The organism is Porphyromonas uenonis 60-3 (genome assembly GCF_000174775.1).
GTDB lineage: Bacteria > Bacteroidota > Bacteroidia > Bacteroidales > Porphyromonadaceae > Porphyromonas > Porphyromonas uenonis_A.
Genome location: NZ_ACLR01000182.1, coordinates 57,672 through 115,342, shown reverse-complemented (window position 1 = coordinate 115,342; position 57,671 = coordinate 57,672). Strand labels below are relative to the sequence as shown.

The following is a 57,671-nucleotide window of genomic DNA, read 5'->3' as shown; positions in this document are numbered from 1 at the left end:
AGTTTATTTCGAAAAGGACAGCCGAAAACCCTTGCAGGGAGAGTGGCGTATCAAGCGGGGGCTTGACGAAGAGACTATTTCCTTTTCTAACGGACTGATGGATGGCAAGTACCACCGCTATCGGGATGGTGTACTGAGAGAAACGGGGGCGTATGACCAGGGGAAAAGAAATGGGGTATTCACGGAGTACTACCAAGACGGCAAAACTGTCAGCAAGATTACCCCTATGAAGAAGGGTAAAATCGATGGCTGTGTAAAAACCTATTTCAAAGACGGTCGTTTGGATTTGGAGAAAGAATACCAGGAAAGTGTGGAAAACGGCTTTGAGAAGCGGTATGACAGCCAAAACGGTGCTCAAATACTTGAGACCCGTTGGGTGAATGGGAAGAAAGACGGGGTCGAGTGGAAACTCACGAAACAGGGAGATGGCGTTGAAAGCAAAGTCACACGAACTTATCGCATGGGCGTGCTACATGGGGCGTACAAAGAAGAAGTTTTGCGCAACGGAAATCCGATTTTGGTTGTAGAGGGACAGTATGCCGATGGAGAACGTTCGGGGGTATGGAAAGAGTACGACGCCACTATGAAGACGACAAGAGTACTAAGAAATAATCATTGAGACAAGCGAATTTGTATGACTGCATCAATAATTGCCGGGAGTGTCCTGATCGCAATAGCTGTGCTTATACTGATTTGGGGTATAATCACCTCTAATAATCTCATTGCCAAGAAAAACAGGGTGGAACAATGCCGGAGTGGCATTTGTGTGGCACTCAAGCAGAGAAATGACCTTATACCCAATTTGGTGGCATCTCTTAAAGCGTATATGGGACACGAAAATGAAATCCTTACCCGCATAGCCGAACTAAGGTCTCGAGCAGACGGAGCCCCCGAAGCAGAACAAATCAAGGACGGGACAGAAATCTCCACTCTTCTCAAACAAGTTAAGGCCGTTGTTGAGAGTAATCCGGATCTCAAAGCCAATGAGCAGTTTGTCTATCTCCAATATCAGATAACGGATATGGAGAACGAATTGCAGGCTATACGCCGAACTTATAACGCAACCGTAACGGATTACAACAATGCCGTAGAAATGTTCCCGTCTTCATACATCGCTTCAAGAAAACATCTTGGGAAAGAAGCATTGATACGAATTCCTGAAAGTGAGTTGGGCGACATTCATATCAAGGAGATTTTCGGATAATTGATGAAAGAAGACCACTTGATTGACTTCAAGATTGTCGCTCAACAAATGAGAGGGCAACTAACCCACATAGCTATGTGGCGTAAGATTGTTAGGCTTCTCATTTATTCCGTTTACCCTTTGGCTCTGCTTTGGCTTGCATTCACTATATTCGGAAGGAATATCGTCGATGCGGGCAATTATGAAACCTCACAAATAACGGCAACGTATGTCGTCATATTCTTTGTCGCCTTTGTGGTCCTCAATACGCTGTTCTCTTTATGCCTAAATGTACTGAAGCAGAAAGAGGAAAAAGTAATGGGGCAAATTATCAACCAGCTATTTCCGGATGCAAATTATTCTCCGACAAAAGAAGTAAAGGTATCCGATATTCGGGCAAGCAGACTATTCGGAACCCCAAATAGGTCGGAGGGTACTCTGCAAGTGGCAAGTTACGGTGCATTGAGTTTCCCAAATCAGCATCAAGCATTGACAATAGCCGATATAGGAGTAACCGCAACAAATGAACAGAATACTAAACCATGGAGATCCTTTAGGCTCCTCTGTCGGGCGATTTTCAGTCCGATGCGGGGCGCACAAGTAGAGAGCACGATGTTCAGCTTTAGGGGAATGTTTGGTTACTGCCGTCTTCCAAGAACTTGCAGGGGATTTGTTATGCTGCTTCCCGACCATTTGGAGGATAAGTTGGGCTACTTCGCTCTGACGATACAAAAACTGAGGGAGAGACATAAAGCAAAGTTTGTTTATTTGGAAGACCCCGAGTTTGAACGTCTCTTTACCGTATATGCCGATGACGAGGTAGAAGCCCGTATGATTTTGACCCCGGCAATGATGAAGAAACTTACCGCTCTTCGTTGTTCCTTTACTCATGACTTGATGCTCTCCTTTAGCGGAGATACATTTTATTATGCCTCCAATATGCCAAAAGGATTTCTTCGCCTTAGCGGGAAAACATCTTTAAACGAAGACCTATTGCTTGAAATCTACCAAGAGATCGGGTTCTGTCTTTCTGTAGAAGAAATGATGGGGAAGCATGTGGATAAGTAGGAAATATGATATAATAGACTTATGTTTAACTTCAAAATAATACTTGTATGATCTGGAAAATCATCGTGGCAATAGTCGCTGTCTTGATTATTGCTTTTATCGTGTTTGAAATCGTGTCTCGGATCTTTGCTAAGAAAAACCTGAAAGCCTTTTTGGCTTCTCATCCTCAAACACCGCTCACCGAGGAAAAGAAAAGGTTACTGGTATTTGGAGCCATCTTGTCTTGTTATCGCAATGAGGACATCCTTAGTATTATCACCGATGATAATATGAATGTATACAAGACCGGGCTTCAAAAACAATGGAGCATTAATGGTCGGGAAGATGCTCTAGAGACGCTAAACGCTCTGCTTAATTTAGAGCAGAGTACGGAATTGGACGAAGTCCTTGCTCAAGGAGGTTCTTCCGAGGAACTTATTGAGCTGCAGACTTTGATAGCAGACGGGCTAAAAACGGATTTGGCTCAAGTCCGGACCACAACCTCCACGTATGCTTGGGACGTATGCCGACTGGTGAGCTTGGCAAAATGGTGTTATTGGTTGCAATACATCAGTGAAGCGGAAATGTGGAAGTACCTCAATGAAGGAGCGGTGAAAGCATCGTCATTAGGCAAAGACTGGAACGACTATACGGTCTCGTTCTTAATGGGCCGAGCCATTCACGGATTTGGTACAGAGGATATCATAGACGATTGTAAGGCTCTATATCATAGAGAGTCTGACACGGATGTGTATTCCAAATACAGCTTTAAATAACTTTTCAAAGCTGACCGAGACCTCTGTGCAAAGGTCTCCCAATGATGGTATAGTCAATGGTCCTTTACAAAAAGGATCATTGACTATATTATTATCTATGTCTATCTTTCTTGTGAGAAAGAGGAAGTCTTTGACAGCTGTTTTTTGTCAATCTGTCCATATCCCTTGCAATCTTCTGGTCGGTGACTTGGGCATAGATTTGCGTGCTGGCAATAGACGAATGCCCCATCATCTTAGCGATACTCTCGATAGGCACACCAGCCTCTAGCGTTAGCGTGCCGAACGTGTATCTTGCACAGTGCCAAGTCAACGGAGTACGGATGCCACATGCCAACCCTACGGCTTTGAGACGACTGAGTAGCTTCCAGTCGCTCATTGTATCGGGAAATATCTTGTAGTCTCCTCTGCTCTTCGCCTTCGTGTAAAGGGCGAGTATCTGCTCCGCTATTGGATGCAGGGGGATCAAACCCTCCACCTCCGTTTTCTGCCTTGCCTTGCGAATATACCGCTTTCCCTCGCTGTTCGTCTCTTCCTCAGGAGGGATTGAAATCAGCGGAGGGACAGAAGCGAACATTCCACCCACAAATGCAAAAGGAGAGCCTCACACTAGGTGAAGCTCTCCTTTTGTTTCGTAGGCTTGCTAGGTTACTTCGTATGGCTTAGCAAAGACCAGATAGCGTCGTCCTCAGGGTACGGCGCGACGACCTCGACGTGCTCATGCGTGACGGGGTGCTCGAAGCTTAAGATACGTGCATGGAGCGAGATCCCGCCGTCTTTGTTGCTCCGTGGAGCGCCATACTTGAGGTCTCCCTTGATCGGGTAGCCCATGTGGCTCAGCTGCGTACGTATCTGATGATGCCGTCCCGTATGTAGCGTCACGGCCAGCAGACTGTAGCGGTCGCCCACGGAGAGGCGCTCATAGGTAAGCCAGGCGCGCTTAGCCTCAGCGTGAGGCTCCGTCACGACGTAGCTCTTGTTTTGCTTGCGATTACGATAGAGCAGATTCTTCGCCTCGCCCGCTTTCTGGGGAAAGGCGCCACAGACCACAGCGTGGTAGACTTTGTGGATCTCTCGTCGCTGAAACATAGCGTTGAGCCGTGCCAGAGCCTTCGAAGTCTTGGCAAAAAGCACGGCCCCCGACGTCGGTCTATCGATACGATGCGTGACCCCAACGAACGCCCGCCCAGGCTTGTCGTACTTATCAATGAGATAGCGCTCGACAAGCTCCGAGAGCGGCGTATCGCCCGTGCTATCACCCTGTACGAGCATCCCCGCCGGCTTATTGACAATGAGGAGATGATTGTCCTCGTAGAGGATCTGTAGGTCAGGCATCGGTCTGCTTACTAAGGCTTTACATATTCATACCACCACAGCAGGAGAGCACCTGTCCTGTCATGTAGGAGGAGAGGTCGCTCGCGAGGAAAAGAGCCACATTGGCCACATCCTCAGGCTTGCCACCACGACGTAGCGGAATCTGCTTAGCCCACTCCTTGCGCACCTCCTCGCTGAGGACGGCCGTCATATCGCTCTCGATGAAGCCTGGAGCGATGCTGTTGGCACGGATACCACGTGAGCCGAGTTCCTTGGCAACGCTCTTAGCCAGTGCGATCATACCAGCCTTAGAGGCGGAGTAGTTCACCTGACCCGCATTGCCCGATACACCGACGACGCTCGCCATATTGATGATGCTACCCTGACGCTGCTTCATCATGACGGGAGCTGCGGCATGGATCATATTGAAGGCGGACTTTAAGTTGACATTGATCACCGCATCCCACTGCTGCTCGCTCATACGCAGGAGCAGACCGTCACGGGTGATGCCCGCATTATTGACTAGGACGTCCAGCTTGCCAAAGTCAGCGACGATCTGATCAACGAGCTGATGCGCTGCCTCAAAGTCTGCAGCATTGCTCTCGTAGGTGCGTATCGTGACACCGCACTCCTTGGCTAGCTGAGCGTAGTAATCCTTTGCTTCGTCAGCAACCTTGAGGTCACTGATAGCTACATGGCATCCAGCCTCTGCATACTTCGTGGCGATCGCCTTGCCGATACCACGTGCTGCTCCGGTGATCAGAGCCACTTTGTCCTGAAGTAGTTTCATAGATTCTATTGAGTTATAGGTTTTGTATTTGTATGATTGGTTAGTCCCTGCCTGAGTAACTGCTTCATCGCAGCGATGATGCGGAGGTAGTCCTCCTTGCCGTACTCATGGTGGTAGCGATTGATGTAAGGCGCCTCCAGACTTTTGAAGCTCTTGAGGAGCAGGTAGGCTGTCGAGTTGATATCAGGGACTAGCAACTCTCCACGATCGTGCCCCTCCTGCAGGATCCGCTTGAGCATGTCGTACTCGCTCTGGTCATACTTGAGGCGAAGGCGCTCAACGTTGAAAGTGTCGCTAAAGAAGCTTGCATTGCGCTCGCCTTGTCTCTGCACCGTCTTCTGAATCAGCTGCAAATGGTTGTCCAGCAGAACCATTAGCTTAGTAATCGCATCACCTGGACGAGCCAGCACTTCGCTCAGCGACTGACTCATCAGACTGATCTCCCGCTCTATGACCGCCATGAGTAGCGCCTGCTTGTCCTTATAATAGGTGTAGACCGTGCGCCGACTGCACCCCACAGCCTCAGCAATAGCGACCATGGTCGTCTCCTCGACTCCTTGCTGCACAAAGAGCGTGTGAGCCATTTGGACGATGCGCTGGCGCATATGTTGTGTAGAGGTCATAAGTGTGTGGACGATAATAAAAGCGTGAGATAACCGTTACAAAGATACAGCTTTGCGCCGAAAGTACCCTTTGGGGTCAAGCGCACGCCACTCTAATTCTCACCCACATGTCATCCCCCAGGAGATTACTCGGCTCCCTGCCTACCAATATACTACTTGTCGTGCTGGCGCTCGTCGTGGCACTCCTACCGCTCATCCTCTCGGAGCCTCTCGTGAGACGTATGGCCGACGAGGAGCGGCTCAAGATGCAAACCTGGGCGGAGGCGACTGAGTGCATTGCCAGCCAAAGCGACGAGCAGCTCAATGCCTTAGCTCTCCAAATCCTAGAGTCAAACACCACCATACCACTCATCCTCACAGACAGCCTCGGCAACATCTTGGGATACAAAAACATTGACCCCGAAGCGGTCGCTCGTGACTCAACCTACTTGGCGAGGAGGCTCACGGCTTTTCGCTCTGGCTATGCACCCATTGAGATAGACCTAGGCACCGCTGGGCGCCAATACCTTTACTACAGCGACAGCAGTAATCTGAAGCGGTTGCTACGTTTCCCCTATCTGCAGACGGGCATTTTCATTCTCTACATCATCATCCTCGTCCTCACCATTCGCAGTCTACTGCACTGGGAGCAAGACCGCATATGGGTCGGGCTCAGCAAGGAGACCGCCCACCAGCTCGGCACGCCTATCTCTTCGCTCATGGCATGGACCGAACTGCTCAAGAGCTACGACCTACCCCCCGAAATCATCGAGAGCATCGGCCAAGATGTCAATCGCCTCGAGCTAATCGCCCATCGCTTCCAAAAGGTTGGCAGCCTCCCCGAGCTCTCGCCCATAGAGCTCAACGGACTGATCGCCACCTCTGTGCAATACCTCTCGCGACGCATCTCCAGACAGGTAGAGATCCTCTTCGAGCCAGCAGCTGAGGAGCTCTACTGTCTCATCACGCCCGACCTCATGAGCTGGGTCGTAGAGAATATCGTCAAGAACGGCGTCGATGCGATGGACGGCAAGGGCACAATCACCATCACCACGGAGGCTCACGGCAAGAACGCCTACCTCGAGATCACCGACACGGGCCGTGGTATGACACGCGCCACGCAGCGGATGATCTTCAAGCCTGGCTTCACGACCAAGGAGCGAGGCTGGGGGCTCGGCTTGTCGCTCGCACGTCGCATCATACGTCACTACTTCCGCGGGCGCATCTACGTCAAGCGCTCCGAGCTACAAGTCGGCACCACCTTCCGTATTACCCTCCCCCTACAACAGCTCCCCTAGCCCACTCACCGTTCCCCCTCTCAGCAAAAAAGTGGAAACAAAACACGGCCAATCGTGGAAACGAGGGAGGAATCTTCGTTGCTTTATACTGAAAGCAAGTTAGTTATATCAATAATCGGTCGACTATCTCAGTGATACCTCTTGGGGAAAGAGACGATCCAGAACGGGTGGTTTCAGGCCGCCACGGAAGAATTTCCCAATAGCTACCGAGGAAACGAAAATTCTCCACGGAACCGGGAAATAAAACTTCGGAAGAATGAAATGAAACTTCGGAAGAAAGATTTCGAAGTTCCGATGATTTTTTTCGTATCTCCGTGGAGGATAAACAATCTCTACCGAGGCATTTCACATTTCCTCTGGGGGGTGCCAAAAGCATCCCGACAAACGACATTTGCATCACGACGTAGAGACACTCTTGATCAGTCCTTCCGCCGAGCGTCTAGCCCTAGGGAGCCCAGCGATCAGCGAAGCTCGCTATTTCTCTCTTGGGGACTCCCAGCTGAGAGCTCAAATCCTGCCAGTCTTTTGCTCTAGTTTGCGGGGCAACTTTGTACCCATTGTGCTTTTCGTTCTGTCTCTCAACCTATCATATAGTATATGACGATACAACTTTAGCGTTACTATTATAAGTGTTGGCGGGAATACGTTCTGCTCAGACGTTTTTTGCTGGTGGAATGTACGGACCTGTAGTTTCGCTTCGGATATTTGAGTACCTTTGCACAATGATGTATGATGCCCTTTGTATGGTCTCTGAATATAGACTAGGGAGGGGACTCATCGCTGATTAACTTGTTTTATCTGTATATACCACAGCTCGTACGTTTTACAGCTGAGATTTACGCTTGCCTATGTCGCATCACACCTCTCGTCCACGGCGCCGATCGCTACTCCCCTCGTCTAGGATTATTGCGATCGTTTGTATCGCCCTGCCTCTCTTCCTGCTGGGATCTATAGCTCTCCTCGAGATGGGCAAGTGTCACCTAGAGCAGTCGGTACGTGAGGAGATGACCTTCACCGTCCTGCTAGACCCAGAGATGACTGCTCAGGATAGCATCAACCTGATGCAGCAAGTGCAGCAAGCGCCCTATATCAAGGACGTGACCTACATAACGCCTGACGAGGCGGCACGACAGCTGGAGGAAGAGATTGGCGAAGATCCTGTGGCGGTCCTCGGTTTTAACCCCTTACAGCCCTCGCTGGAGGTGCATCTCAAGTCGCAGTACGCTGTAGCCGATAGCATGGCTCAGATAGAGAGCGACTTCGCATCGTGGGGCAACGTGCAGACGATGAGCTATCGTGGAGATATGCTCCAGATGATCGATGAGAATATGCAGCATCTCTCAACGATCCTACTGATCGTCTCGCTGATCCTGCTGATCATCGCTATCATACAGGTCAATAGTATGACCCACATTATGATCTACAGCCGGCGCTTCCTGATCCGCTCTATGACCCTGCTGGGCGCTAAGCCATGCTTGATCCGCAAGCCCTTTACCACTTACAGTATCTTCAACGGGCTGTGGGGTGGTTTGCTAGCGACCTGTATGATTATAGGCTTGCTCTGCTATATGACGCAGCGCAATCCGCAACTCCTCCAGAGCTACCTCAGCTACAGCGAGGTGGCGATCATCCTCGGAGGGATCATCTGCCTCGGCATCCTGCTCTCGTGGATCACCGCTTCTATCTCGACGAGCCGATACATTCGCATGGATGGCGGACGCATCGTCATGGCTTAGTCATTATCTTATCCATTACAACTTATCAATTATGGTATTTGGCAAGAAGAACTATATCCTCCTAGCGATCTCTGTGGGGATCATCATACTGGGGCTCCTCTTGATGTCAGGCGGAGGTAGCGCAGACAGCACAGAGTTTACGGCTGAGATCTTTAGCACACGTCGTATCGTGGTGGCACCTATCGTCACGTTGGTCGGCTTCCTCCTGATCATCTACGCGATCATGGCTAAGCCTAAGGATCCCAACAAAAGCAACGGCAAGGATAGCGACGCTAAGCCACAAAGCAAGTAAACCTCTTGTGCCGCAACGCTTAAGATGACGATACTTGAATCCATTATTCTAGCCATCGTAGAGGGCTTGACGGAGTTTCTCCCCGTCAGTTCTACGGGGCACATGATCCTTACGCAGGGGGCGCTTGGTATGGAGAGCACGCCTTTCCTACGCGCTTTTACGGTGATGATCCAGTTTGGGGCGATCCTCTCAGTCGTAGTGCTGTACTACAAGCGCTTCTTTACCTTCCGTGTGGAGGAGGGCGCACGGCAGCTACCGCAGGGGTGGCAATGGGTCGGACGTTTCTCCTTTTACATCAAGCTCCTCGTGGGGCTGATTCCCGCAGCGGTCATCGGGCTACTACTGGAGAAGCAGATAGACCAGCTCCTAGACAATGTCTATGTGGTCGCCACGACGCTCTTCCTAGGCGGTATCTTCATGCTTTTCATCGATCGCATCTGGCCCGCTCAAAGTCAGACGGCAGAGCGTCCGTCGTACCGCAACGCTTTCGTCATAGGTTGCTTTCAGACCATCGCCATGATCCCAGGCGTGTCACGCTCCATGGCAACGATCGTGGGGGGACTACAGCAACGACTCACGAGACGTGCAGCGACCGAGTTCTCCTTCTTTCTAGCGGTGCCGACGATGCTCGGAGCCACTCTGCTCAAGGGGTACAAGCTCCTCTCCGATCCCGTCTCTAGTCAGATGCTTCAGGAAAACTGGATGGCACTGCTCGTGGGCAATGTGGTGGCTTTCGTAGTGGCTCTGCTAGCGATCAAGTTCTTTATCAACTATGTGACCCGCTACGGCTTCAAGCTCTTCGGCTACTACCGTATCGTGGTCGGTCTACTGGTACTCATCCTACTGCTCTGTGGGGTGCCTCTAGCGATGCACTAATAAGATGAATCAGGAAGTCTCCTCCAAGCTATATACTCCTGCCGATCTACAAGCTCGTCGCCCCCTCACGTTACGTGCGGGAGCGATCATACCACTAGACAAGCCGTTGGGGTGGACCTCCTTTGACGTGGTCAATAAGTTGCGCATCATGGTGCGTCAGGTGACGGGCATCAAGCGCATCAAGGTAGGCCACGCGGGGACGCTGGATCCGCAGGCGACGGGCGTACTGGTGCTCTGCACGGGTCGTGCCACGAAACTCATCGAGCAGCTGATGGATCATGACAAAGAGTACTGCGCCACGCTCCAGCTCGGAGCCACCACGCCATCCTTCGACAGCGAGCACGAGATCGATGCGACCTATCCCTACGAACATATCACGGAGGAGATGGTGCGGAGCACCCTGCACCAGTTCACGGGAGAGATAGACCAGCGACCTCCGAGCTTCTCAGCGGTCAAGGTGGGCGGCATACGCGCCTACGACCTAGCCCGTCAGGGACAGGAAGTAGAGCTCGCACACAAGCACGTCACCATCCACGAGCTGGAGCTAGTTAGCTTCACGCCCCCCTCCCTACAGCTACGCATCGTCTGTAGCAGAGGCACCTACATTCGTTCGCTAGCACGCGACCTCGGCACGGCTCTCGACTCGGGAGCTTATCTTACCCAGCTGGTGCGGACACGCTCTGGCGAGATTTCTCAGGCGAACTGCTTTAGCCTCGACCAACTGGACGAGCTACTCGCCCTAACACCCGAAGAGGAGGAACTCTCCTGACTACTATATCCCCCCCTATCCCATTAGAATCAGAATCCAATATGCGACATAAAGCGAAGCTTTCACACTTTGACTACAAGCTCCCCGAGGAGCTCATTGCTCAGTATCCGACCACCTTCAGAGATCAGTCTCGTATGATGGTGCTGCACCGCACCGATGGCTCTATCGAGCATAAGAACTTTGTGGACATCCTCGACTATTTTGGCGAAAAAGACACCTTTGTCTTCAACGACACCAAGGTTTTCCCCGCAAGACTCTATGGACTGAAGGAGAAGAATCAGGCAAAGATTGAGGTCTTCCTCCTGCGTGAGCTCAACGAATCCCTGCGTCTATGGGATGTCCTCGTAGATCCAGCCCGCAAGATCCGCATCGGCAACAAGCTGGAGTTCGGCGAAGAGGGCGGAGCTCCCGTGCTGGTCGCTGAGGTTATCGACAATACCATCTCGCGCGGTCGTATCCTACGCTTCCTCTACGACGGCTCTCACGAGGACTTCCTCAAGGATCTGTACAGTCTAGGCGAAGCTCCACTACCCCAAGAGATCAAGCGCCCCGCTGAGCCAAGCGATCTAGAGCGTTATCAGAGTGTCTTCGCCAAGCATATCGGCGCCGTCTGCGCTCCTGCGGCGAGCCTGCACTTTAGCGACATCATCCTGCACAAGCTTCGTCTGCAGGGCTGCAACCTTGCTTTCCTCACGCTACATCACAACCTCTCCAGCTATCAGGAGATCGAGGTGGAGGCGATCAGCAAGTATAAGGTGGAGAACGAAGAGATGTACATTCCCCTCGAGTGCTGCGACATCGTCAACCAAGCGCGCGACGACAATGCGCAGATCGTTGCCGTCGGGGCTACCGTCATGCGAGCCCTCGAGACGGGCGTCAGCACAGATGGTTACCTCAAGGAGTTCAGCGGATGGACCAACGAGTTCATCTACCCGCCTTACCACATTCACCTGCCGACCGCTATGCTGACCAACTTCAATGCGCCAAAGAGTATCAACCTCATGTGCGCCGCCACCATGGGTGGAGAGAAGAATGTGATGAACGCAATGAATGTAGCGGTCAAGGAGAAGTACCGCTTCGGCTGCTACGGGGATGCGCTCCTCATTATGGACTAAAGAATCCCACTAAGCCTCTCTCACTGTCGCTCCTATGCCTACTGCTTACATAGCCCTCGGTAGCAACCTTGACGAGCCTCGTCATCAGTTGCTAGAGGCGATCAGGCGAATGCGCCTTCGTGGGCTCCAGATTCACAGTATCGCCCCCTTTGTGGAGACTCGCCCCGTGGGGTTCGCTTCGGAGCATCTCTTCCTCAATAGCGTTGTGGCTGTTCACACGACAGCCACACCAGCAGAGCTTTTGGCACAGCTTCAGGAGATCGAGCGGGAGATGGGGCGACTGCACAAGTCGCACGACGGGATCTACTCCGACCGAGTCATAGACCTAGACATCCTGCTCTACGACCAGCGTGTCGTGACCACGCCTGAGCTCACCATCCCGCATCCTCGTATGTGTGAGCGAGCCTTCGTCCTGCAGCCACTCAGCTACATAGCGCCCGAACTCACCATCCCCACCACGGGGGCCACCGTGGCTCAGCTACTAGCCGCCCTGCCCTCATGATACATGATCTGAGCGAAACGATCTGTGCGCCTGCCACCGCACTGGGCGGGGGGCTAGCCGTCATACGTATCTCGGGAAGCTTAGTCCCGCAGATCGCTGAGACACTTCTTGGCAAAAGGCTCGCGCCTCGTGAAGCCACGACCGCTGGACTGCGAATTGACGGACAACTCATAGACCTCGTCGTAGCCACCTACTTTGCCGCCCCACACTCCTACACTGGCGAAGAGGTCGTCGAGCTCTCCTGCCACGCCTCTCCCTTCATCGTGCGCTCCATACTGGAGTGGATCGCTCATCAGAAAGGGTGTCGTATGGCCGATCCAGGCGAATTTACCCGTCGTGCCTTAGCGCATGGCAAGCTAGACCTCGCCGAGGCAGAAGCGGTCGCCGACCTCATCGCAGCGACTACTGCCACACAGCACAAGATGGCTATGGAGCAGCATACTGGCAGGCTCAGTCATCTGCTCAACGAACTGCGGGCGACGCTCCTACGCTTCGCCGGTCTCCTCGAGCTGGAGCTAGACTTTAGCGAAGAGGATGTCGCCTTTGCCGATCGCACCACTTTAGCTGAAACGTTAGCCACCATACAGCACCAGCTCCGCCTGCTCACGCAAAGCTTCAGCACCGGGCAAGAGCTCCAGCAAGGTATCCCGACCGCTATCATTGGCGCGCCCAACGTAGGTAAGAGCAGTCTCCTCAACGCCCTCCTCCAGCACGAGCGAGCCATCGTCAGCGACATCCCTGGCACGACCCGCGACACCGTCGAGGGGCGACTAACCATCCGTGGTACACTCTTCCGACTCATCGACACCGCTGGTCTGCGCCAGACGACCGACCTCGTGGAGCAACTAGGCATCGAGCGTAGCTACCAGCAGATCTCCTCGGCACGGCTCATCCTCTGGGTCATCGCCCCGCCCCTACCTACGTGGGACGAGCTAGAGACACAGCTCGGTGAACTCCTGCCACTCACCTCCCCCGACAGTACCCTCATACTCCTGCTCAACAAGCGGGATCTACTCACCGAGCGTGAGGTCACGGACTGGCTCAGCCACTGCTCCGACCAACTACAGCGCATTACGGACAAACGGCACACCACCCCTCCGCTAGCCATCTCAGCACGAGCCGCTCAGGGCATCGAAGCCCTCGAAGAGCTGATGGTCACCAACACCCACACCCTGCACAGCAATGAAGAGACCGTGATGCTCTACAACCTACGCCACTACGAGGCGCTCACCAAGGCAAGTCACGCCTTAGAGTTAGTCTCCGAGGGCCTCCACAACGGCTTGACCAGCGACCTCATCACCCCCTATCTCCGTGAGGCTATCGAAGAGATCGGCCTCGTCACAGGCGCCTCCATCACCTCCGACGAGGTGCTCGGCTACATCTTCTCCCACTTCTGCATCGGCAAGTAGTATGGGACAGGGACGCATCGCAGAGGAGCAGCAGGTCATTCGGCAAATGATCCAGCTCTACTGCAGGAAGAAAGAGGAAAATGAAACGCTCTGCGACAGTTGTCGCGAGCTACTCGAATACGCCACACGGCGACTAGACCGTTGTCGCTACGGTGTAGCGAAGCCCACCTGCCGCAAATGTCCCATACACTGCTACCGACCCGACATGAAAGCCCGCATTCAGGCGGTGATGCGCTGGGCCGGTCCACGTATGCTCTCCCACCACCCCCTCGCCGCCCTCAAACATCTCCTCCGCGAGCTCTAATCTTCGCCACAGTCTTACGAGCGGTACCTACTACTGGGTAGATTTGCGGGGGTCTTTCCTTGGCAAAGAGGTATAACTTTGCGGTGTAATAGATCCATACAAGCTGTACACCCCGCAGAAACTGATGGCTAAGGCTCAGCATAACGCATATACCAAGCAGATGCACCGCTACGATGCACTCATGACGGGACGCTCCTGGTGGGGGCATCTCTTTATGAATGGGCTATGGCAGGTGAATCAGCTACAGATGGCGGCAGAGGTCTTGGCTATGATCCCCGATGACTTTGCGGGGCGGCTACTAGATGTGCCGGTGGGGACTGCGGTCTTCACCTGCGACAAGTACAAGCAGCTTGCCAAGGCTCAGATCACTGCGCTGGACTACTCCGAGAAGATGCTCAAGATGGCTGCCCACCGCTTTGAGGTAGAGGGGGTGACCAATGTATCGCTCGTGCAGGGCGATGTGGGGGCGATGCCCTTTGCCGATGGGGAGTTTGACTATCTGCTCACGATGAGTGGTTTGCAAGCCTTTCCCGACAAGGAGCAAGCCCTCCGTGAGATGCACCGTGTGCTAAAGCCTGGAGGGAGACTGTGTGGATGCTTTTACGTACGTGGGGAGCACCGCGTGGGCGACTGGATAGCTCGCCATATATTGGAGCGCAAGGGGTACTTCTGCCCGCCACACTACACAGCGGCGGAGGCGGTGGCAATTCTTCGGAACCTCTTTGGGGAGCGTATCTCCGTGCGTCAGTACCACGCCATGCTCATCTGCTCAGTAATCAAAGATAGGTAAGCAAACGAACTATGAATAGTCCGACACTAGATATACAGCAGCGTATCGAGGAGGGTGCCTTACGGCTCTTCTCTCGGCACGGCTACATAGGCACCTCGATGCGTATGGTGGCCAAGGAGGCTTACGCCTCGCTGGGCAGTATATACTACTATTATGAGGACAAGGAGGCACTCTTTCGCTCGCTCGTAGAGCCTGCGATCAAGGGGCTAGAGGCATTTTACGCCTTACCGCCTGAGGATCAGGACATGGAGATGGATATGCTGGACCCTATGGAGCGTAAGCGGAGGGGCTACTCGAAGGCGCCCTTCTACCAGTACATCATTGACCATGCGGAGGCTCTGCGACTGGTCTTCTTCGCCAGTGCAGGCTCCTATCTGGATCACTACGAGGCTCGGCTCAATCAGCTGAGCAACGAGTCGACCATCCGCTACTTCGAGCGGTATCGAGAGCTCCATCCCGACTGGAAAGCCGAGGTCGATCCTTCCTTCATCGATATTTACTCAGCCTTTATCACGGCAACCATCAAAACTATACTACAGCGGTCCGACACCAGTCCAGAGGAGCTGGCACGGTTCTGTCGGTGCCACGAGAAGTTTAGCTTCGGCGGTTGGCGAGCACTCTTAGGGGGCTAGTGAAACGTTTCACTAGACCCTTTTTTTGAACACTTAGCGAAAGACGTTCAGTTTCCCCTCTCTTCCCAATAAGCAAATCAACCAACTAATTAATGAGACGATACAGACTACTATTACTAATCACGCTACTCTCCCTCAGCGCAGCAGTAGCTCAGGAGTACCACTACCGTGGCAGCGTACTAGATGACGCTACAGGCGAACCCCTCATCGGTGCCAATGTCTATGCCGAGCCAAAAGGGGCAGGTGCCGTCACCGATGCCGAGGGGCTCTGGAGCTTCACCTCCAAGCAGCGGGTCAAGAGACTCGTCGTGAGCTATGTGGGCTACAAGAGCAAGCGCATCACATCCCCACGGCAAGATGGCAAGCCGATCAGCGTGAGACTAGAGGTCGACGAGACGACGCTAGGCAGTGTCGTCGTCGTTGCCAAGCGTCAGGAGCGCGCTCTGCGTGAGTCCGCTATGCCTATCTCGGTCATCTCGATGCGACAGCTACAAGGTACCGCCTCCTCGATAGACGAGGTGCTGTCTCGCACTACGGGTGTGACGCTGCGCAATACGGGCGGACTAGGGAGTGCCTCGCGCATATCGCTACGTGGACTAGAGGGCAAGCGAATGGGCATCTACATTGACGAGACACCCTTTGGCGAGATGAGCGACTTCATCTCGATCAATGACATCCCGACCGATATGATCGAGCGGGTGGAGGTCTACAAGGGGATCGTACCCTACAAGTTTGGTGGCTCAGCTATGGGCGGAGCAGTGAATGTGGTGCTCAAGGAGTACCCGCCGAAGTACTTTGACGCTTCGTATGAGGTAGGGTCGTACAATTCGCACATGCTCTCGACAGTCTTCAAGCGTACCCTGGAGGATGCAGGCGTGCAGTTTGGCGTAGGCGGTACGCTCGCCTACTCGGACAACAACTACAAGATGGAGTTGCCACACTACAAGGATCGGATCGTGAGGCGCGACCACGATCAGTTTCGGAAAGCGATCCTAGGCGGTAGCCTCAAGGCAACGAAGTGGTGGTTTGACGAGATCAAGCTAGAGTGCGCTGGGACCTACATTCGCAGAGAGATACAGGGCTTCGAGTGGGACGTACGAGAAGCTTTTACCCTCTCCAAGGGATTGGCTCTGGAGAGCACTTTCAAGCGTGCAGACTTCTTCCTCCCAGGGCTAGATCTAGACGCATCGGTCGGGGTGGTATTCGGGCAAAATGGACTGACCGACAAGGCTGCGCATCGCTACGACTGGGATGGCAAGGAGTACCCCGCAGGCTCCTCTTATGGAGGCGAACTATCGAGCATACCTACCGATGGGGGTCAATCGAACGATCAACTTGGTGGACAAGGTCAACCTAAACTATACGCTAGACCGCCATCAAGCTTTCAATCTCAACCTGTGCCACACTTACGCTTATCGCAATCCGACGGACACGCTTATGGATCGAGCTTTGGGCTATAAGGCGAACTTCAAGAGCCGTATGAACAGCCTCACGGCGGGTGCCTCCTACGACCTCACGCTCTTTGAGGATAAGCTCCAGAATGCCTTCACCGCAAAGTACTACAACTACCGCTCTCGCTCTAAGGTCATCGGGACATCAGTATAGGCGACCTCAAGGATGTGGAGACTAACCGACACTTCTTCGGCTGGAGCGAAGCTATCCGCTACCGCTTCACGCCAGACTTCCTGATCAAGGCTTCCTATGCGGACGAGGTGCGCATCCCTACGAGTGAGGAGCTACTAGGCAATGGCTACTCTATCAGCGCCTCGACCGACCTGCGCCCCGAGCATAGCCGTGGGGGCAACGTTGGCTTAGTCTATCGCAACTTCTCGCCCACGTCGGGGCAGTTGATCGAGGCTGAGGTCAACGCTTTCGGCTCTTACGTCACCGATATGATCCGCTTCATGCCAGGGCTCATCCCCTCGATGAGCTGCTATCAGAACTTCGGGAGCATCCGCACCTGGGGCGTAGAGGGCGAGGTGAAGTGGGATGCCCTCCCCTGGCTCTATCTCTATGGTAATGCAAACTTACCAAGACCTCAGAGACACGCGCCGACTGATCCCCTCGACGAATGTCGCTAACCCAACTTACCTCAAGCGTATGCCCAACATCCCCTACTTCCTAGCCAATGCGGGCTTGGAGCTACACAAGGAGAACCTCTTCGGCGGGGAGGGCTACAACAGCCGTCTGATGCTCGACGCCTCCTATGTGCATCAGTACTACTACGACTTTGAGGTGAGCCAGTACCAAGAGCGCAAGATACCGACTGCTCTGCGCCTAGACTTAGGACTAGAGCAGAGCCTGCGCAATAATCAGTGGACGATCACCTTCAAGGTCAAGAACCTGACCAACCAGCGTCAGATGTCCGAGCTAAACCGTCCGTTACCAGGCATTAACTTCTCGGTAAAGCTGCGATACCTCTTCAGATGACAATCAGATGACAACTATATATTCACCAATTCAAATAACAGATTTCACTATGAACAGATTCAACAAACTAACCAACAGGCTCACCCTTATCGCTGCCCTCCTACTAGGGCTAGCGCTCACCAGCTGTGACAAGGAGCCTAAGCCGACACCCCAGACGGGTAGTGAGCGGATTCTCTTCTCTACCTCAATAATGAATGCGGACGGTGCCTCAGGCAATGGGTACCTGCAGGCTATCGGCTCTATCGAGGCGAAGAAGTACGACAACAGCCGTGGCGTGCCTGTCGGCTTCGGCACGGAGCCTATCTACTGCGGGGATCATCTCTACGTCCTGCCCGACTATATGGGTATGGGCAAGGCTGAGCTCGTCTGCTACACCGTAAGCAAGGAGTTGCAGCTCACCAAGCGTGGCGCTATGGAGCTACCAGGAGGAGCCGCTGCCTGCAATGTGGTCGAGGTCTCTCCAGAGAAGGCTTACATCAGCTTCCAAAACATCGGACAGGTCTGGGCGTTTAACCCCAAGACGATGACCAAGACGGCCGTGATAGACCTCAACCAGTACAAGCACGATGACACCAATGTGATGCCCGGTGCTATGGCAGTACGCGACGGCAAGCTCTACGTAGGGCTCTGTCAGATGGACCCCAAGTGGATGCCACTACACAAGGAGGTCGAGCTGGCGCTCATAGACATCGCAACGGACAAGGTGGAGAAGAAGATTTCCTCTACCACCTCGGGGCTCTCTGTCGCTACCCGTCCGATCGTGGCTAACTCGATCTTCCTCGATGACAAGGGCGATCTGTACATACTCTGCATGGGGAGCTTTGGCTTCAACCCTGAGTTCCCCAGCGGTATCGTTCGCATCAAAAAGGGTGAGACCGAGATCGACCCCTCATGGTCTATGAAGCTCTCGGAGATCAACATCGAGGTCAAGGGCGTCTTACCCCAGACGACCAAGCTCCCCGCCAACTTCTTCGTATCAATGCGCTACATCTCTGGCTCCAAGGTGGTCGCCATCATGGGCATCTATGCGCTCGACCCCGAGAACAAGAACCCCTACACGGCTCTCTACTGTATTCCTACGGTCATCGACCTAGAGCAGCGTACCATCCAGCAGATCGAGGGTATCCCAGTGTCCAATCCTCACGCATGCGCCCTCGGGTGGTACAACGATCGGATCATGATCGGCTCGGCAGGCAAGGAGCGTAGCGGATTCTACTCCTACGATCCTAAGACAGGTGCCGTCTCCGACGGACCCGTCTTTGAAATAGAGGGCAATCCCGTCTCCTTCTACCAGATGAAGTAGCCCTGCCACATCACCAAGAGAGGCTCCATCGCTCATTCAGCGGTGGAGCCTCTCGCTTTATACCAGGGCACTGTCTGCGCCTCTATGCTCCACGCACCTTAAAACTGGAGAAGAGCCGTTTTCGAGCAGGATGAAAATCCATTTTCATCCAAAAGGTAGGTCTGACGCATGATTTAGGATGAAGTCATCGACGGCACTATCAAGGAAATTGAGCAATTCCTCGGTGGAAATCGCCGAATCTCCACGGAGGAATCGGAAAATTCATCGGAACTTTGATTTCTTTCTTCCGAAGTTTCATTTCATTCTTCCGAACTTTTATTTCCCGGTTCCGTGGAGAATTTTCGTTTGCTCCCTGGAGATTCTCGATTTCTTCGGTAGAGATTAGAATCAGCGGAGATGTAAGAGTAGCTATAGAGTGGCTCTATACCGCTTTGTAGCGAGGATTTAGCCATATATTCCTCGAAGTTCATCGAAGAAGAGCGAGTTGTAATGCGCCAGCTTTGCTAGGTTGTCCAATAACGTCCCACGAGTTTTTTCTACCCTTTCCTGCGTGTTGCACCTTAAAGGGGAACGTACGAGCACACACATCAAGTTCGGATTTTGCTGATAAGAAAAAAAAAACTACCTTTGTCTCAGAGGCATAACAGTTTTAACTCACATCACATACAGATATGCCGACACTCCTTAAACGTGAATCATTATTTCATCTAGACCTATGACTAGCAAATGAAGGGTTCTACACTTATCTTTCCGCTATTCCCAAAGGTAAATAAGGAGCCTTTAGGATTACCTCCTAGATATCGGTCAAACCTATATAAGTAACCTTTCCTCATGAGAAGATTTATACTGACAATAATATCTACACTAGCTCTAGCAGTATCTATCTATGCTCAAGATGATAAGCTAAATCCTATCGTCGGGCATATGGTGTACCCTAAGCACGTAGTATTCCTCCCCGACAACAAGCCCGACTCCACCATTGCATACAGCGAGACTGGGCTAGTGCCTATCATCTTTGATATTGACAAGCATACATACATCCCGTCTCCTGAACTAGACAGTGTGGCAGCTCTCGTCAACCAAGTACTGCAAGACAAAAGAGTGGACTTTCAGTACCTATGGATCGGAGGTAGTGCTTCTCCCGAGGGACCAGTAGCGCACAATTACGATCTAGGCTTCTGGCGGTCTGAAATCCTCAAGAACTTTATTCTCAAAAACACCTCTGTGGATCCAGCTTTGGTACGCACTCAGAACCTGGCAGAGGACTGGGAGGGCTTTCGTAGAGCCCTAATCAAGGATAAGGACTACCCCTACAGAGACCGCTTATTAGAGATCATTGATAATACGCCGGACTGGAAGCTGAGAAAAACGAAGATCCGTGCTATTGATCAAGGCAAGACTTGGCATAACCTCATCTACGGACTCTTTACGCCCTTTAGAAATGCCCGCATGGTCATCGTATGCAAGGCTTACAATGTAGAGCTCCCTAAGATCCCGCCTATGCCCCCGACACTCCTTCCGAGCACCGAGGTATGTATGCTACCCAAGATAGAAGCCTCTTTTCTTCCCGTGGCTGAGACACGTTTCTTCGCCCTTAAGAACAATCTCCTCTTCGATGGGATCCTCGTGGCGAACCTTGGCGTAGAGGTCGAGCTGTGGAGAAAGACCTCGCTAGACATCCCCTTTGTATACTCACCCTACGACATACGAGTCCCAGATAGGAAGATCAGACTTCTTGGCTCGCAACCAGAATTTAGATACTGGCTCGGACGAAAAGCCGGAGAGGGACATTTCGTAGGGTTACATGGAGCTCTACTCGGATTCAATATTGCCCTCAACGATAAGGGCCGCTACCAAGACCCCAACCATGCACTATGGAATGCAGGCGTTGGATACGGATACTCTTGGAACTTTGGTAAAGACAAGAGATGGGCTCTAGAAGCAAACATCGGTGTCGGGTACGCAGATTACATTTACGACTCATACCGAAACTGGTACAACGGAGCCAAATTCAATAGCAATACTCACGAAAGCTACTGGGGTGTAACTAGAGCTGGACTAACCATCATGTACAAGTGGTATACCCCACGCAAATGAAATATAACCGATGAAGTACAGATTATCCATAGCCATAGTAATAGTCCTATCCATCCTCTCTTTTATCTCTTGCGATAGGACCATACACGAGTACCCTACACCTAGCAAATCTCTAGTAATCCTAGAGTTTAATGCCGATAGGACTCCTCCGCCTTACTACAAAAAGGTGGTTTTCGATGAGAAATACAACTCGAAGGTTATCAAGCTTAACGAGACCCCCTCACTACCCTACGAGCTAGGGGATGGGTATCAGATGAGGATTACAGCCGAGATCTATGACGAAGCTGGACACGTAGTGGAGCGAAGAGTAGTCACTCAGCCTCACAACGCCCTCCCCCCACAGGATACGATACATGTGTATCTACCTCAGGGCAAGTACAAGGTTGCAGCCTTTGCCGATTACATTAAGGCGAATGAGATCAAGGACTGGCACTATCTCACATCTGATCTCACGCACATTGGCACAGACCTCTCAACCTATCCACAGAATGCGCACTTGAGGAGTTGCGCCGTCGGGACCGAAGACTTCATCATAGACTATACCCTGACACCAGAGGGATATCCAGCCTCTGCAGCCGATGCCCATAAGGTGATCAGAGATCGTAAGATACCCGTACATATGGTGAGACCCAACGCTCGCTATTGGCTTAGAGCTATCGACTACGGAGACTACCTACTAGCCGGCAGTAATATCGAGGACATCACCGTAAAGATTATCTATACCCAATTCGCTGCCGTCGGATATAATGTACCCGAGCGCAGACCTAACAAGTTTGGGGTAAACTACAGCGTGAATGTCAAGCCAGATATATACGTCTCTTCGGACCATAAAACGGTGTCTCTAGCTCTAGACTATATATTCACCTCTTGGAGCGAGGAGAATGTCGTTGTCGCAGACTTCCATATCTATGACCACGGCAAGGAAATCAGCCACATAAACGGTGTACACATACCTCTCCTCAGGAACCACGAGACGCTCCTCGAGGGGTACTTCCTGACCAAGAGCTTCGGAAAGGACGATGGCATCCAGATTGATGAAGACTTCGATGGCGAATTTATCATCAAGATATAGGCAAGCAGAAATACAGGGGAATCTTTTCTCTGACGACACAAAGGAAGAGTCCCAATCACATATCATAAACCAACAATTAACAGTAGCAGTATGAATCAAAGAATCAAGCTTTTCCTGGCTTCTCTAGCTATCCTCCTGATCGGAGCTTCATGCCAGAGGAATGACCAGCTAGACAGTAATGATCCGGGTAAAGTAGTTATCAAGCTATCTCTCCCCGAAGACATGCAGGCCCTCCGTGCCTCCGCCAATAGCTCTAGTGCCAAGGGTGGTATCACTAACGTAGACATGTCGAAGTACGACATCCGATACAAGCTCGCTGTCTACAACGCCTCGGGCGAGAGTGTCATAGCGCCTTTAGTCAAGACCGTAGACTCCTACCAGGAGATCACTTATGAGATACGACTAACACCCAATAGAAAATACAAGTTCGTAGTCTGGGCAGACTTCGTCAAGCAAGGTGAGACCGCCGACCTTCACTACAACACCGCTGACTTCACAAACATTACTTGCATCGACACCCCTGACAAGCAACTAAACGACGAGTCTCGCGATGCTTATTGGATTGCGAAGGAGATCAATGTTGGTACGGAGGCTATTAACGAGACGCTCGTACTACGCCGTCCCTTCTCTAAGATTCGCGTCGTTACTACAGACTGGGGGCTCGTGCCAGCTGACAAGCCTGACTACTTCTCTATCCAGTACTATGGCGCAGATTGTAAGAGATTCAACTCTATGAACCTACTGACGGGAGTCTCTACGGGAACTCCTCTCACGGCGAAGGATGATGCAGGCATCATCACCTACGATGTCAATATAAACAAAGACCAGAAGGACTACATGCTCGGTTATGACTCTGACGATCACAACCGCACCATGACCGTAGACTACCTAATGACTGACCAGTCTGAGCAGACACCTCTTCACGTAGTCTTCACGGCTAAAAAGGGTGGCAAAGACGGAGAGCTTATCTCAACCTACGACTTCGCTGTCAATGTACCTATCCAGCGTAACTACCTAACCACCCTCATGGGTAACCTCCTGACGACTGCAACTAGTATCAAGGTGCTTATCGAAGAGAACTTCATCGAGGAGTACAACAACCATAAGCCTTGGTTTGCTCCTCAAGGCGTCACTCCCAAGAAGCCCGCAATTACCACCAGTGTGGAGGGTGGTAAAACAATTACGACCTACCACATCACCAATCGTGAAGAGATGATGTGGGTCTCTGATAATCCTGGTGAGCTAGGAGCTAATAAAGTCTTCAAGCTTGAGTCTGACATTGACATGAACGGTATTGACTGGTACCCCATCGGGCCTCGCGCTGGTGCTTTTGGTGGTCCCTGCGGCACATTCGACGGAAACGGCCATACCCTACGTAACTTCAGTGTTCAGAAATTCCTATACAAGACCAGTGGCTTCTTCAAGAGAGAGCAACAAACTGGTGTCTTTGGGGTATGGTATGGAGATATCAAGAATCTAACCTTCGAAAACATCACGATCAATGGTCTCGAAGGCGTAAAGGTAGAGCCGGGTAAGAAACATAGTGAGTCGGCTTACTTTGCTGGATGTGTTGGATACTTCTGCGGAAACCTAGAGAACGTACATGCTAAAAACGTTTTCATTAAGGGGGCTAACAGCATCTTCAAGACCCAGAATGTGGGAGGACTCGTCGGATATACGAATCCCGATAAGCCTTTCGTATTCAAGAAGTGTAGTGTAACAAATATCACAATTCAGGCAAAAGGCACTCAAATCGGAGGTATGGTTGGATCTCTAAACAAGAACCATACACTAATCGAGTGTACAGCTAACTACGTCAGCCTGCGTGTCAATGGTTCGTCTACGACAAACATCGCAGGACTGGTCGGAGACATCGCTGATGCTACTGGGGTGAAGTTCGAAAAGTGTAAAGTCAGCAACATTGAATTCCTCAAGTATGACGGAACAAAGAATTCTGGCTATGCTCCTACACACCCGCTCTATGGGACATCTAGAAAAGGGACTCCAACCATAACGGACTAATCTGATCCCAAGACAGGCGCCGTCTCCGACGGACCCGTCCTGGAGGTGGAGGGCAATCCTATCTCCTTCTACCAGATGAAGTAACCCTTCGTCATCACCTAGAGAGGCTCCATCGCTCATCAGCGGTGGAGCCTCTTGCTTTATGTTTGAGCCACTCGCTTTATACCAGGGCACTGCCTGCGCCTCCATGCTCCACGCACCTTAAAACTGGAGAAGAGCCGTTTTCGAGCAGGATGAAAATCCATTTTCAGACGGGAGAAAATCCATTTTCAGGCGAAAGAACCCCTGTGTGGCTTCACCGCTAAGCTCTTTTTCCCTATCTTTGTAGAGGATACAATGAGATAAGACCATTATGGCTCAATACAAACGAGTACTACTCAAGCTCAGCGGCGAGTCGCTCGCGGCGGGCTCTAAGCAAGGCATCGACACGACACGGCTACACGACTACGCCTCGCAGATCATCGAGATCAGCGACATGGGCGTCGAGGTGGCGATCGTCGTGGGCGGTGGCAACATATTCCGAGGGATGGCAGGCTCTGCCGAAGGACTGGATCGTGTATCGGGCGACCGTATGGGCATGCTCGCCACGGTCATCAATGCGCTCGCTATCAGCGCTGCGATCAATGCGCAGTGCCCCGCCATACAGGGCACGCCTCGTGCGGTCGTCATGACCAGTACGCCGATGGAGTCCTACGCTCGCTACTACGATGCGCTCACGGCTCGCCAACTGCTAGCGCAGGGGCATATCGTCTTCATCGCTGGTGGCACGGGCAATCCGTTTTTCACCACTGACTCTGCCTCAGCTCTCCGTGGCATAGAGCTACAAGCGGACATCATGCTCAAGGGGACCCGCGTCGATGGCATCTACACGGCCGATCCAGAGCGTGACCCGACAGCGATCAAGCTCTCTCGGCTCACCTACCAAGAGGTATACGATCGTGGGCTCAGAATCATGGATCTGACTGCTATGACGCTTTGTCAGGAGAATCATCTGCCGATCATCGTCTTTGACATGGACACGACGGGCAACCTGGCTCGTGTGATGCGTGGCGAGGAGATCGGATCAATCGTTTCCTAATCAATAACCTAGAAACCAACCAAAACGAAATATGAGTACAAGCCAATTTATCAAACCTGCAGAGCAGTCCATGCTCAAGGCGATCGAATTCCTCCAGGACAAGCTAGACCGCATACGTGCAGGCAAGGCAAACCCTGTCCTCCTGGACGACATAACCGTCGAGGCTTACGGGGCACCGATGCCTCTTAATCAGGTTGCCACCGTGACTGTACCCGATGCGCGTACGCTCGCTATCACACCGTGGGACAAGAAGCTCATCAAGGACATTGAGAAGGGTATCCTCGACTCCAGTCTAGGTATCACTCCGACCAACAATGGCGAGATGATCCGCATCACCATGCCACCGCTCACGGAGGAGCGCCGCAAGGAGCTAGTCAAGCAATCTAAAGCTGAGAGCGAGGAGGCTAAGATCAGCATCCGCAATGCACGTCGTGACGCTATCGATGCTGCTAAGAAGGCGGTCAAAGCGGAGGACCTACCAGAGGATACGATCAAGCAAACGGAGAACGATGCTCAGAAGCTCCACGACAAGTACATAGCTCGTGTCGAGGAGGCGCTTGCGGCCAAGGAGAAGGAGATCATGACGATCTAACTCTGCGCCACTCCCCTATCACACTTCACTCTATGCAAGTCACACCTACAGCCTGAGCGGGCAGGCGGAGCGGAGAGACGCTCTTTCGCTACGTCTGACCTTTCCCCCTCAAGCTGTGGGCTGTGGCTTTGCTCTTACCATTCCCCCCATTTATCTATCCTATGCGAGGCAGAGTCATCAAGGTCATCGGCAACAACTGCGCAGTGCACGTCCCCGAGGAGGAGCGGGTCTACTCCTGCCTGATCAAAGGGCGGGTGCGCATACAGGGCATCCGCAGTACCAACCCCGTAGTGGTCGGTGACTGGGTGCACTTCACGCCTGATCCACAGCAGGAGGTCACTTATATAGAGTCTCTCGAGCCACGACGCAACTACATCATACGGCGCGCCACCAATCTCTCGAAGGAGTCGCACATCCTTGCGGCAAACATTGACCTAGCCCTCCTAATGGTCACCATCGCTCGCCCTCGCACTTCCTACACCTTCATTGATCGCTTTCTAGCTACGGCTGAAGCGTACCGCATCCCCACCGAAATCCTCATCAACAAGGTTGACGACCTTAAGCCCGACGAGGAGGAGGTGATGCGCGAATTGACCGAAATCTACACCCCGCTGGGCTATCCCTGCCACCCCATATCAGCTCTACAACATCAAGGCACCGACGCACTGCTATCGCTCCTCGAGGGCAAGTGCACACTCATCGCTGGGCACTCAGGCACGGGCAAGTCAACCCTGCTCAACAGCTTGATACCCGACCTAGGACTGGCCACGCAAGCTATCTCTTCGCTCTATGAGACGGGGCAACACACGACCACTTACTCGGAGATGTATCAGCTACCGAGCCCGCACTCGGGCTGGATCATTGACACGCCTGGGATCAAAGCTTTTGGCACGCTAGAGATGAGCGAGGAGGACACGAGCCACTTCTTTCGTGAGTTCTTCGCCTATTCGAGCGACTGTCGCTTTGCCAATTGCACGCACCTCCACGAGCCGGGCTGCGCTGTCCTCAAGGCGCTGGAGGAGGGACGCATCGCCCCCTCACGGTACAAGAGCTATCTGAGTATCCTCCAGGACGAGCACAGCGGTCCCTACCGACCCGAGCAGTAAGCTCCAAACGCATACACACACATTAACCAAACGATTATGACGAAACCATCTAGAAAGAAAAACACACCCAAGAAGAATCTCTCCAAACGGTCCAAAACTGAGCGACTTAACCTTGACGAACTGACACGAGCCGTCGTCAAGCTTTTTGCCTCCAACCCGACCCACACGTGGAACTACAAGCAGGTTTCCAAGCAACTCAACATCACAGCGCAACCGCTACGCCTGACCATTAGCCGTATCCTGGAGGTGCTGGCGATGGACGACACGCTCACACGTGTCAAGCCAGGCACCTACCGCTACAATCTCTCGGGGGCTCTGCTCTTCGGCACCTTCGAGCGTCGCTCCAACGGGCGCAACGCAGTCATCTCTGACGAGGACGGCAAGAGCATCTTCATCGCTGAGCGCAACGCTATGCACGCACTCAACGGGGACCGTGTGCAGGCTCGTCTCTTTGCCAAGAGGCAGGGCGGAGACCTAGAGGGTGAGGTGATCAATATCATTGAGCGCTCGAAGCACACCTTCGTCGGGCGACTGGAGTTCAAAAAGGATTGGGCCATCTTTGTCACCGAAGACCGCACCCTCTCGACCGACATACTGATCCCGCTCAGCGAGCTACACGGCGCTCAGCGAGACTCCAAGGTGGAGGTGGCTATCACCGACTGGCCTAGCTCGGACAAGATACCCACGGGGCGTGTCCTCAAGGTACTCGGCAAGGCGGGTGACAACGACACCGAGATGCGCGCCATACTGACTGAGTACAATATAGACTACGACTACCCACAGGCTGCTATCGACGAGGCGGAGCGACTTTCGGGAGAGATTACCCAAGAGCAGCTGGCACAGCGAGAGGACTTTCGCGAGGTGCCGACGCTTACCATTGACCCAGCCGACGCTAAGGACTTTGACGATGCGCTCTCCTACCGTGACCTCGGCGATGGGCGCCACGAGGTGGGCGTGCACATTGCCGATGTCTCCTACTTCGTCACCGAGGGGTCCAAGATCGATGAAGAGGCTTACGCACGTGGTACCAGCGTGTACCTCGTGGACCGCACGATCCCTATGCTCCCCGAGGTGCTGTGCAACAATCTCTGTTCGCTACGCCCCAACGAGGATAAGTACGCTTACTCCTGTATCCTCACGCTGGACAATGCAGCGCACGTACAGCAGTACCGCATCTGTCGCACGGTGATACGGAGCGATCAGCGCATGACTTACGAGGAGGCGCAGGATGTGATCGAGGGGCGCAGTGACACCCAGCAGGCGATCATCCAGCCACTCTTTGAGCTGTCCCAGCAGTTGCGCAAGCGTCGCTTTGACGATGGCGCGATCAAGTTCCAGAGCCAAGAGGTGCGCTTCACGCTAGACCCCAAGGGGCGCCCCACGGGTGTCGAGGAGGTGGTAGATAATGAGTCGCACCATCTCATCGAAGAGTTTATGCTTCTGGCCAATCGCACCGTTGCTGAGGACATTGGGCAGGTTCGTGCCAAAGGCAAGAAGGCGAAGAACTTCGTCTACCGTGTCCACGCACAGCCTAGCGAAGAGAAGTTGATGGCGCTCGCCTCTTTTGCAGGTAAGTTTGGCTACAAAGTCAACCTCAGTGGCGAGAATCGTCAGGTAAGTCGCTCCTTCAACAAGCTCCTCGACAGCGTCCAGGGCAAGCGTGAGGAGAACCTCATCGAGACGCTCGCCATCCGCTCTATGACTCGTGCCGAGTACTCGCCTGACAACATCGGGCACTACGGACTCTCCTTCGCTTTCTACACCCACTTCACCTCGCCCATCCGTCGCTACCCCGACCTTATGGTGCACCGTCTCTTGACGCGCTACTATGCGGGCGGGCGCTCTGTGACAAAGGGCAAGCTTGAGGAGCAGTGCCAGCACTGCAGCGAGCAGGAGCAGATCGCTACGCAGGCGGAGCGTGACTCGGTGAAGTACAAGCAGGTGGAGTATATGAAGGCTCGCATGGGACAGGTCTTCGACGGAGTCATCAGCGGTGTCGCCGAATGGGGCCTTTATGTCGAGCTCAAGGGATCGCACTGCGAAGGGCTCATACCGATCCGCAAGCTCGAGGACGACTACTTCGAGTACGACGAGAAGAATTACCGTCTCCGTGGGCGACGCACTGGCAAGCGCTACAACCTTGGCGACCCGATCACCGTACGTGTTGCTCGAGCTGACCTAGAGCAGCGACAGCTTGACTTTGACCTTGTCTGATTTGCCCCTTCCACATGACAGCAACGCATCAGATCCTCGGCAAAACACCCGCGCAGCTCACCGAACTAGCCGTTGGCTTGGGACTGCCCAAGTACACGGGTCGGCAGATCGCTGACTGGCTCTACCAAAAGCATGTCTCCTCGTGGGACGAGATGACCAACCTGAGCAAGAAGGCGCGCGCTCTGCTCGCCTCGCACTACGAGATAGGTCGTGCTGCGCCTCATCTTCAGCAGACTTCTCGAGACGGGACGGTCAAGTATCTCTTTGCCGCTGGTGGAGGCTTCGTTGAGACCGTTATGATCCCCGAGGGAGACCGCGCCACGCTCTGCGTCTCTTCCCAGCGAGGCTGCAAGATGAATTGCCTCTTCTGCATGACGGGCAAGCAAGGCTTCGGCGCTAACCTCTCGACAAGCGAAATCCTCAACCAAATCCTCTCCGTGCCCGAGGTTAATGAGCTGACAAACATCGTCTTCATGGGGATGGGCGAACCGATGGACAATATAGACACGCTCCTACAAGTGATCACTTGTCTGACCGATCCGCAGGGACTAGCGATGAGCCCGAAGCGCATCACCGTCTCAACCATCGGACTGCGTCCAGGTTTGGAGCGCTTCTTGGAGGAGTGCACTTGTCATCTCGCTATTAGCCTGCATAACCCACTGTCGGAGGAGCGTTTGTCCATTATGCCCGTAGAGCGAGCCATGCCCCTTGCCGACACGGTGGCACTCCTACGGCACTACGACTGGAGCCGTCAGCGTCGCCTCACCTTCGAGTATATCGTCTTCTCGGGACTCAACGACACGCCCCGCCACCTCGCAGCTCTCAAGCGTTTACTCGCTCAACTCGACTGCCACGTCAACCTGATCCGCTACCACCGCATCCCGCACATCGACCTGCCCAGCTCCGATATGACCCGCATGGAGTGGCTTCGTGATTGGCTCTGCGAGGCAGGCATACCGACCACCATCCGCACCTCCCGTGGCGAAGACATCAGCGCTGCCTGCGGTATGCTCAGCACCCAAGAGCAGCAGGGCGCATAAGTCCTCGCCCATTACGAGACTGTTGCAACAGTCACATTATGACAAAAGGTTCTAGCCTCAAGAGAGAGGTTAGAACCTTTTTTGTTTTGTCCAAAGCTAGACACCCGCTAGAAGCGATAGCCCACAGAGATAGCAGGATATATGTAAGCGACGTTCCACTTGCTCACCTTCACCATATTACGTCCCAGACGACAGCTTATCTCACCGCTCCAGTTGCTACGCGTGACCAGCTTGAAGCCACCGCCTAGACCGATGCCCCACGAGACGCCGTGCCGCTCTTCGATCTGCTTCTCCCTCTTTTCCGTTTCTGGAGAGTATTCATAGTGCACATTGCGCAGGTTATCGTTGTAAGCAATCGAGCTATTAGCCTCTAGGAAAAAGCCCGCATTAGGTTTTTTCATAGAAAACAAAAAGCCTCCAAAGTACCAGCGACCGTAAGGCATCACGCCCACCGTGGGGAAAAAGAGGACGTTAAGTCGTTCTTTTCCAAAGTAAGCACTCGCCATAACCCCGACACCCACATCTAGTGCCACTGCACGCTCATACTCCAGTGAAAGAGCCTGATAAGGTATAGGAGCATGTAGATTCAGTCGTACTTCGTTGCGCTTTTCGGGCGTCGGAGGCTCAGGTTCGCCAGGCACCACGACCTCCTGAGCTGCTAGCCCGAGGGAACTCAGAGCTAGCAGCATCGTGCTAAGGATCAGCCGTGTCAGTCGTTCTGTCATCATCGTAATGTCTTTGGGTTATGCCCCAAAGTTAATACTATTTCTAAGATTTGGCCACAGCCTCAGTGATCTCCTCGTAAAGTGCCACGGCTCGTCTCTGCGCCTCGGCAAAGGTCGGCAGCACATTTTCCCGTCCCAGCTGATCAATGATCCCCGTTTGCTCCAGATGCGTATAGACCGCAGGACGCACACCACTCAGCACGACATGCACGCCACGCCTACGCTGTCGTGCCAGTACCATCTGCAGGTTGTGTAGCCCCGTGCTATCGATGAAAGGCACACGACGCATGCGGATGATGCGCACCTCCGGCTGGTCGTGAACCGTCACCATCACCTCTTCAAACTTATTGGCAATGCCAAAGAAAAACGGTCCCTCCACCTCGTAAACCTCCACTCGAGACGGGAGTTCTACATTTTCATCAGCGAGAGGTTCGTCCGTAATCTCGCCCACGCCAATCTGCTCTACAGAGCTCACGTTGAGGATACGACGGAAGAGCAACGCAATCGCCAACAGCATACCCACCCCGATAGCCACCGTCAGGTCCGTCAGCACCGTCAGCAGGAAGGTCACCAGCAGGATAGCCGTATCTCCTCGTGGCCCCTTAAAGATCGAGACAAACGAGCGCCAGCCACTCATATTATAAGAGACCACCACCAGCACGCCCGCCAGCACCGCCATCGGGATATGCGCCGTCAGGGGCGAGAGCAGGAGCATGATCAGCAGGAGCACCACCGCATGGATGATCCCCGCCATCGGAGTCCGTCCACCGCTATTGATATTGGTCATCGTACGGGCGATAGCCCCCGTCACCGGGATCCCCCCGAAGAAAGGCACCACCACATTAGCCACACCCTGACCGATCAATTCGCTGTCTGGATTGTGCTTCGCCCCAATCACACCGTCCGCCACCGAGGCCGAGAGCAAGCTCTCCATAGCGCCCAGTAGCATGATCGTCAGCGCAGAGGGGAAGAGCGCCACGATACGCTCCACCGTAATCGTAGGCATGACGAAGGTAGGCAGCGCACGCTCTATCGTATAGTTGTCCCCGATATTCTCTGGTCTGAGGTAGCCCAGTTGCTGGAGACCAAAGCTCACCAGTGTGAGCAACACCAGCGCCACCAGCGTGCTCGGTATTTTCGCATTCACCTTAGGCAAAAGCCAGATGATCAGTATCGTGCCGACCGCAAAAGCAAAGGGAATCCACGAGCCCGTCGCAAAGTTGGCGATCAGCACCTGCCACTTACCGATGAAGTCCCCAGGCATCGACTCGATCTGTAGCCCGAAGAGATCCGCGATCTGCGTCGTGAAGATGGTCACCGCAATACCCGCCGTAAAGCCCACAATGATTGGATAAGGGATGAAGCGCACCAAGCTGCCCAAGCGCAAGAAGCCCAGCAGCATTAGGAGCAAGCCCGCCATGATGGTTGCAATGGCCAGCCCGTCCAGTCCGTGCTGCTGAATGATCCCATAGACGATCACGATGAAAGCCCCCGTCGGTCCCCCGATCTGCACCTTGCTACCGCCCAGTAGCGAGACAAGGAAGCCACCGATTATGGCCGTCAGCAAGCCCTCCGTCGGCGAGACCCCACTAGCGATACCGAAGGCAATAGCCAGTGGCAGGGCGACCACCCCGACGATGATACCCGATGTAAGATCTTTAACAAAAAGCTGTCGTGAATAACCACGTAACGAGAGAAAAAACTCAGGCACGAGTCCCTTCATGATAGACATAAGCGTAAGAAAACGGTTGATACTGCTACAAAGATACTGAAACTAGAGGTTAGAGATTAGAAGTTAGAGATTAGAGGTTAGAAGTTAGATCACTCTGATGGCTCCGACTCATTCCGATAACCCTAGCCAATCGCCAGCAGCCTTTCCATCACCTCGAAATAGGAATTAGCCGAGCCTAGGACGAGTAGCCTCTCCATTAAAAAAGAAAACGTATCTTTGCAACAACGATCTCAGACTCGTCAAAAAGTATGTTTACCCCCCCCCCATTTAACATTTAGCGACAAAGAAGCAGCTCACTTACGCAGCTCTCACGCAGGCACTTCTCTTGCTACCAGCAGGAGAGAGGGCGGGGCAACAAACATACCTCATCACACATCTCATCACACATCACAAGTGGCGACCTCTCACCGAGAGAGGGGTCGCCACTCGTCGTATCTTTTGGTCACTTACATCAACTTCTCCCTTTAGTAAACAACAATCTATACATATAGTCAATCTATGGAACAGAAATCAATTTGGAGACTCATTTTCTTCATCGCATTTATTGCTTTAATGGGGATCAGTTGCTGGGCAACGACGGAGTCTATTCACCTCCTGCTACCTAGCTGGCCCGTGATTTTTTGCTGGATCGTAACGATAACTTTCTTCTTTATAGCATCATATGGTAGCAAGTTGATCGTAGATAGTCTCAATATGAATATCTACTACCACTCACGAGGTAAAAGCTTAATCATAGGAATCATTCTACTAATCCTATTTTGGCTTTTGTTTAGTATGCCAACGAATACACATACATTCTTCTATAGATCAGCGATCAACGATGTAGCACTCAAGGATGTAGGGACTACTCAAAAGTATATACTAGAGCTAGCTGATGACTCCTACACGCAAAACAATATAAAACTCAACATTGAGAAGCTCAAGCGTGACGTCTCTGCACAGCAATTAGCTTTAGAGGCAGAGATAGACAACAGCGCTAACCCAGGCTTTGGCACTAAAGCAAAGAGCCTGCTGAGTGGACTAGCTCATTCGCTAGGCATAGATGTCATACCCACTCTATCCTACAGAGGCACATCTCCCGCAGAGCGTAAGAAACTCAAAGAAGAGTATAGCAAGATCATCCACAAGCATCTAGAGGCCCGCATAGCGGAGATAAAGAAAAACGGCGAGGACAGTCGTTCCTCCCGCTACAAGCCAGAAGCCTTGGAGCTCGCTAAGCAACTAGAGTCTGCCAAGGGCGCACTAAGTGAAGCCAAAGCTCGAGGGCTAATTGACAAATCACTCATCTCCAACGTGGACGCACTACTAGCTCGCTCCTACAACACAATCAAGAACTACCAAGACCTCATCAATATATCTGATGAAGACAAGCCTGTCTATCTAGCAGAGAGCTCTGTAACTAGGACTCATCGTATGCTAAGCGTCGTAGAGGTGTGGAAGGATATATTCAAAGGCAAGTATGCTGGACGAGAAGTAATCCTCTGGATCCTGGTAGCCGTCCTCGTAGATGTGGCAGCCTTTATATTCTTCACACTTGCGACAAAAAAGGAAGAAGAATAACCCCCTACTATAAAACAAGATACTAGACACCATTGCTATGGCTATAGAAATACCAACCAAACAGAATAGCGAGGAGCCTGAGTTCCTCCGCGACTCCATAGACTCTCCATCACCCATTGAGAGCTCAACTGATGAAGTCAATACTGAGGAAAACGAAGCTATCACCTCCATCAATCAAGATTTCGATGAAGAAACAAAGCCTTCTATGCACTATACTGGAGAGAGCAAGAAAATACTTGACCCCATGCGGGTCAAAGTGGAGATAGCAGATGCCCGAACACCCATCGTAGTCCTCTTCGGTCCCAAAACCTCGGGCAAGACGATGATGCTGGTTCGACTGACTCGATGGCTCAAGAAGAATGGACTGAGCGTAATGCCTATTAGGACATTTAGACCTGCAGACGACAACTACAAGAAAATGTGCGACAGCTTTAACGACATGGTAGACTCCAATGAGGCTGCCAAGGGAACAAACGCTATCGACTTTATGCTCCTTAAAGTATCCAAAGACGGTCGCCCCATTTGCCAAATTCTAGAGGCTCCTGGAGAGCACTACTACAACAGCGAGAGACCCTCTCAGTCTTTTCCTCCATACATTCATAAGATCATCTCTGAGCTAAGGAACAAGAAAATATACGTCATCCTAACAGAGGGTGACTGGCGTAACCAAGAGACACAAGATAGTCGAGATGCTTATGTCCAAAAGATTGACTCACTCCGAAGGCTCTCCGATATTAAAGATAAGTTCATCGTTGTGCTCAACAAAGTTGACCTTACGGAGTTCACGCTAAGCAAAGGACTTTACAACAAGCCACAAGCAAGGAGAGCCATCAAGAACCTATACCCTCGCATCTTCAAGATCTTTGAGAACCAACACCCAATCACCCGCTTTTTCAGGCCAAGCTATGCAACCTTTATGGCATTTCAGTCTGGGGAATTCTCCCAGACAGCTGATGGAGAGACCTTCATATACACACCAGGAGCTGATGCATACGCTAAGGAGTTGTGGAATCAGATCATAAGCGCCTGCAATTAGTATGAGACTAGAAGTATTTATTTTCGGAGCCGAGGATGGAGCTGTAGCTTACCCCAATACAGACGCTCGCTACTTTGAGTCTATGTTTTACCAGACTCCCGATATCAAGAGAGTCCCTATCCTAGACGTTAGACTCAGACTGATTGATGGAAGATGTTTTACAGACTATACTCTGCTACTCTATGGGCTTACAGCCACCATAGGCAGACCTGATGCTCATATCGGAATCACGTACCGCCTAGAGGGCTATGTCGACAAGTGCACCCATATCTACCACTTCTTAATGAATGAGTTCAGCGGGAAAGTCGACGGAGTTGTCGTCAACCGAGACAGATTTATCAAGCCTATCTCTGACTTCAAAGAGCTACCACAAGTGCTGGAGCAACGGTTTGCCAGCTGTTTCGACGATCAAGATATAACCCCAATCATCTCAAGCCAAAAGGCAGACTCAAGGATTATCCCATATAATCCTAAGGATATAGACGACGCAGAGATCAAGCGTAGAGTTTTTGCTAGAGAGGTTATCCGTATATCGGACTCTTACCCCAGCCGTGAGCTACTAGCAATGCAAGAGAGGCAAACGAAGATGAAGACTAAGTACGCAAAAGAGATTGAAGAGACCGAAGCTCGAGTAAAGACTCAAGCTCAAGAGCGAATCAACTCTTTGCAAACACAGATTGACCGCCTAGCGGAAGAGAAGAAGCGTATCATCACTTCTAAAGAGAGCAGTGATGCGACTATTCAAGAGATCCGCAAGCTGCTACAGCTTTCCCCTTCTGCAGCTGTAACGCTTAGCAAGGAGGAGCTATTCAAGCCTCAGGATATTGCTTCTAATGCCAAAGGACTTCATCGCCAGACTCACCTACTATCCCGACCAGCACTCCAAGTGGGACTACTCCTCATATCTTGTGTTGTGAGCCTTCTGACGCTACTTTTTGTGTCTGGCATCATCGCCTCTTCATCTAGTAGCCACACAAAGTCAGCTTCCCCGACTCCGACAGAGCATGTGCAGGATAGTACGAAGAGTGCCAGCATATCAACACCCCAATGACAAAGCATAGAAAAGTCTACTCGCTAGTAGTTTACATATTGCTTCTAAGCTTCATTTTCCTATCGCTCATTAGTTGTCAATGCTCGACAGAGAGCAATGGTGATAGTGACAAGATTTGGTTTGACTTCGGCACGCCATCTGCGGAGGAGATTGTGGGGTCTTCGTCTTACCCTCTAGAGGGAGTGAATAATCAGATTGAGGTACCCTTTGAGAGACAAGCGGGTGTCAAGTTTGTCTCTGTCAAGCTCAACGGCATTCCTATGGAGATGATACTTGACACGGGGTGTAGTAGCACACTAATCTCTGTTGCTGAGGCAAACTACCTATATAGCAAAGGACTGATCTCTGAAGAAGACATCATCGGAGAGACCTACTCTCAGATAGCCGATGGCTCCTTGCGCGTAGGGTTAGAGATTAACCTCCGTGAGCTAGAGATAGGAGGAGAGGAGGCATTGACCTTTCAAAATGTCAGAGCCGTCATCGACAAAAATGTAAATGCTCCCTTGCTCCTAGGAAATGAAGTCTTCGATCGTGTAGGCTCCGTAACTGTAGACAACGACCGAGATGTTGTTATCTTCTCCAAATAAGCACTCCATCAATAGTCACCCTAAATATATACAAGAATATGAACGTAGACCTCGCTTGTTGGTATGCAGATGACTGTCTTAAATACCCTCTTGAGTATCCCAGTGATTATATACCTCTGAAGAGCTACGGCAGAATATGCCGAGATGAATACAGCAAGACTACATCTTTGCAACTATCCGTAGAGCGCTCAGGAGACATCATCTCCTATATCTTCTTCAAGCGTCTTAATACTAGGGTATACGTAGGGATCAATTTATATATCAATGGACTTGTATACACCAACCTTGATAAGCTCGCTGAGCTGTTTGCCCCGAAAGTAGATAATCTCCAGCACATCTTATCTCGTGAGGGCAATACTGTGACCGTAGAAGCTAGCATAGAACCACTCTTCAATCAGCTTCGGTCCGCTCTCAGCTCCTCATCGATATATAAAACGAAGCCTCTCAGTCCGATGGACTACTCACTCTCTACAGGCTATTACAGATTTTATTACTGGGGCTCATCTACCGCAAATGAAATCATCCAATCCTCAGAGAAGGGAGAAACCTACATTTTAGGCTTATGCCCAAACTGCGAAGCCCTCGTTTACTCTGAAGTCCCCGATGACAGTGAAACTTCCAACGACCGAGAAGTCCCCAACGAAAAGCCAAAGAAAAGAGACAAGAAAGGATCTGACGCACTTGTTCCCCTTGTTGTCATATTGGTTTCCATAGCTCTAGGACTTCTTAGGGCTTGGATAGAGACCTAAGCACAAACGCTAATCTAACTAACTACCTATAACAATAAACAAAACGGTACCACTATGAAAATGTTTAGAAAACCTTTTTCCACCGAAGGGCGTATCAGACGTCTAGAGTATGGACTGACGCTCATTACTCTCACGTTTGTTCAGGCCTTTGCTAGGGCAATTATGGAGAGTGCTTCTGGAGCCTCATCTGTGATGATTGTTGCTCTCCCTATCCTTCTAGTCTGCACATGGATTATGATTGCACAAGGAGTAAAAAGAACTCACGACTTAAACCAATCAGGCTGGTGGATTCTTTGCCCTGGCTGGCCTCTCATCATTTTATTTTGGAAGGGAGACGTAGGCGATAACAAGTACGGTCCAGACCCCAAGGCTTAGCTCGTCAAGAGCTATACGTAGCGAGTCCGCCCTCCTCCTTCACCCTAGTCTGTTAAGGTGAGGAGATGGTGGACTCGGGCTCTAGTGAGCCCGCTGGGCGAGGTGGCGGAGGCGTAGCTTGACGCGGTGTGCTTGGTGGTGCAGATGGCGCCAGAGGCGTTTGTGGAGGGGCGTGGCCGTGAGACGAGCGATCAACGAGTCTAATGGCTCTGCATTGATTTGCTCGAAGAAGAGCTGGCGCTTTGGTGGCTCCGCGACACTCTGCTCGATGGAGGGATTACCCGCCACGGCACTCGCATAGGTCGTTTCCTGAGAGCGACAAGTGAGCTCGGACCAGAGGCGTTGCCCTTGTGCGCTGTGGATCAGTACGACGCTCGTACCTTTATTCTCGTCCAGCGCTTGATCTAGATCGGGACAGGTGCGCTCCACGCCCCAGTAGTCGCCCAGCGTCAGGTCGCTCTGACTGCGCCCCCCCTTCGCCATGCAGGCGTAGCAACTAGGACGCAGGTAGAGGTCGTGCAGGAAGCCACGCATGTAGATATTGTCTCCGTAAAACTGTCGCATGCCCTCCCCCTCAGTGTTTTGCAGCACAAAGTCATAGCGTCGCCACCCCGAGACCGATTTGTCGCGAAAGGAGATTCCCGTGATCTCTCCCTGCCCTGCTCGCAGTGTCGTCAGATACCTTTGCCACACCATCGGTGAGGGTACGCCGTGGCAGACCACATCGACCGTTGTCAAGTTGTCGTAGGCACGCCCGAGGTAGTGTACCAGCCCTTTGATCTGACAGGGAGTCCCAGTGAAGAGGACGGGTCGTCCCTCTTTGAGAAACAGCTCCGCCCGCTGATAGTTATCGCCTATACGGCTCTGCAGGTACTTACTACCCCGAAAGGGTGCCAGCCCCTCAACCGTCTCCGTATAGTCGTGACAGACGCCCCAAGTCTCATCAAATCGCGCCCCAAAGACCACGCCCCCACGACTTAGCGTTTCCTCAGCAAGTAGCGTAAAGAGTCCTCCCGACGAACTCGACTTGCGGAGCCCTTCGTCGGTAGCACATGCGGCATAGACAGCCAGTGGCTCACGAGGTGCGCCCAGCTGCATAAAGGGGCAGACACGCTCACACTTATGACACTCGATGCAACGCTCCAGATCGACGACTGGATAGCCAAAGCCCTCCTCGTCACGCTCCAGTCGTATGCACTCCTTGGGGCACACCTGTCGGCACGCTTCGCAGCCACAGCAGCGCCTCTTGTCCTCTATCTGTATCATCGTGTCTTAAGTCTCTAGTGCACTACAAAGATAGAGAAAGCAGATTAGATCTAGGGTCAAGAAATGATACAAAATGGTTCCATCTGCGCCACGATCCGAGGAAATCAAACAATTCCTCGGTGGAGATTTTCAAATCTCCAGTGAGGAATGAAGAAATTCTTCGGAACTTTGATTTGCTTCTTCCGAAGTTTCATTTCATTCTTCCGAACTTTTATTTCCCGGCTCCGTGGGGAATTTTCGTTTGCTCCCTGGCGATTCTTGATTTCCTCAGGAGAGATTGCAATCAGCGGAGATCTCGGAGTCACTATGGCGTGACGCTATAGCGCTATGTAGCGCATAAATACGTGGTTAACGCATCGTCTCAAGATTGGCTCGACGATTAAGGGCATATTTGGACAAATTTCTGTATCTTTGCGAGCATATCTTATACGAAAGCTCCAATGAAGAAACCCTTTAAGGAATACCAGTCTGCTGACTTCGCACAGATCAATCAGGAGATGCTAGCTCAGTGGGAACAAGAGCAGCTCTTCCACCGCTCGCTACACCAGCGTGAGGATGCACCGCTTTTTACCTTCTACGAGGGTCCTCCCTCAGCCAACGGAATGCCTGGCATACACCACGTCATAGCGCGCTCTATCAAGGATATCATCTGCCGCTACAAGACGATGCACGGCTACCGTGTAGATCGTCGTGCGGGCTGGGATACGCACGGTCTGCCTGTAGAGCTGGGTGTCGAGAAGAAGCTCGGCATCACCAAGGATGCGATCGGTAAGACGATCTCTGTCGCTGAGTACAATCAGACCTGTCGCAAGGAGGTGATGAAGTACACGGCCGAGTGGGAGTCGCTGACCAAGCAGATGGGTTACTGGGTCGACATGGAGCACCCCTACGTAACCTACAAGAATAAGTACATCGAGACGCTCTGGTACCTTCTCAAGGAGCTATACAAGAAGGGTTTACTATACAAAGGTCTATCCATACAGCCCTACAGCCCGGCCGCAGGTACGGGACTAAGCTCGCACGAGCTGAACCAGCCGGGGTGCTATCGTGATGTCAAGGATACGGTCTGTACCGCACAGTTTCGCATCATTGATGCACCTGAGTCACTTCATGGGCGTGGCGAAAGCTTTTTCCTAGCTTGGACCACCACTCCGTGGACGCTTCCGTCGAATACGGCTCTCTGCGTGGGGCCTTCGATCGAGTACTGCGCTGTGGAGACGTTCAACCCCTACAGCGCTATGCCGATTACGGTGGTCCTCGCCACGACGCTCCTAGGCAGTTACTTCGACGCTGAAAGCGAGGTGAGCGAGCTCCCTGAGACGTGGGACAAGGAGACCTACAAGAAGGCTCCCTGGCACCGCATCTCGACTTGCAAGGGTAGTGACCTCGTGGGCATTCGCTACGAGCAGCTCATCCCGTGGGTCAATCCTGGCGAAGGAGCCTTCCGAGTCATCCCTGGCGACTATGTCAGCACCGAGGATGGTACTGGTATCGTACACATTGCACCGACCTTCGGAGCAGACGATGAGCGTGTCGCCAAGGCTGCGGGCGTTCCTCCTCTTCTAATGATAGACAACAAGGGGCAGCTGCGTCCGATGGTTGACTTGAAAGGGCGCTTTTACAAGATTGAGGCGCTAGATCATCAATTCCTCAAGGAGTCGGTCAATGTACCTCTCTACGACACCTACGCTGGGCGCTATGTCAAGAAGGATTACGATCCCAAGGACACTCCTGACAAGGAGACGCTAGACGTAGATATATGCGTCATGCTCAAGCACGAGAACCGCGTCTTCCGAGTTGAGAAGCATACGCACAACTATCCCCACTGCTGGCGCACGGACAAGCCTATCCTCTACTACCCGCTAGATAGCTGGTTCATCCGCTCTACGGCGTGCCGTGAGGAGATGATGCGCCTCAATGAGACGATCGACTGGCATCCCGCAGCCATCGGGGTAGGACGCTTCGGCAAGTGGCTGGAGAACCTCCAGGACTGGAACCTCTCCCGTAGTCGCTACTGGGGTACTCCCCTACCTATCTGGCGTACCGAGGATGGCGATGAGGAGATCTGCATCGGCTCTGTTGAGGAGCTTTACAAAGAGTGCGAGCGCGCAGTACAGGCTGGCGTCATGTCAGCCAATCCGCTCGCAGGCTTTACCCCTGGCGACTACAGCGAGGAGAACTATGACAAGATCGATCTGCACCGTCCCTATGTCGACGAGATCACACTTGTGGCTCAGGATGGCAAGCGGCCAATGCGTCGTGAGAGCGATCTGATCGATGTATGGTTTGACTCGGGTGCGATGCCTTTTGCGCAGGTGCACTACCCCTTTGAGCATCGCGAGGAGGTCGAGAGTGGGAAGGTTTTCCCCGCCGACTTCATCGCTGAGGGTGTGGACCAGACGCGTGGTTGGTTCTTCACGCTCCATGCTATCGCTACGATGACGCAGGGGAGCATAGCGTTTAGAAATGTCCTCGTCAACGGGCTCGTCCTCGACAAGGATGGCAACAAGATGAGCAAGCGTCTAGGCAATGCGGTCGATCCCTTTGGAGTCATCCAGCAGTATGGCTCAGACCCCCTTCGCTGGTACATGATTACCAATGCCAATCCGTGGGAGAACATTCGCTTTGACCCTAAGGGTGTCGAGGAGGTGAGCCGCAAATACTTCGGCACGCTCTACAACACCTACCAGTTCTTCGCCCTCTATGGCAACTTGGACGGCTTCGATCCTGCCGTGGCTCAGATTCCCTATGCGGATCGTCCTGAGATAGATCGCTGGATCCTCTCGCGTCTCAACTCACTCATCAAGGAGGTGGACGGCAAGCTGGGAAGCTACGACCCAACGCCTGCGGGACGTGCCATCGAGAACTTTGTCACAGAGCATTTGAGCAACTGGTATGTGCGTCTCTCGCGCAAGCGATTCTGGGCTGGCTCTATGACCGATGACAAACTGAGTGCCTACCAGACGCTCTACCAGTGTCTCTCGGTAGTGGCTCAGCTAATGGCGCCCATTGCACCCTTCTACGCAGATAGGCTCTACCGTGACCTGCACGAAGAGTCTGCATCGGTGCACCTCTCCGACTATCCCGTAGCAGACGAGGCGCAGATAGACCTAGACCTAGAGCGTAGCATGGAGCTGGCTCAGATCTACTCGACTCTGGTCCTCTCCCTGCGGCGCAAGGTCAATATCAAGGTGCGTCAACCGCTCAGCGCCATCATGCTACCGGTCAATGACCCTGCGGACAAGATTCATATGGAGCAGGTTCACGACCTATTGCTCAGCGAGGTCAACGTCAAGGACATTCGCTTTGTCGATCCCTCAGACTCGATCTGGGTACGCACGGTCAAGCCCGACTTCAAGGCTCTAGGGCCTAAGGTGGGCAAGAATATGAAAGCGCTGGCAGCTCAGATCAGCACGCTCTCTACTGAGCAGATCAATGAGCTGGAGCAGACAGGTCAGCTCACCTTGACGGTCGGTGATCAGCCTATTGTGGTCGATCTCGGGGATGTACAGATCATTGCTCAGGATATACCAGGCTGGACGGTCGCAAACGAGGGTCGTCACACGGTGGCTCTAGACATCACGCTCACGCCCGAGCTCATAGCAGAGGGTACGGCTCGTGAGTTTGTCAACCGCATACAGAACCTCCGCAAGCAGTCTGGCTACGAGGTCAACGATCACATCGAGCTACTCGTGATGGCTCCCGAGGAGGTTGTACAGGCGCTCCGTACTCATCAGGAGTACGTCCAGACGCAAGTACAGGCCGACACTATCGACTACTCCGAGGTGCTCAGCGATGCCGAGGAGATAGACCTGGACGGCACCCCGATAGCGGTACAAATCAGCAAAGTATAATACAAACCACGGTGTATGTAGGCGATAAAAGCTTTCCCCCCTAAGGAGCTTCGCCTACAGCGCACCAAATAGATTCACAAATAGTATGGAAGACAGCGGCAAGAAAAGATACAATCCCGAGGAGCTGGAGGAGTTTCGCATCCTCATTGAGAAGAAGATCGCTCAGGCTCGTGAAGATCTCAATATGCTCCGTGCGGACAACGTCAACGACATCAGCGATACGACGCCTACCTACAAGGATCTAGACGAGGGCGCCATCACGCAGTCTCGCCTGGAGAATGATGCTCAGGCACAGCGTTTACAGGACTTCATCGAGAAGCTCGAGGCAGCTCTCCTACGCATCCAGAACGGCACTTATGGGATCTGCTCCGTCACGGGCAAACTCATTCCCAAGGAGCGTCTCCGTGCGGTACCTCATACGACGAAGAGTATCGAGGCTAAGCTCAATCGCGACAAGCGTAAGTAAAGTCATCCCGCACCTCATATGACTCGAACTAGCCAGCGCCACTGGATTGTCGCAGGGCTCATTCTGCTCCTCATCGTCATTGATCAGGTCGTCAAGATCTGGATCAAGACGCATATGTACGTTGGTCAGGAGTACCACATCTTCGACTGGTTTCGCATCTACTTTGTAGAGAACCGTGGCATGGCCTACGGTGTGGAACTGGGGAGCAAGCTCCTCCTGACCGCCTTCCGCATCGTAGCGATGGCGGGGCTAGGCGTTTGGCTCACCCGCTTCGTTCGGCAGTGCAGGCACTACTCGCTAGGCTTTTGCATTGTCATAGGACTTGTGCTGGCAGGAGGCATCGGCAATCTCATTGACTCCCTCTTCTACGGACAGCTCTTCACCTCCTCCATCGGACAGGTGGCACAGTTTGTCCCTACGACAGCTGGAGCGGTAGGCTATGCCCCGTGGCTTGAGGGACATGTGGTTGATATGCTCTACTTCCCCCTCTTCACGACGGTACTGCCCGAGTGGTTTCCGATAGGTGGTGGCGAGCCGTACACCTTCTTCAGCCCCATCTTTAACATTGCCGACAGCTGCATCACCGTGGGCGTGCTAGCGCTACTCATCTGCTATCCACGCACCACGACACGTGCGCTTGACCGTCTTTGGATCTATCTCCGAGGCAAGCATCGCCACACGAGTAAACGAGCTAAGTAAGCGATAATGCGAGCCTTCAGCGTTAAGACCTCTTTGCTCAAGCTTGGGCTACTGAGCGTGCTGCTACTCCTACTCGGGAGTGGCTGCAAGAAGCGCTCGTGGCAACGCATACCGAATGATAAGCTGGAGCAAATACTCACCGAGCTCTACTCAGCTCGTGGGATAGGTCAGACGCTCTACCTTAACTCCGACCAGCAAGACTCGATCTACGTCTCCATACTTCAGGCTCATGGTGTATCTCAGGAGGATCTAGACAGCACGATCTACTACCTCTCCGCCTCCAAGGCTAAGCTCCTTCAGAAGATCATCGCTCAGTCCTCAGCCAGCATACAGCGAGAGGTCGATATATTGGAGCGCACGACAGGCTTCTTCAGGGTAGGCTCGGAAGATGGCGAGAACAACTTCTACTCGCCACTACCCGACACGCTCTCATATCCTGTCACTCCGCTGTCCACCTATCCCATCTGCATCAATAGTAGACAGAGCAGCTACATCTGGAAGGTAGCTCTCGCAGACCTACCTCACCTCCCCGACACCATACATCAGATAGAGATACAGGGACTCATCAGTGGCTCACACATACCAGAGCAGGGACAGATGCCCTGCATAGCGCTCTCCAAGCAGTTGGACGCTAAGACTCCGCCCTTAGCCATGGAGAGTGTGTCAACAAGGTTGCCCATCGGAGGAGTCTTCGTGCTCACCCTAGGAGAGTCTGCGCCAGAGAGTACAGCAGAGCCGAGCGAGCCTGAAGAGCCTACGATTCCAACCGATAGTCTATTAAGTGGTCTGACGGATAGCCTCGCAAATAGCCTCCCCGAGAGTGCCCCGAAAAAAGAGCACAAATGCGCTATCCCACACTTCTCTGCAAAAGACACTCTCACCATCGCCATCTACAGCCTACCGACAGACTATCTAGGTACGCAGTCGCTACACTTCAGGCTACATGACCTACGCATCATCGCTCGCTAAGGTCAGTTCGTAGCCCCCTAGCAAGCGTAGCACCAGACCGATGGCTCGACAGATCATCCTACACCCAGGCGAACGGATTGCGCTCCGACAGTTGCTTTACCGTGGGGAGCTCCTGTGCTCCGTCCTACTCACCTATCACGACCGTGAGCGAGGCATTGAGCTAACCTCATGGCATTACGACGAGCCCCCGCACACGCTCTACTACTCAGGCACCTGGCACCTCGTCGAGGACGATGCTGACCACCACTATCTATTACGCCACGAGTAGCGACCTCGTCTTGATAGCTCTCCGATTTCTAACCTCTAATTTCGTATCTTTGTAGCGTATTAAGTATTGGCATAGCATGCTTTATAGATTATGATGACAGCACACGATATACGACAAGCCTTCCTCGACTTCTTTGAGGAGCACGGACACCGCATAGTTCCCTCGGCACCGATGGTGATCAAGGACGACCCCACACTTATGTTTACCAATGCCGGGATGAACCAGTTTAAGGATATCATCCTGGGCAATAAAGAGCCTCAGTATCGTCGTGCAGCAGACTCGCAAAAGTGCCTCCGCGTCAGCGGTAAGCACAACGACCTCGAGGAGGTAGGACGCGATACCTACCACCACACCATGTTTGAGATGCTGGGCAACTGGTCCTTTGGCGATTACTTCAAGAAAGAGGCTATCGAGTTCGCCTGGACCTTCCTCACAGAGCGCCTCCATCTACCCAAGGATCGGCTCTACGTGACCGTCTTCGGCGGTAGTGCCGAGGAGGGGCTGAGCCGTGACGACGAGGCTGCGGGCTACTGGCTTCAGCACACCACGGAGGATCGAATCATCGACGGCTCTCGCAAGGACAACTTCTGGGAGATGGGAGACACTGGTCCCTGCGGTCCCTGCTCTGAGATACACATTGACCTGCGTAGCGAGGAGGAGCGTCAGGAGATCTGCGGTCGTGACCTAGTCAATAAGGATCACCCGCTAGTCATCGAGATCTGGAACCTCGTCTTCATGCAGTACGACCGCAAGGCTGACGGGCATCTAGAGCCCCTACCCCACAAGGTGATCGATACGGGCATGGGCTTCGAGCGCCTCTGTATGGCTATGCAGGGTAAGAAGTCCAACTACGACACCGACCTCTTCACCCCTCTGATACGCGCCATCGAGACACTCAGCGGGGAGCAGTACGGTCAGAACGAGCAGGTGGACATAGCCATGCGTGTTGTCGCTGACCACATCCGTACGATTGCTTTTGCCATTGCCGACGGACAGCTCCCGAGCAACGCTAAGGCGGGCTACGTGATCCGTCGTATCCTACGTCGTGCCGTGCGCTACGCCTACACCTTCCTCCATGCCGATGAGCCGATGCTCTACACGCTCCTCCCCACGCTCAATGAGGTGATGGGCGGTGCTTACCCCGAGATCGTGGCTCAGCGCGAACTGATCGCTTCGGTGATCAAAGAGGAGGAGGAAAGCTTCCTACGCACCCTCGCTCAGGGACTCAAGCTCCTAGAAAGCAAAATCCAAGAGCTACCCCAAGACGCAAAAGTTCTATCGGGTGCCGACGCTTTCGTCCTGTACGACACCTACGGCTTCCCACTAGACCTCACAGAGTTGATCCTGTCAGAGCGTGGCATGACGCTTGATCAGGTTGCTTTTGACAAACTGATGCAGGAGCAGAAGAGCCGTGCCCGTCAGGCTGCAGCTGTCGACGCAGCCGACTGGGAAGTCCTCGACGAGGAGACCTCCGAGAGCACCTTCGTAGGCTACGAGACGCTCCAGATAGAGACGCATATCCTGCGCTACCGCAAGGTGGCTGACAAGAAGCACAGCTACTATCAGGTGGTGCTGGCGGAGACACCCTTCTACGCTGAGATGGGAGGTCAGGTCGGTGACAAGGGCGTGCTCATCGCTCAGGACGGCACAGAGTACCCGATCCTAGACACCAAGCGGGAGAACAACCTCACCGTCCATATCCTCTCCACTCTCCCCGCAGATCCCAAGCAGCCGCTCATCGCTCGTGTCGGAGCGGAGCTACGTCACCTCACGGAGGCAAACCATACAGCGACGCACCTGATGCACCACGCGCTGAGAGCCGTGCTCGGCACTCATGTAGAGCAAAAGGGGTCGCTCGTTTCGGCAGACCTGCTACGCTTTGACTTCTCACACTTCAAGAAAGTAACTCCCGAAGAGATTGCTGAGGTAGAGCGTCTAGTCAATGCGGAGATTCGTGCCGACAGACCTCGTGACGAGCATCGCAATGTACCGATTGCTCAGGCTAAGGAGATGGGTGCGATGGCACTCTTTGGCGAAAAGTATGGCGACGAGGTACGTGTCATCAAGTATGGCGACTCGGTCGAGCTATGTGGTGGTACCCACGTGGCTAGCACGGGGCAGATAGGCTTTTTCAAGATTATCAGCGAGGGCTCTATTGCCGCTGGCATCAGACGTATTGAGGCGGTCACAGGTCCCAAGGCGGAGGAGTATGTACACCATCTAGAGGAGCAGTTGCAGCTCTTCAACGAGCGACTCAACAATGTGCCCGATCCGCTCAAGGCGCTAGACCGACTGATTGCCGAAAGTGCCGAGCAGCGCAAGGCTATCGAGCAGTACACCAAGGCTCAGGCGGAGCAAATAGCTCTGCAGGCTCTAGCCGATCAGACGAAGCGTGGCGAGACTACCATCGTCACCGTCAATAAGTCCATGAGTAGCGACGTCGCTAAAGATGTCGCTGGCACCATCCGCGAGCGACTACAGGGCTCTTACCTAGCGCTCATCGGTGCTGCCGAGGAGGGCAAGTGCACCCTCACGGTAATCCTCTCGCCAGACCTTGTCGACAAGGGGCTCAACGCAGGCAAGCTCATCAAGGAGGTCGCCTCTCTCATCAAGGGCGGGGGCGGTGGTCAGCCTCACTTTGCAACGGCTGGTGGACGCAACCCCGAGGGGCTCCAAGCAGCCATCGACCATATCGTCTCGCTGATTTAGCAGTTGGCCAGATGCCACCCCTAGCCTTCATCTCCACCCAGTCAAGGGTGCTCGTGGGCAATCTAATGGGCGACTACCTGCGGGAGTTGCTCCGCCAAGGTAAGCCCGAGAGCTACTACCTACTGGCAGATGAGCAGGTGTGGCATCTGAGCCAAGAGCTTATAGCGAAAAACTATCCCGAACTAACGGAGCTACCCCGCTATCTGATCAATGACCCTGAGGAGGCGAAGAGCCTCGAGGGCATCACTGAGATGGCACGCTGGCTCCTAGAGCAGGGTGCCACGCGTGGCGCTACACTCATTGCGCTAGGCGGTGGAGCCGTGAGCGATGCCGTTGGCTTCCTCGCTCAGATCTATATGCGGGGCATCTCGCTCGTCCTACTCCCCACGACGCTCCTCGCCATAGCAGACGCTGCTGTGGGGGGCAAATGCGGGGTCAACTTTGCGGGTGTCAAGAACCTCCTCGGAGCTTTTGCCGATGAAGCTACCACGCTGACGCTCTGCGACACAGCTTGGCTGGAGAGCCTCCCAGAGGAGGAGCTACGCTCAGGCTGTGGCGAGCTGATCAAGTATGGTCTGCTCGTTGGTCCCGACCTGTGGCGCCGGCTACTGCAGGTACTGCCCGAGCAACCGCTCTCCCTAGAGCAACTCACCCCGCTCATTCGTGAGGCGGTGCAGTTCAAGCTCGACATCGTGGCTCAGGATCGTCTAGATCAGGGGCTGCGTCACCAGCTTAACCTGGGGCACACCTTCGGACATGCCTTTGAGGCGTGGAGCCATCAGCACGGCGACAAACCTTTGCTACATGGCGAGGCGGTCGCTCTAGGACTCGTGCCCGAGCTATATCTCTCGCATGTCAAGCTTGGCTTCCCCAAGGAGGTGCTACACCAGTTGCTCGCCGTAGTGCAGGAGCTGTACCGTCCGCTCTCCATCACCTGCCGAGACTACAATGCGCTCAGGGAGCTAATGCTCCACGACAAGAAGAATAGCGACGCCCAGCGCATCACCACCGTCGCCCTCTCGGGCATCGGTGAGGTCCACGAACTACAAAACGCATCTCTCGACATCACCGAGGCGCTCGACTACTACCAAGACACGATGCTCTAGGCTATGAATATCGCCCCTGAGACACGTCCCCTACTCTCTATCATCGTCCCTGTTTACAAGGTCAAGGCTTACCTAGCCAAGTGCGTCACTTCGCTCTGCCAGCAGTCCTATGAGCATATAGAGATTATCCTCGTCGATGATGGTTGTCCAGAGGGGTGTGGGGAGCTGTGCGAAGCTTTTGCCAAGGAGGATGCTCGCATCATCGTCTTACATCAGACCAATCAAGGTCAAGCAGCAGCCCGCAATGCAGCGCTAGAGATAGCGCACGGAGATTATATCTCCTTTGTAGATAGCGATGATTACATATCGCCAGACTACTACGTCAGCCATATAACGTATCTAGAGCGGCACCCCGAGGTAGACATCTCTATCGCAGGAATACAAAATGTAGATGAGGAGGGGGTGCCCCTAGCTCTGTCCCCGTTTCAGCCACGCACAGAGCGACTCTCTCTAGTTGGGGTAGAGGCTGTCAGTGATTATCTGCTCCAGATACACTTCGCTCAGGGCATCTATAGAGCAGCTGTATGGGCGTCCATACGCTTCCCTCAGGGGATTATCCTAGAGGATTGCTATGTCATCCCCGAAATCTGCCAGCATACCCGAGCTATCTCTGCCTCCTACGTGGGTACTTACTACTATCGTCAGCGAGGTGGTGCGACGATGTCTGCCTTTACGGCACGCCATCTAGCCTGCTTTCGCATAGTCACGGAACACCATCTAGCCTACTTCGCTCAGACCAATAGGCGACTTTACTACCATCGACTAGCTGTCGCTTATATCTACTCTTGGCGACACCGCAAGTTGCTCACGCATATGGAGCTACGCGACTACCGTAGCGAGCTGGCACAACACCCTATCCAGCTCAAGGAGCTACTGACCATACGAGGGCTCAAGCACACACTGCGCCTACGACTGCTCCTCATCTACTTCCGCCGACATCTGTAGGAATGCTCGCCACTCAGTGACGAAGCTTACGAGTGCGGGGCGCTCAGCATCGCTCATATCACACTCTATTTCTGACACATGCGAGTTCCAAAAAGGGTTCCCTTCTTGGAACTTTTTAGTTCCAAGGGTGGAACTGTTCGGTTCCAACGGTGGAACGAAGAAATCCCTAGGGAGAATTGTTTGATCCCCACGGGGGAAAGGAGCAATACTTCGGAACTTCGATTTCTTTCTTCCGAAGTTTCATTTCATTCTTCCGAACTTTTATTTCGCGCATCGGAGCAAATAAGAGATTTCCAGCGAGGAGTCTGGGACTTCCTCCGAGGAGACCGAGTAGGGTGCCCTGCTTGCTGACAATTCGTCGAGACGGCTCGTGAGCGCTGTGCCGACGGTACTAAAAAAAGCCCCACGTCTGCTGAGCAGAGCGTGGGGCTTCGTATGGTGGGAGCCGAGGGGAGCTATCGACTAGTCCGCTGGCTCACTGTGCTGGTCGTGAGCGTACTAGATGCCTAGCTGCTTCTTGACCTGAGCCGTAATATCTACGGCGGCGGAACCTGTGTAGAGCATCATCGTAGACTCCATAACGTAGGTATAACCGCCTGCGTCGCCTACCTTCTTGATAGCCTCTACGATCTTCTGCTGGATGGGTGCCATGAGAGTAGCCTGCTGCTTCTCCATGTCTTGCTGCATAGCCTGGTAGGAGCGCTGAATGCGACTTTGCAGATCAGCGAGCTCCTGCTCACGACTCTTGAGAAGCGCCTCGGAGAGCCCCCCTTTGTCCTTCATATAGAGCTCGAGCTTCTTCTGATACTCGTCGTTCATCGTCTGCATCTCTGCGGTGTACTTCTTGTCTAGCTCTTGGAGACGATCCTGAGCAGCCTTCATATCAGGCATAGCTGCGATGAGCTCCTGTGAGTTGACGACAGCTATCTTCTGCTGAGCCGTAGCTACGACAGGTAGCAAGAGGAGGAGTAGGGATAGAAACAGATTCTTTGTCTTCATTGTTCTGTATTTAAGTTATTGATAATGCGTATGTATAGGATTAGCGCTTGCGCCCATAGCCTAGCTTCTCTAGGACTTGGTCGCTGATGTCAATAGATGGATTGGCAAAGACGATGCCTGCGGTCGAGCGGTCGAGGACTAGCTGGAATCCGCCCTGCGAAGCGATCTCCTTGATCGCTTGCCATATCTCGTCTTGCAGAGGCTTGACCATCTTAGAGCGACGATTGAAGAGCTCACCCTCGGGCCCGAAGTATTTACCCTGTAGCTCGGTGGCCTGCTGCTCGGTCTTAACGATCTCCTCTTCGCGCTGACGCTTTTGCTCAGCGGTGAGGAAGACGAGGTCGCTCTGATACTTCTTGTAGAGCGTCTCAGCCTTGTCTTGGAGCGTCTTGACTTCCTGCTGCCAACGCTTAGAGACGGTCTCAAGCTGCTCATTCATCATCTCATAGTTGGGGATGTTCTTGAGGATATACTGCATATCCACAAGAGCAAACTTCTGTGCTGATGCTCCCAGCGTAAGGGCTAGGAGGAGTGTGAGGAGATATAGATGCTTTCTCATAATATTGATGTTTAGAAGGTCCGTACTAGTGTGTATAGATGGCTTGGGGAGCTCTTTGTTTAAGGAGGTCAAGCTGTCTACTCACGTACTCAGAGGGTTAGAACTCCTGACCCATGACGATGTGGATGTTGCTACCGCCACGCTGTGAGGAGCCGTCGGGCTTGTCAAAGCCATAGCCCCAGTCAAGTCCGAGCATACCGAGGAAAGGTAACGTGATACGGAAGCCGACACCAGCTGAGCGCTTGAGGTTGAAGGCGTTGAAGTTGCTGAGATCTCGCCACGCATTACCAGCCTCGAGGAAGGCGACTGCCCAGACGTTGTACTGCCCCTCGAAGAGGATCGGCATACGTAGCTCAGCCATCATACGCATATAGGCATAAGCGTAGTCATAGTTGCCACCAGCGATCGATCCGTTGCTATATCCACGTAGCGGGATGGTCTCGTTGAGGAAGTTGCCTACGTAGCCACTCATGTTGTCGCCACCCATGTAGTAGGTGCCGAAGGGCGAGCGCTTGAACGGTGTGTAGTGACCGATGAAGCCCGCATCCAGACGGGTCATGAGGACGGGCGTATACTTTACGGTAGCAGGGTTCATGAGCGGGGTGAAGACCTTGCCCGAGAACTTCCACTTGTGATACTCGACGAAGCGGTAGCGATCCTCCGACTTGAGATTGATATTGGAGTAGTCGATGCCGTCCCAGAGCGAGTATGGAGGCGTAGCACTGACGGACAGGGTAAAGGAAGAGCCACGACGGGTATAAATCGGGTTATCGATCGAGTTACGCGAGAGCGCTAGTGTGAGGCTTATATCGTTAGCATGCCCATTGTGAAAGCCTTGGAAGGTTTCGTAGACCCAATCACGGAGGTAGTAGTGGGTATAGTTGAGCGTAGCATTGACATTAAACCAGTTGTCTGGCCAGTTGAGTCGCTTACCGAAGCCGACCGTTGCTCCGAAGATATGCATGGACTGGTTGGGGTTGTAGGAGTTTTCCATCAGCGACTGCCTGTACCCACCATCGTAGCCATAGCCTCCGTAACCGCCATAGCCGTATCCACCGTAACCGCCGTAACCACCATAGCCTCCGTATCCGCCATAGTAGCCTGGGTAGTAGCCCATACCCTGCGTACGGTTGTTATAGTAGCGGGTATCGATAGCGGTCTGCATGGAGTAGAAGAGCGATGCCGTGAAGAAGTTCGGGCGCTTGCCACCAAACCAAGGATCGGAGAATTGTAAGCTGAAGGAGTGGTAGTAGCGACCATTACTCATCGCATTGAAGGAGAGGGTCTGTCCATCGCCCTGCGGGATGAGACCACGGTACGCCTTCGGGTGGAAGAGGTTATAGATCGAGAAGTTAGTGAAGTTGATACCCGCACGTCCGATAATACCGGCTTGAGACCAACCGAAGGAGAGCTCAAACTTGTCATTGTTTCTGCGTTGCAGCGAGTACTCTATATCTACGGTACCCTCTTGCGGGTTAGGGATTGGCGTGGGGAAGCTCTTCTCTGGATCAAAGTGCCCGAGCTGATTGAGCGTCATCCAGGAGTTCATCATATCCTCCTTGCTAAAGAGCTTGCCGGGCTTCGTAAAGAGCTCACGACGAATCACCTCCTCGTAGATGTCGTGGTTACCACGTATGATCACCTTGTCGATAGTAGCCTGCGGCCCCTCAACGATGCGCAGGTCAAGCGATACGGAGTCTCCCTCGACGTAGGTCTCCACGGGATCTATGCCCGAGAAGATATATCCGTTGTTGTAGTAGAGGTTGGCGACAGCATCGTCCTCGACGTAGAGACGCTTCGTAAGGCGATCCTGATCATAGACGTCTCCGTGCTGCATACCCAGCATCGCCTCGAGGAGGGGTGTGGGGAACTTCGTATTGCCGACGAAGTTGATATCCTTGATGTAGTAGCGGTGCCCCTCGGAGATGTTGATGAAGATGTCGATCTGCTTGTCGTTCTTCGGATTGCGAGCGATGGAGTCTGAGAGGATCTCCGCATCACGATAGCCCGCCTTGTGATAAGCGTTTAGGATATTGCGCAAGTCCTCCTGATAAGTGTCTTGGATAAACTTCTTGCTTTGGAAGAGCTCTAGGAGCGAGTTCCAGAGGTTGCCACGATTAAGGCGAAAGACTTCGTTCGTCTTCTTCATAGCCTTGCGCAGATCCGTGTCGGAGAGCGCCTTATTTCCCGAGAAGTAGATGTTAGCGATCTTCGTTTTGTACTTCTTATCGACCGTGATGCCGAGCTTGACATACCCTTCACGAGATAGATCAGGTTGCTGATCAAAGGTAACCTCCATCTCGCTATAGCCCTTCTCATTGTAATACTTCTGTATCAGTTGCTCCGTACGGTCGAGGACATTGGGCGAAAGCTGCATGCTCTCACGTAGACCCGTCTTAGCCTCTAGGTCTTCCTGCTCCGACTTCTTGATATTGTGATAAGTGACCGAGGCAATCCGAGGATGCTGCTCCAGTTGCACCTCTAACCACACTTTATCGCCCACATACTTAGTCACCAGCACACGCGCATTGGCAAAAGCTCCGTTACGAGTGAACTGCTGTACCACGGCAGTCGTTGCCACACCTGGTATCTCTATCTTATCCCCCACCTTGAGACCTGTATAGCCTAGCAAGACCTCCTGGTCGTACCCTTGTGCACCAGTGATGGTCACGCCCGCAATGGTCTTGGTGACGGGGCGAGCGTAGTCGATCGTGGGGGCATAGATCGTGTCGGCTGGAGTGGTAGCAACTTGTGCGCTCGCTGTAGTTACCGCGAGGAGCGCTATAAGTGCGAAGAGTATATTGTGATATCGTTGCATTGTCATCATTAGGAGATCTGATGGGTCTGTGATGTATGGGTCTTTGTTTTACTGTGGCACCGTGCCGAAGCGTCGCTGGCGTAAGGCAAAGTCTGCAAGCGCCTTGTCCAGCTCTGCCTCATCAAAGTCTGGCCATAATGTGTCTGTGAAGTACAGCTCTGTGTAAGCTGATTGGAGTAGGAGAAAGTTCGAGAGCCGCTGCTCTCCACCCGTCCGAATGAGCAGGTCGGGCATCGGCATGCCACTGGTGTAGAGATAGTCATTGATCAGATCGGGGCGTGACAGGTCGTCATTACTGAGACGTCCCGACTGCACATCCGCGACGATATGCTGTATCGCATGACTAACCTCCGTATAGGAGGAGTAGCTCAGCGCCATGCCTAGGGTGATCCGCTTGCCATCCTTGGTCTGCTCCATGGAGTCCCGGAGCTGCGCTGCCGTTTCGGCGGGGAGCTGGTCAATATCTCCAATGGCTCGTAGCCGCACTCCCTCCTTGATGAAGCGGGGCGTGTAGTGATGTAGTCCCTCTGCTAGGAGCTGCATGATATAGTTAACCTCAGCCTCTGGGCGGTTCCAGTTCTCTGTACTGAAGGCGTAAACCGTCAGATATGGGATGCCTCGATCGGCTACGGCACTGAGGATAGTCTCCAGGGCATCGACACCCTGCTTGTGTCCATAGCTACGCGACAGGCCTCGTCGCTGAGCCCAGCGACCATTGCCGTCCATGATGATGGCTATATGTTGCGGAGTCTGCTGTTTCATCATTTTGGTATCTGCCAGTTAGGGTAGCTGTCCGATCCGTGGCAAGGTTCGCTACGCTTGCCAAATTCATAGGTTATACTCACGATCAAGCCTATCGTAGCGTCACCCCCCTTGATCCAGTTCGCTGGCATCCCGTAAGGGTTGTTGAGCCAGCCCGTCTGCTCCGTAGGCGTGTCCAGGTGGGAGCTAAGGTAATAGATACCTTGCAGTGCGGCGATTAGGTTAAGGCGATTGCGAAGCTTGTACTTGATCCCCGTCTTGATGCCAGCCCCTGGCAGGAAAGCCATCTTGTGCCCCGAGAGCGTCGTCCCGACACTAAGACCAGCACCTATATAAGGTACCAAAGAGCGAGTCTGCAGGTAGCGGAACTTGTCGCTGTAGTGAGCAAAGTTGTACTCCGCCCAGCCATTTAGCGCTAGCAGATGAGAGGCACCACGGATAGCTTGATTAGCCTCCCTAGCCTGCGGATAGTCTGTCTGCGCATAGCGACAGTCGAAGGGGAGGAAGCTGTAGCCCAGTTCTCCCGAAAAGGCCAACCGGAAGTTGTGATTATAGCGAAAAGCGACTCCGCCCATTCCCCCGATCGGTACGAAGGGGATACGCCTATTAGCATTCCCTAAATAGGACGCAGCACCTACATATCCGCCCATCTCATAGCGATACTCCTGCGCCGTCAGCGAGACAGCACAGAGCATCAAGAGGAGAGGAGCCAGAAGGCAGGAGCGAGTCGGCATAAGTCTACGAGGGTATACTTACTTAAAGCGAATAGGTTGCCCGATCCAAAGCGTAGGCGCCCCACCCTTTAGTCCGCCGAAGAGATAAATGCGACCATCATCGCCACGGTAAAGCGCTAAGCCACGCTGATGCTTCTGCCCCTTGTCATAGTAGAGAGGTGGAAGTATCGACTCCTCTGTCAATGGCTGCCATACAGTGCCGTGGTCTAGCGATACATAGACACGCATCGCTGGTTGCTCAGCATGCTTAGGACGAGCTGCAGGCTTGACAAGCAGTATCGTTTGGTCTTTTGGCTCATATATCATCGCTCCTGGCAGACTGCTTGGCCAGATCTTACTTACCACTTTGGCATCGTGAGGCGTGAGCCAGTCAAGGCCGTTGGAGGTGGTGTAGACCAGTGCCGTGGTATCTGCTACGGGGCCCCCAATTAGGAAGGATACGGGATGATGCTCGATGGTGAGTGAGAGACGAGCGTTGTCCTCAAGGGGGAAAGCCTTCGGCACTCGTATGCCACGTTCACTGCCGAAATGTACGCCATCGGTAGACTTCACAGCCACGAGGGGGGTATTCGCTCCTCTATAGTATAGGTTGCCCAAGAGGTAAGAAGCTCTACCAGGCAAAGCGTTGCTCTGATTCCACTTACCACCTTGATGTTCATAGATGACCATCTGTCCGCTCTCCTGCAGACAGAGGATTGCATCACTGCCACCCAGCTCTGCGATGTCCATAATGGGTGAGTCAAGCGTAGATATCGTCACCTCTTGCCATAACTCAGGCTCCTTGTGCGAGGCACGCCATAGATGCCTCTCGATAGCGGTGCGAGCGAAGTAATAGTAAGCCTCGCCATTGTCCACAAGACGGCTCAGGACGATATTTTCATTCATCGCTACGGCTGGCGCTGCGTGCGCTGACTTCGTCCATGTGTGGGTATAGGGGTCACGGTCGTAGATGTTTATCATGAGCTTGTACTCCTTGGTCAGAGAGGCATTCTTGCGATGGTGCATCACGATGCGCACCCCCTCCGCATACTTGGACATGTTGATCGTGTCCAGCCCTGACGTAGAGGGCTGCTCGACACCGCCTATGTAAACCTTAGGCAGTGCATCTGGAGAAGCTGTTATCTTCAACTTAACCCTGCCTATTTTGGTTCCCTTTGGTAGCGGACGAGCGTTGTATATCAATCCTTTTCGGTGATCTATGGAGAAGATTGTCTTCTCCAGTTCAGGGACAGACTTGTCACTCAGCTTGAGTTCTGAGATCAGTACGCTCTCTACCTGTACATCCTCAACGAGCGCCTTGCGCTGGCAGGAGGGCA

54 protein-coding genes and 1 pseudogene (2 of these 55 cut by a window edge) are annotated in these 57,671 nt (G+C 53.0%); 42 read left to right on the top strand and 13 right to left on the bottom strand.

The features are described 5' to 3' along the window. The 4 genes in view from PORUE0001_RS07355 to PORUE0001_RS07340 are tightly spaced (at most 47 nt apart) and all read left to right on the top strand, a layout consistent with a single transcriptional unit that may run on beyond the window. A protein-coding gene (locus tag PORUE0001_RS07355) for a toxin-antitoxin system YwqK family antitoxin (RefSeq protein ID WP_007365827.1) crosses the window boundary here: on the top strand, nt 1-619 show its 3' portion. Its footprint begins 113 nt before the window's first position; 619 of the gene's 732 nt are visible here — the last part of the coding sequence; the start codon falls outside the window, past its left edge; the stop codon is at nt 617-619. A 15-nt stretch (nt 620-634) separates the two neighbouring features. Then, the gene (locus PORUE0001_RS07350; protein ID WP_039865776.1) at nt 635-1,204 is read left to right on the top strand and encodes a LemA family protein; all 570 of its coding nucleotides are present in this window, start codon (nt 635-637) and stop codon (nt 1,202-1,204) included. A gap of 3 nt (nt 1,205-1,207) precedes the next feature. Then, the gene (locus PORUE0001_RS07345) at nt 1,208-2,251 is read left to right on the top strand and encodes a DUF3137 domain-containing protein (RefSeq protein WP_039865775.1); all 1,044 of its coding nucleotides are present in this window, start codon (nt 1,208-1,210) and stop codon (nt 2,249-2,251) included. A 47-nt stretch (nt 2,252-2,298) separates the two neighbouring features. Beyond that, entirely contained in the window at nt 2,299-3,006 is a 708-nt protein-coding gene (locus PORUE0001_RS07340) for a DUF1266 domain-containing protein (protein WP_039865774.1), read from the top strand. Between the two features lie 91 nt (nt 3,007-3,097). Here the strand turns inward: PORUE0001_RS07340 and PORUE0001_RS07335 are convergent. The 4 genes and pseudogenes from PORUE0001_RS07335 to PORUE0001_RS07320 all read right to left on the bottom strand — a co-directional run. After that, nucleotides 3,098-3,592: pseudogene (locus PORUE0001_RS07335) on the bottom strand (site-specific integrase); the annotation flags it as partial. A 59-nt stretch (nt 3,593-3,651) separates the two neighbouring features. Next, complete coding sequence (locus PORUE0001_RS07330) at nt 3,652-4,338, bottom strand: RluA family pseudouridine synthase (RefSeq protein WP_007365829.1); 687 nt, start codon at nt 4,336-4,338, stop codon at nt 3,652-3,654. 19 nt (nt 4,339-4,357) lie between these two features. Next, nucleotides 4,358-5,107: a 3-oxoacyl-[acyl-carrier-protein] reductase gene (fabG, locus tag PORUE0001_RS07325; RefSeq protein WP_007365771.1), complete on the bottom strand. Its 750-nt coding sequence runs from the start codon at nt 5,105-5,107 to the stop codon at nt 4,358-4,360. Nucleotides 5,108-5,112: 5 nt separating this feature from the next. Continuing rightward, nucleotides 5,113-5,730 (bottom strand): TetR/AcrR family transcriptional regulator, encoded by a 618-nt coding sequence (locus PORUE0001_RS07320; protein ID WP_007365721.1) that lies wholly within the window; start codon nt 5,728-5,730, stop codon nt 5,113-5,115. A gap of 107 nt (nt 5,731-5,837) precedes the next feature. On the opposite strand from PORUE0001_RS07320, the gene PORUE0001_RS07315 reads away from it, so the two are divergent. The 24 genes from PORUE0001_RS07315 to rlmN all read left to right on the top strand — a co-directional run bounded on the left by PORUE0001_RS07315 (nt 5,838) and on the right by rlmN (nt 30,386). Continuing rightward, nucleotides 5,838-7,007 carry a sensor histidine kinase gene (locus PORUE0001_RS07315; RefSeq protein WP_007365796.1) on the top strand — a complete coding sequence of 390 codons (1,170 nt, stop codon included), beginning with the start codon at nt 5,838-5,840 and terminating at the stop codon, nt 7,005-7,007. Between the two features lie 848 nt (nt 7,008-7,855). Next, nucleotides 7,856-8,743 (top strand): cell division protein FtsX, encoded by an 888-nt coding sequence (locus PORUE0001_RS07310; RefSeq protein ID WP_007365740.1) that lies wholly within the window; start codon nt 7,856-7,858, stop codon nt 8,741-8,743. 31 nt (nt 8,744-8,774) lie between these two features. After that, nucleotides 8,775-9,035 carry a DUF3098 domain-containing protein gene (locus PORUE0001_RS07305; RefSeq protein WP_007365762.1) on the top strand — a complete coding sequence of 87 codons (261 nt, stop codon included), beginning with the start codon at nt 8,775-8,777 and terminating at the stop codon, nt 9,033-9,035. A gap of 24 nt (nt 9,036-9,059) precedes the next feature. Further along, entirely contained in the window at nt 9,060-9,911 is an 852-nt protein-coding gene (locus PORUE0001_RS07300) for an undecaprenyl-diphosphate phosphatase (protein ID WP_007365732.1), read from the top strand. A gap of 4 nt (nt 9,912-9,915) precedes the next feature. Beyond that, a complete protein-coding gene (gene truB, locus PORUE0001_RS07295; protein WP_007365767.1) occupies nt 9,916-10,680 on the top strand; it encodes a tRNA pseudouridine(55) synthase TruB in 765 nt (254 codons plus the stop codon). A 41-nt stretch (nt 10,681-10,721) separates the two neighbouring features. After that, complete coding sequence (gene queA, locus PORUE0001_RS07290; RefSeq protein ID WP_007365750.1) at nt 10,722-11,795, top strand: tRNA preQ1(34) S-adenosylmethionine ribosyltransferase-isomerase QueA; 1,074 nt, start codon at nt 10,722-10,724, stop codon at nt 11,793-11,795. A 34-nt stretch (nt 11,796-11,829) separates the two neighbouring features. Then, the gene (gene folK, locus PORUE0001_RS07285) at nt 11,830-12,297 is read left to right on the top strand and encodes a 2-amino-4-hydroxy-6-hydroxymethyldihydropteridine diphosphokinase (RefSeq protein ID WP_007365853.1); all 468 of its coding nucleotides are present in this window, start codon (nt 11,830-11,832) and stop codon (nt 12,295-12,297) included. Further along, nucleotides 12,294-13,706, top strand: a complete 1,413-nt coding sequence (gene mnmE / locus PORUE0001_RS07280) for a tRNA uridine-5-carboxymethylaminomethyl(34) synthesis GTPase MnmE (protein WP_007365769.1) — start codon at nt 12,294-12,296, stop codon at nt 13,704-13,706. The genes folK and mnmE overlap by 4 nt, the downstream gene beginning before the upstream one ends. A 1-nt stretch (nt 13,707) precedes the next feature. Then, entirely contained in the window at nt 13,708-14,010 is a 303-nt protein-coding gene (locus tag PORUE0001_RS07275) for a nitrous oxide-stimulated promoter family protein (protein ID WP_007365832.1), read from the top strand. Nucleotides 14,011-14,134: 124 nt separating this feature from the next. Beyond that, nucleotides 14,135-14,800 (top strand): class I SAM-dependent methyltransferase, encoded by a 666-nt coding sequence (locus PORUE0001_RS07270; protein ID WP_007365844.1) that lies wholly within the window; start codon nt 14,135-14,137, stop codon nt 14,798-14,800. A gap of 11 nt (nt 14,801-14,811) precedes the next feature. Then, nucleotides 14,812-15,432, top strand: a complete 621-nt coding sequence (locus tag PORUE0001_RS07265) for a TetR/AcrR family transcriptional regulator (RefSeq protein ID WP_007365780.1) — start codon at nt 14,812-14,814, stop codon at nt 15,430-15,432. Nucleotides 15,433-15,524: 92 nt separating this feature from the next. After that, the gene (locus tag PORUE0001_RS10950) at nt 15,525-16,892 is read left to right on the top strand and encodes a TonB-dependent receptor plug domain-containing protein (protein ID WP_007365855.1); all 1,368 of its coding nucleotides are present in this window, start codon (nt 15,525-15,527) and stop codon (nt 16,890-16,892) included. Continuing rightward, nucleotides 16,870-17,037, top strand: coding sequence for a hypothetical protein (locus PORUE0001_RS10945; protein ID WP_232501435.1), 168 nt, complete (start codon nt 16,870-16,872; stop codon nt 17,035-17,037). The genes PORUE0001_RS10950 and PORUE0001_RS10945 overlap by 23 nt, the downstream gene beginning before the upstream one ends. Nucleotides 17,038-17,051: 14 nt before the next feature. Next, nucleotides 17,052-17,513 carry a TonB-dependent receptor domain-containing protein gene (locus tag PORUE0001_RS11065; RefSeq protein ID WP_007365736.1) on the top strand — a complete coding sequence of 154 codons (462 nt, stop codon included), beginning with the start codon at nt 17,052-17,054 and terminating at the stop codon, nt 17,511-17,513. Then, nucleotides 17,446-17,862 carry a TonB-dependent receptor gene (locus PORUE0001_RS11060; RefSeq protein WP_262498094.1) on the top strand — a complete coding sequence of 139 codons (417 nt, stop codon included), beginning with the start codon at nt 17,446-17,448 and terminating at the stop codon, nt 17,860-17,862. The genes PORUE0001_RS11065 and PORUE0001_RS11060 overlap by 68 nt, the downstream gene beginning before the upstream one ends. Nucleotides 17,863-17,911: 49 nt before the next feature. Beyond that, entirely contained in the window at nt 17,912-19,165 is a 1,254-nt protein-coding gene (locus tag PORUE0001_RS07255; RefSeq protein ID WP_007365848.1) for a hypothetical protein, read from the top strand. Nucleotides 19,166-19,996: 831 nt separating this feature from the next. Next, the gene (locus PORUE0001_RS07250; RefSeq protein ID WP_007365728.1) at nt 19,997-21,262 is read left to right on the top strand and encodes a DUF3575 domain-containing protein; all 1,266 of its coding nucleotides are present in this window, start codon (nt 19,997-19,999) and stop codon (nt 21,260-21,262) included. A 10-nt stretch (nt 21,263-21,272) separates the two neighbouring features. Next, entirely contained in the window at nt 21,273-22,334 is a 1,062-nt protein-coding gene (locus tag PORUE0001_RS07245) for a DUF6562 domain-containing protein (protein ID WP_007365852.1), read from the top strand. A 90-nt stretch (nt 22,335-22,424) separates the two neighbouring features. Beyond that, on the top strand, nt 22,425-24,356 hold the full coding sequence (locus PORUE0001_RS07240; protein ID WP_007365774.1) for a DUF6562 domain-containing protein: 1,932 nt from the start codon (nt 22,425-22,427) through the stop codon (nt 24,354-24,356). 352 nt (nt 24,357-24,708) lie between these two features. Then, nucleotides 24,709-25,434, top strand: coding sequence for a UMP kinase (gene pyrH, locus PORUE0001_RS07235; RefSeq protein ID WP_007365804.1), 726 nt, complete (start codon nt 24,709-24,711; stop codon nt 25,432-25,434). Between the two features lie 31 nt (nt 25,435-25,465). After that, nucleotides 25,466-26,026 carry a ribosome recycling factor gene (gene frr / locus PORUE0001_RS07230; RefSeq protein WP_007365770.1) on the top strand — a complete coding sequence of 187 codons (561 nt, stop codon included), beginning with the start codon at nt 25,466-25,468 and terminating at the stop codon, nt 26,024-26,026. 161 nt (nt 26,027-26,187) lie between these two features. After that, nucleotides 26,188-27,132, top strand: a complete 945-nt coding sequence (gene rsgA, locus PORUE0001_RS07225; protein WP_039865773.1) for a ribosome small subunit-dependent GTPase A — start codon at nt 26,188-26,190, stop codon at nt 27,130-27,132. Nucleotides 27,133-27,168: 36 nt separating this feature from the next. After that, nucleotides 27,169-29,346, top strand: coding sequence for a ribonuclease R (gene rnr / locus PORUE0001_RS07220; protein ID WP_007365730.1), 2,178 nt, complete (start codon nt 27,169-27,171; stop codon nt 29,344-29,346). A 14-nt stretch (nt 29,347-29,360) separates the two neighbouring features. After that, on the top strand, nt 29,361-30,386 hold the full coding sequence (gene rlmN / locus PORUE0001_RS07215; protein ID WP_007365851.1) for a 23S rRNA (adenine(2503)-C(2))-methyltransferase RlmN: 1,026 nt from the start codon (nt 29,361-29,363) through the stop codon (nt 30,384-30,386). Between the two features lie 107 nt (nt 30,387-30,493). On the opposite strand, the gene PORUE0001_RS07210 is transcribed toward rlmN, so the two are convergent. Then, a complete protein-coding gene (locus PORUE0001_RS07210; RefSeq protein ID WP_039865772.1) occupies nt 30,494-31,114 on the bottom strand; it encodes a hypothetical protein in 621 nt (206 codons plus the stop codon). Nucleotides 31,115-31,154: 40 nt separating this feature from the next. Then, the gene (locus tag PORUE0001_RS07205; RefSeq protein ID WP_081454314.1) at nt 31,155-32,843 is read right to left on the bottom strand and encodes a SulP family inorganic anion transporter; all 1,689 of its coding nucleotides are present in this window, start codon (nt 32,841-32,843) and stop codon (nt 31,155-31,157) included. A gap of 774 nt (nt 32,844-33,617) precedes the next feature. Between PORUE0001_RS07205 and PORUE0001_RS07200 the strand changes: the two genes are divergently transcribed. Genes PORUE0001_RS07200 through PORUE0001_RS11150 form a run of 6 tightly spaced genes read left to right on the top strand, consistent with a single transcriptional unit; the run spans nt 33,618 to nt 38,201 of the window. After that, nucleotides 33,618-34,403: a hypothetical protein gene (locus PORUE0001_RS07200; RefSeq protein WP_232501434.1), complete on the top strand. Its 786-nt coding sequence runs from the start codon at nt 33,618-33,620 to the stop codon at nt 34,401-34,403. 37 nt (nt 34,404-34,440) lie between these two features. Continuing rightward, a complete protein-coding gene (locus tag PORUE0001_RS07195; RefSeq protein ID WP_007365752.1) occupies nt 34,441-35,439 on the top strand; it encodes a hypothetical protein in 999 nt (332 codons plus the stop codon). A 1-nt stretch (nt 35,440) separates the two neighbouring features. Further along, nucleotides 35,441-36,490: a hypothetical protein gene (locus PORUE0001_RS07190; protein WP_007365820.1), complete on the top strand. Its 1,050-nt coding sequence runs from the start codon at nt 35,441-35,443 to the stop codon at nt 36,488-36,490. Next, nucleotides 36,487-37,077, top strand: coding sequence for a TIGR02281 family clan AA aspartic protease (locus PORUE0001_RS07185; RefSeq protein WP_007365745.1), 591 nt, complete (start codon nt 36,487-36,489; stop codon nt 37,075-37,077). Before PORUE0001_RS07190 ends, PORUE0001_RS07185 begins: the two co-directional genes overlap by 4 nt. 38 nt (nt 37,078-37,115) lie before the next feature. Next, the gene (locus tag PORUE0001_RS07180; protein WP_007365813.1) at nt 37,116-37,826 is read left to right on the top strand and encodes a hypothetical protein; all 711 of its coding nucleotides are present in this window, start codon (nt 37,116-37,118) and stop codon (nt 37,824-37,826) included. A gap of 54 nt (nt 37,827-37,880) precedes the next feature. Continuing rightward, complete coding sequence (locus tag PORUE0001_RS11150; protein ID WP_081454313.1) at nt 37,881-38,201, top strand: DUF805 domain-containing protein; 321 nt, start codon at nt 37,881-37,883, stop codon at nt 38,199-38,201. An 81-nt stretch (nt 38,202-38,282) separates the two neighbouring features. Here the strand turns inward: PORUE0001_RS11150 and PORUE0001_RS07170 are convergent, their stop codons facing one another. Then, the gene (locus tag PORUE0001_RS07170; RefSeq protein WP_007365778.1) at nt 38,283-39,467 is read right to left on the bottom strand and encodes a Coenzyme F420 hydrogenase/dehydrogenase, beta subunit C-terminal domain; all 1,185 of its coding nucleotides are present in this window, start codon (nt 39,465-39,467) and stop codon (nt 38,283-38,285) included. Nucleotides 39,468-39,907: 440 nt separating this feature from the next. Between PORUE0001_RS07170 and ileS the strand changes: the two genes are divergently transcribed. The 8 genes from ileS to PORUE0001_RS07130 all read left to right on the top strand — a co-directional run bounded on the left by ileS (nt 39,908) and on the right by PORUE0001_RS07130 (nt 50,483). Next, a complete protein-coding gene (gene ileS, locus PORUE0001_RS07165) occupies nt 39,908-43,321 on the top strand; it encodes an isoleucine--tRNA ligase (protein ID WP_007365815.1) in 3,414 nt (1,137 codons plus the stop codon). 85 nt (nt 43,322-43,406) lie between these two features. Then, entirely contained in the window at nt 43,407-43,787 is a 381-nt protein-coding gene (locus PORUE0001_RS07160; RefSeq protein WP_007365765.1) for a TraR/DksA family transcriptional regulator, read from the top strand. An 18-nt stretch (nt 43,788-43,805) separates the two neighbouring features. Further along, nucleotides 43,806-44,486: a lipoprotein signal peptidase gene (locus PORUE0001_RS07155; RefSeq protein WP_007365828.1), complete on the top strand. Its 681-nt coding sequence runs from the start codon at nt 43,806-43,808 to the stop codon at nt 44,484-44,486. Between the two features lie 33 nt (nt 44,487-44,519). Then, complete coding sequence (locus PORUE0001_RS07150) at nt 44,520-45,455, top strand: DUF4296 domain-containing protein (protein WP_232501433.1); 936 nt, start codon at nt 44,520-44,522, stop codon at nt 45,453-45,455. 40 nt (nt 45,456-45,495) lie between these two features. Then, nucleotides 45,496-45,723 carry a hypothetical protein gene (locus PORUE0001_RS07145; protein WP_007365846.1) on the top strand — a complete coding sequence of 76 codons (228 nt, stop codon included), beginning with the start codon at nt 45,496-45,498 and terminating at the stop codon, nt 45,721-45,723. A 90-nt stretch (nt 45,724-45,813) separates the two neighbouring features. Next, nucleotides 45,814-48,432, top strand: a complete 2,619-nt coding sequence (gene alaS, locus PORUE0001_RS07140) for an alanine--tRNA ligase (RefSeq protein WP_007365773.1) — start codon at nt 45,814-45,816, stop codon at nt 48,430-48,432. 11 nt (nt 48,433-48,443) lie between these two features. Next, entirely contained in the window at nt 48,444-49,538 is a 1,095-nt protein-coding gene (locus tag PORUE0001_RS07135; protein WP_007365826.1) for a 3-dehydroquinate synthase family protein, read from the top strand. A 3-nt stretch (nt 49,539-49,541) separates the two neighbouring features. Beyond that, entirely contained in the window at nt 49,542-50,483 is a 942-nt protein-coding gene (locus PORUE0001_RS07130) for a glycosyltransferase family 2 protein (RefSeq protein ID WP_007365797.1), read from the top strand. Between the two features lie 498 nt (nt 50,484-50,981). Here PORUE0001_RS07130 and PORUE0001_RS07125 read toward each other — a convergent pair whose 3' ends face one another. The 6 genes from PORUE0001_RS07125 to PORUE0001_RS07100 all read right to left on the bottom strand — a co-directional run. Continuing rightward, a complete protein-coding gene (locus PORUE0001_RS07125; protein ID WP_007365733.1) occupies nt 50,982-51,482 on the bottom strand; it encodes an OmpH family outer membrane protein in 501 nt (166 codons plus the stop codon). Nucleotides 51,483-51,522: 40 nt separating this feature from the next. Continuing rightward, nucleotides 51,523-52,041: an OmpH family outer membrane protein gene (locus PORUE0001_RS07120; RefSeq protein ID WP_007365843.1), complete on the bottom strand. Its 519-nt coding sequence runs from the start codon at nt 52,039-52,041 to the stop codon at nt 51,523-51,525. A 97-nt stretch (nt 52,042-52,138) separates the two neighbouring features. Further along, on the bottom strand, nt 52,139-54,868 hold the full coding sequence (locus PORUE0001_RS07115; RefSeq protein ID WP_007365840.1) for an outer membrane protein assembly factor: 2,730 nt from the start codon (nt 54,866-54,868) through the stop codon (nt 52,139-52,141). A 39-nt stretch (nt 54,869-54,907) separates the two neighbouring features. Continuing rightward, entirely contained in the window at nt 54,908-55,624 is a 717-nt protein-coding gene (locus PORUE0001_RS07110; protein ID WP_007365786.1) for an isoprenyl transferase, read from the bottom strand. Next, nucleotides 55,621-56,355, bottom strand: coding sequence for a hypothetical protein (locus tag PORUE0001_RS07105; protein ID WP_039865768.1), 735 nt, complete (start codon nt 56,353-56,355; stop codon nt 55,621-55,623). Before PORUE0001_RS07105 ends, PORUE0001_RS07110 begins: the two co-directional genes overlap by 4 nt. Nucleotides 56,356-56,373: 18 nt before the next feature. After that, a protein-coding gene (locus PORUE0001_RS07100; protein ID WP_007365789.1) for a DUF6242 domain-containing protein crosses the window boundary here: on the bottom strand, nt 56,374-57,671 show its 3' portion. The gene runs 70 nt beyond the window's last position; the window shows 1,298 of its 1,368 coding nt (coding positions 71-1,368); its start codon lies beyond the right edge, outside the window; the stop codon is at nt 56,374-56,376.

Excerpts from the sequence above, each read along its gene's own strand:
- PORUE0001_RS07350 (WP_039865776.1), top strand. The coding sequence starts at position 635 with ATGACTGCATCAATAATTGCCGGGAGTGTCCTGATCGCAATAGCTGTG.
- PORUE0001_RS07345 (WP_039865775.1), top strand. The coding sequence starts at position 1,208 with ATGAAAGAAGACCACTTGATTGACTTCAAGATTGTCGCTCAACAAATG.
- PORUE0001_RS07340 (WP_039865774.1), top strand. The coding sequence starts at position 2,299 with ATGATCTGGAAAATCATCGTGGCAATAGTCGCTGTCTTGATTATTGCT.
- PORUE0001_RS07330 (WP_007365829.1), bottom strand. The coding sequence starts at position 4,338 with ATGCCTGACCTACAGATCCTCTACGAGGACAATCATCTCCTCATTGTC.
- fabG (WP_007365771.1), bottom strand. The coding sequence starts at position 5,107 with ATGAAACTACTTCAGGACAAAGTGGCTCTGATCACCGGAGCAGCACGT.
- PORUE0001_RS07320 (WP_007365721.1), bottom strand. The coding sequence starts at position 5,730 with ATGACCTCTACACAACATATGCGCCAGCGCATCGTCCAAATGGCTCAC.
- PORUE0001_RS07315 (WP_007365796.1), top strand. The coding sequence starts at position 5,838 with ATGTCATCCCCCAGGAGATTACTCGGCTCCCTGCCTACCAATATACTA.
- PORUE0001_RS07310 (WP_007365740.1), top strand. The coding sequence starts at position 7,856 with ATGTCGCATCACACCTCTCGTCCACGGCGCCGATCGCTACTCCCCTCG.
- PORUE0001_RS07305 (WP_007365762.1), top strand. The coding sequence starts at position 8,775 with ATGGTATTTGGCAAGAAGAACTATATCCTCCTAGCGATCTCTGTGGGG.
- PORUE0001_RS07300 (WP_007365732.1), top strand. The coding sequence starts at position 9,060 with ATGACGATACTTGAATCCATTATTCTAGCCATCGTAGAGGGCTTGACG.
- truB (WP_007365767.1), top strand. The coding sequence starts at position 9,916 with ATGAATCAGGAAGTCTCCTCCAAGCTATATACTCCTGCCGATCTACAA.
- queA (WP_007365750.1), top strand. The coding sequence starts at position 10,722 with ATGCGACATAAAGCGAAGCTTTCACACTTTGACTACAAGCTCCCCGAG.
- folK (WP_007365853.1), top strand. The coding sequence starts at position 11,830 with ATGCCTACTGCTTACATAGCCCTCGGTAGCAACCTTGACGAGCCTCGT.
- mnmE (WP_007365769.1), top strand. The coding sequence starts at position 12,294 with ATGATACATGATCTGAGCGAAACGATCTGTGCGCCTGCCACCGCACTG.
- PORUE0001_RS07275 (WP_007365832.1), top strand. The coding sequence starts at position 13,708 with ATGGGACAGGGACGCATCGCAGAGGAGCAGCAGGTCATTCGGCAAATG.
- PORUE0001_RS07270 (WP_007365844.1), top strand. The coding sequence starts at position 14,135 with ATGGCTAAGGCTCAGCATAACGCATATACCAAGCAGATGCACCGCTAC.
- PORUE0001_RS07265 (WP_007365780.1), top strand. The coding sequence starts at position 14,812 with ATGAATAGTCCGACACTAGATATACAGCAGCGTATCGAGGAGGGTGCC.
- PORUE0001_RS10950 (WP_007365855.1), top strand. The coding sequence starts at position 15,525 with ATGAGACGATACAGACTACTATTACTAATCACGCTACTCTCCCTCAGC.
- PORUE0001_RS10945 (WP_232501435.1), top strand. The coding sequence starts at position 16,870 with ATGGATCGAGCTTTGGGCTATAAGGCGAACTTCAAGAGCCGTATGAAC.
- PORUE0001_RS11060 (WP_262498094.1), top strand. The coding sequence starts at position 17,446 with ATGGTAATGCAAACTTACCAAGACCTCAGAGACACGCGCCGACTGATC.
- PORUE0001_RS07255 (WP_007365848.1), top strand. The coding sequence starts at position 17,912 with ATGAACAGATTCAACAAACTAACCAACAGGCTCACCCTTATCGCTGCC.
- PORUE0001_RS07250 (WP_007365728.1), top strand. The coding sequence starts at position 19,997 with ATGAGAAGATTTATACTGACAATAATATCTACACTAGCTCTAGCAGTA.
- PORUE0001_RS07245 (WP_007365852.1), top strand. The coding sequence starts at position 21,273 with ATGAAGTACAGATTATCCATAGCCATAGTAATAGTCCTATCCATCCTC.
- PORUE0001_RS07240 (WP_007365774.1), top strand. The coding sequence starts at position 22,425 with ATGAATCAAAGAATCAAGCTTTTCCTGGCTTCTCTAGCTATCCTCCTG.
- pyrH (WP_007365804.1), top strand. The coding sequence starts at position 24,709 with ATGGCTCAATACAAACGAGTACTACTCAAGCTCAGCGGCGAGTCGCTC.
- frr (WP_007365770.1), top strand. The coding sequence starts at position 25,466 with ATGAGTACAAGCCAATTTATCAAACCTGCAGAGCAGTCCATGCTCAAG.
- rsgA (WP_039865773.1), top strand. The coding sequence starts at position 26,188 with ATGCGAGGCAGAGTCATCAAGGTCATCGGCAACAACTGCGCAGTGCAC.
- rnr (WP_007365730.1), top strand. The coding sequence starts at position 27,169 with ATGACGAAACCATCTAGAAAGAAAAACACACCCAAGAAGAATCTCTCC.
- rlmN (WP_007365851.1), top strand. The coding sequence starts at position 29,361 with ATGACAGCAACGCATCAGATCCTCGGCAAAACACCCGCGCAGCTCACC.
- PORUE0001_RS07210 (WP_039865772.1), bottom strand. The coding sequence starts at position 31,114 with ATGATGACAGAACGACTGACACGGCTGATCCTTAGCACGATGCTGCTA.
- PORUE0001_RS07205 (WP_081454314.1), bottom strand. The coding sequence starts at position 32,843 with ATGTCTATCATGAAGGGACTCGTGCCTGAGTTTTTTCTCTCGTTACGT.
- PORUE0001_RS07200 (WP_232501434.1), top strand. The coding sequence starts at position 33,618 with ATGCCAACGAATACACATACATTCTTCTATAGATCAGCGATCAACGAT.
- PORUE0001_RS07195 (WP_007365752.1), top strand. The coding sequence starts at position 34,441 with ATGGCTATAGAAATACCAACCAAACAGAATAGCGAGGAGCCTGAGTTC.
- PORUE0001_RS07190 (WP_007365820.1), top strand. The coding sequence starts at position 35,441 with ATGAGACTAGAAGTATTTATTTTCGGAGCCGAGGATGGAGCTGTAGCT.
- PORUE0001_RS07185 (WP_007365745.1), top strand. The coding sequence starts at position 36,487 with ATGACAAAGCATAGAAAAGTCTACTCGCTAGTAGTTTACATATTGCTT.
- PORUE0001_RS07180 (WP_007365813.1), top strand. The coding sequence starts at position 37,116 with ATGAACGTAGACCTCGCTTGTTGGTATGCAGATGACTGTCTTAAATAC.
- PORUE0001_RS11150 (WP_081454313.1), top strand. The coding sequence starts at position 37,881 with ATGAAAATGTTTAGAAAACCTTTTTCCACCGAAGGGCGTATCAGACGT.
- PORUE0001_RS07170 (WP_007365778.1), bottom strand. The coding sequence starts at position 39,467 with ATGATACAGATAGAGGACAAGAGGCGCTGCTGTGGCTGCGAAGCGTGC.
- ileS (WP_007365815.1), top strand. The coding sequence starts at position 39,908 with ATGAAGAAACCCTTTAAGGAATACCAGTCTGCTGACTTCGCACAGATC.
- PORUE0001_RS07160 (WP_007365765.1), top strand. The coding sequence starts at position 43,407 with ATGGAAGACAGCGGCAAGAAAAGATACAATCCCGAGGAGCTGGAGGAG.
- PORUE0001_RS07155 (WP_007365828.1), top strand. The coding sequence starts at position 43,806 with ATGACTCGAACTAGCCAGCGCCACTGGATTGTCGCAGGGCTCATTCTG.
- PORUE0001_RS07145 (WP_007365846.1), top strand. The coding sequence starts at position 45,496 with ATGGCTCGACAGATCATCCTACACCCAGGCGAACGGATTGCGCTCCGA.
- alaS (WP_007365773.1), top strand. The coding sequence starts at position 45,814 with ATGATGACAGCACACGATATACGACAAGCCTTCCTCGACTTCTTTGAG.
- PORUE0001_RS07135 (WP_007365826.1), top strand. The coding sequence starts at position 48,444 with ATGCCACCCCTAGCCTTCATCTCCACCCAGTCAAGGGTGCTCGTGGGC.
- PORUE0001_RS07130 (WP_007365797.1), top strand. The coding sequence starts at position 49,542 with ATGAATATCGCCCCTGAGACACGTCCCCTACTCTCTATCATCGTCCCT.
- PORUE0001_RS07125 (WP_007365733.1), bottom strand. The coding sequence starts at position 51,482 with ATGAAGACAAAGAATCTGTTTCTATCCCTACTCCTCCTCTTGCTACCT.
- PORUE0001_RS07120 (WP_007365843.1), bottom strand. The coding sequence starts at position 52,041 with ATGAGAAAGCATCTATATCTCCTCACACTCCTCCTAGCCCTTACGCTG.
- PORUE0001_RS07115 (WP_007365840.1), bottom strand. The coding sequence starts at position 54,868 with ATGATGACAATGCAACGATATCACAATATACTCTTCGCACTTATAGCG.
- PORUE0001_RS07110 (WP_007365786.1), bottom strand. The coding sequence starts at position 55,624 with ATGATGAAACAGCAGACTCCGCAACATATAGCCATCATCATGGACGGC.
- PORUE0001_RS07105 (WP_039865768.1), bottom strand. The coding sequence starts at position 56,355 with ATGCCGACTCGCTCCTGCCTTCTGGCTCCTCTCCTCTTGATGCTCTGT.